At 71.4% G+C, this 54,956-nt stretch carries 60 protein-coding genes (2 of these 60 cut by a window edge); 23 read left to right on the plus strand and 37 right to left on the minus strand.

Features of this window, described 5'->3' with window-relative positions; all coding sequences use genetic code 11:
* Positions 1-361, plus strand: the end of a protein-coding gene (locus ACO0E1_RS06190) for a hypothetical protein (protein ID WP_422873396.1). Its footprint begins 449 nt before the window's first position; 361 of the gene's 810 nt are visible here — the last part of the coding sequence; its start codon lies beyond the left edge, outside the window; its stop codon occupies positions 359-361.
* A 71-nt stretch (positions 362-432) separates the two neighbouring features.
* On the opposite strand, the gene ACO0E1_RS06195 is transcribed toward ACO0E1_RS06190, so the two are convergent.
* The gene (locus tag ACO0E1_RS06195; RefSeq protein WP_422873464.1) at positions 433-840 is read right to left on the minus strand and encodes a DUF2087 domain-containing protein; all 408 of its coding nucleotides are present in this window, start codon (positions 838-840) and stop codon (positions 433-435) included.
* An 81-nt stretch (positions 841-921) separates the two neighbouring features.
* On the opposite strand from ACO0E1_RS06195, the gene ACO0E1_RS06200 reads away from it, so the two are divergent.
* Together ACO0E1_RS06200 and ACO0E1_RS06205 are read left to right on the plus strand one after the other, a co-directional pair.
* A complete protein-coding gene (locus tag ACO0E1_RS06200; RefSeq protein ID WP_422873397.1) occupies positions 922-2,040 on the plus strand; it encodes an FAD-dependent oxidoreductase in 1,119 nt (372 codons plus the stop codon).
* Positions 2,041-2,069: 29 nt separating this feature from the next.
* Positions 2,070-3,089 carry a glycerate kinase gene (locus ACO0E1_RS06205; RefSeq protein WP_422873398.1) on the plus strand — a complete coding sequence of 340 codons (1,020 nt, stop codon included), beginning with the start codon at positions 2,070-2,072 and terminating at the stop codon, positions 3,087-3,089.
* 228 nt (positions 3,090-3,317) lie between these two features.
* Here the strand turns inward: ACO0E1_RS06205 and ACO0E1_RS06210 are convergent, their stop codons facing one another.
* Positions 3,318-3,482: a hypothetical protein gene (locus ACO0E1_RS06210; protein WP_402727949.1), complete on the minus strand. Its 165-nt coding sequence runs from the start codon at positions 3,480-3,482 to the stop codon at positions 3,318-3,320.
* A gap of 307 nt (positions 3,483-3,789) precedes the next feature.
* Between ACO0E1_RS06210 and ACO0E1_RS06215 the strand changes: the two genes are divergently transcribed.
* Positions 3,790-4,836: an NAD(P)-dependent alcohol dehydrogenase gene (locus ACO0E1_RS06215; protein ID WP_422873399.1), complete on the plus strand. Its 1,047-nt coding sequence runs from the start codon at positions 3,790-3,792 to the stop codon at positions 4,834-4,836.
* A gap of 148 nt (positions 4,837-4,984) precedes the next feature.
* Here the strand turns inward: ACO0E1_RS06215 and ACO0E1_RS06220 are convergent, their stop codons facing one another.
* The 5 genes from ACO0E1_RS06220 to ACO0E1_RS06240 all read right to left on the minus strand — a co-directional run bounded on the left by ACO0E1_RS06220 (position 4,985) and on the right by ACO0E1_RS06240 (position 9,532).
* On the minus strand, positions 4,985-5,599 hold the full coding sequence (locus ACO0E1_RS06220) for a GNAT family N-acetyltransferase (RefSeq protein ID WP_422873400.1): 615 nt from the start codon (positions 5,597-5,599) through the stop codon (positions 4,985-4,987).
* A 10-nt stretch (positions 5,600-5,609) separates the two neighbouring features.
* Positions 5,610-7,019 carry a hypothetical protein gene (locus tag ACO0E1_RS06225; protein WP_422873401.1) on the minus strand — a complete coding sequence of 470 codons (1,410 nt, stop codon included), beginning with the start codon at positions 7,017-7,019 and terminating at the stop codon, positions 5,610-5,612.
* Positions 7,009-7,803 (minus strand): TIGR03943 family putative permease subunit, encoded by a 795-nt coding sequence (locus ACO0E1_RS06230; protein ID WP_422873402.1) that lies wholly within the window; start codon positions 7,801-7,803, stop codon positions 7,009-7,011. Before ACO0E1_RS06230 ends, ACO0E1_RS06225 begins: the two co-directional genes overlap by 11 nt.
* Positions 7,790-8,809, minus strand: coding sequence for a permease (locus tag ACO0E1_RS06235; RefSeq protein ID WP_422873403.1), 1,020 nt, complete (start codon positions 8,807-8,809; stop codon positions 7,790-7,792). Before ACO0E1_RS06235 ends, ACO0E1_RS06230 begins: the two co-directional genes overlap by 14 nt.
* Positions 8,810-8,953: 144 nt before the next feature.
* Entirely contained in the window at positions 8,954-9,532 is a 579-nt protein-coding gene (locus tag ACO0E1_RS06240) for a TetR/AcrR family transcriptional regulator (protein ID WP_422873404.1), read from the minus strand.
* 80 nt (positions 9,533-9,612) lie between these two features.
* Here ACO0E1_RS06240 and ACO0E1_RS06245 point away from each other — a divergent pair, with 80 nt between their 5' ends.
* Together ACO0E1_RS06245 and ACO0E1_RS06250 are read left to right on the plus strand one after the other, a co-directional pair.
* A complete protein-coding gene (locus ACO0E1_RS06245) occupies positions 9,613-9,927 on the plus strand; it encodes a DMT family transporter (RefSeq protein WP_422873405.1) in 315 nt (104 codons plus the stop codon).
* 2 nt (positions 9,928-9,929) lie between these two features.
* Positions 9,930-10,328 (plus strand): DMT family transporter, encoded by a 399-nt coding sequence (locus tag ACO0E1_RS06250; protein WP_422873406.1) that lies wholly within the window; start codon positions 9,930-9,932, stop codon positions 10,326-10,328.
* Positions 10,329-10,476: 148 nt separating this feature from the next.
* Here ACO0E1_RS06250 and ACO0E1_RS06255 read toward each other — a convergent pair whose 3' ends face one another.
* Positions 10,477-11,616, minus strand: a complete 1,140-nt coding sequence (locus tag ACO0E1_RS06255) for a CE1758 family FMN-dependent luciferase-like monooxygenase (RefSeq protein ID WP_422873407.1) — start codon at positions 11,614-11,616, stop codon at positions 10,477-10,479.
* A gap of 213 nt (positions 11,617-11,829) precedes the next feature.
* Between ACO0E1_RS06255 and ACO0E1_RS06260 the strand changes: the two genes are divergently transcribed.
* A complete protein-coding gene (locus tag ACO0E1_RS06260) occupies positions 11,830-12,300 on the plus strand; it encodes a hypothetical protein (protein ID WP_422873408.1) in 471 nt (156 codons plus the stop codon).
* Here ACO0E1_RS06260 and ACO0E1_RS06265 read toward each other — a convergent pair.
* The 3 genes from ACO0E1_RS06265 to ACO0E1_RS06275 form a co-directional block, all read right to left on the minus strand.
* Positions 12,297-13,220 (minus strand): DUF4436 family protein, encoded by a 924-nt coding sequence (locus tag ACO0E1_RS06265; protein WP_422873409.1) that lies wholly within the window; start codon positions 13,218-13,220, stop codon positions 12,297-12,299. The two genes, ACO0E1_RS06260 and ACO0E1_RS06265, sit on opposite strands and share 4 nt — an antisense overlap.
* Positions 13,217-15,502: an Ig-like domain-containing protein gene (locus ACO0E1_RS06270; RefSeq protein WP_422873410.1), complete on the minus strand. Its 2,286-nt coding sequence runs from the start codon at positions 15,500-15,502 to the stop codon at positions 13,217-13,219. The genes ACO0E1_RS06265 and ACO0E1_RS06270 overlap by 4 nt, the downstream gene beginning before the upstream one ends.
* Before the next feature lie 104 nt (positions 15,503-15,606).
* Complete coding sequence (locus ACO0E1_RS06275) at positions 15,607-16,521, minus strand: phosphatase PAP2 family protein (protein ID WP_422873411.1); 915 nt, start codon at positions 16,519-16,521, stop codon at positions 15,607-15,609.
* Positions 16,522-16,810: 289 nt separating this feature from the next.
* Here ACO0E1_RS06275 and ACO0E1_RS06280 point away from each other — a divergent pair, with 289 nt between their 5' ends.
* Complete coding sequence (locus tag ACO0E1_RS06280) at positions 16,811-17,260, plus strand: DUF4383 domain-containing protein (protein ID WP_422873412.1); 450 nt, start codon at positions 16,811-16,813, stop codon at positions 17,258-17,260.
* A 92-nt stretch (positions 17,261-17,352) separates the two neighbouring features.
* On the opposite strand, the gene ACO0E1_RS06285 is transcribed toward ACO0E1_RS06280, so the two are convergent.
* From ACO0E1_RS06285 to ACO0E1_RS06340, 12 genes are all read right to left on the minus strand, one after another.
* Entirely contained in the window at positions 17,353-18,666 is a 1,314-nt protein-coding gene (locus tag ACO0E1_RS06285; RefSeq protein WP_422873413.1) for an ATP-dependent DNA helicase, read from the minus strand.
* Positions 18,663-20,693 (minus strand): bifunctional copper resistance protein CopD/cytochrome c oxidase assembly protein, encoded by a 2,031-nt coding sequence (locus ACO0E1_RS06290; protein ID WP_422873414.1) that lies wholly within the window; start codon positions 20,691-20,693, stop codon positions 18,663-18,665. Before ACO0E1_RS06290 ends, ACO0E1_RS06285 begins: the two co-directional genes overlap by 4 nt.
* Positions 20,694-20,804: 111 nt before the next feature.
* Positions 20,805-21,092 (minus strand): HU family DNA-binding protein, encoded by a 288-nt coding sequence (locus tag ACO0E1_RS06295; protein WP_022908191.1) that lies wholly within the window; start codon positions 21,090-21,092, stop codon positions 20,805-20,807.
* A 333-nt stretch (positions 21,093-21,425) separates the two neighbouring features.
* Positions 21,426-21,731, minus strand: coding sequence for a 30S ribosomal protein S14 (rpsN, locus tag ACO0E1_RS06300; protein WP_071299872.1), 306 nt, complete (start codon positions 21,729-21,731; stop codon positions 21,426-21,428).
* Between the two features lie 2 nt (positions 21,732-21,733).
* Positions 21,734-21,904, minus strand: coding sequence for a 50S ribosomal protein L33 (rpmG, locus tag ACO0E1_RS06305; protein WP_056123557.1), 171 nt, complete (start codon positions 21,902-21,904; stop codon positions 21,734-21,736).
* Complete coding sequence (rpmB, locus tag ACO0E1_RS06310) at positions 21,904-22,140, minus strand: 50S ribosomal protein L28 (RefSeq protein WP_022903747.1); 237 nt, start codon at positions 22,138-22,140, stop codon at positions 21,904-21,906. The genes rpmG and rpmB overlap by 1 nt, the downstream gene beginning before the upstream one ends.
* A gap of 331 nt (positions 22,141-22,471) precedes the next feature.
* Positions 22,472-23,167, minus strand: a complete 696-nt coding sequence (locus tag ACO0E1_RS06315; RefSeq protein ID WP_422873415.1) for an alpha/beta fold hydrolase — start codon at positions 23,165-23,167, stop codon at positions 22,472-22,474.
* 10 nt (positions 23,168-23,177) lie between these two features.
* Positions 23,178-23,597, minus strand: a complete 420-nt coding sequence (locus tag ACO0E1_RS06320; protein ID WP_422873416.1) for a Fur family transcriptional regulator — start codon at positions 23,595-23,597, stop codon at positions 23,178-23,180.
* Positions 23,594-24,508, minus strand: coding sequence for a metal ABC transporter permease (locus tag ACO0E1_RS06325; RefSeq protein WP_422873417.1), 915 nt, complete (start codon positions 24,506-24,508; stop codon positions 23,594-23,596). Before ACO0E1_RS06325 ends, ACO0E1_RS06320 begins: the two co-directional genes overlap by 4 nt.
* Entirely contained in the window at positions 24,508-25,323 is an 816-nt protein-coding gene (locus ACO0E1_RS06330) for a metal ABC transporter ATP-binding protein (protein ID WP_422873465.1), read from the minus strand. Before ACO0E1_RS06330 ends, ACO0E1_RS06325 begins: the two co-directional genes overlap by 1 nt.
* An 83-nt stretch (positions 25,324-25,406) precedes the next feature.
* On the minus strand, positions 25,407-26,318 hold the full coding sequence (locus ACO0E1_RS06335) for a metal ABC transporter solute-binding protein, Zn/Mn family (RefSeq protein WP_422873418.1): 912 nt from the start codon (positions 26,316-26,318) through the stop codon (positions 25,407-25,409).
* Positions 26,319-26,564: 246 nt separating this feature from the next.
* Complete coding sequence (locus ACO0E1_RS06340; RefSeq protein ID WP_422873419.1) at positions 26,565-27,830, minus strand: PTS transporter subunit EIIC; 1,266 nt, start codon at positions 27,828-27,830, stop codon at positions 26,565-26,567.
* A 178-nt stretch (positions 27,831-28,008) separates the two neighbouring features.
* Between ACO0E1_RS06340 and ACO0E1_RS06345 the strand changes: the two genes are divergently transcribed.
* On the plus strand, positions 28,009-28,245 hold the full coding sequence (locus ACO0E1_RS06345; protein ID WP_144761695.1) for a PTS sugar transporter subunit IIB: 237 nt from the start codon (positions 28,009-28,011) through the stop codon (positions 28,243-28,245).
* Positions 28,242-28,694, plus strand: coding sequence for a PTS sugar transporter subunit IIA (locus ACO0E1_RS06350; RefSeq protein ID WP_422873420.1), 453 nt, complete (start codon positions 28,242-28,244; stop codon positions 28,692-28,694). The genes ACO0E1_RS06345 and ACO0E1_RS06350 overlap by 4 nt, the downstream gene beginning before the upstream one ends.
* 92 nt (positions 28,695-28,786) lie before the next feature.
* Here the strand turns inward: ACO0E1_RS06350 and ACO0E1_RS06355 are convergent, their stop codons facing one another.
* A complete protein-coding gene (locus ACO0E1_RS06355; RefSeq protein WP_422873421.1) occupies positions 28,787-29,563 on the minus strand; it encodes a GntR family transcriptional regulator in 777 nt (258 codons plus the stop codon).
* A gap of 146 nt (positions 29,564-29,709) precedes the next feature.
* On the opposite strand from ACO0E1_RS06355, the gene ACO0E1_RS06360 reads away from it, so the two are divergent.
* From ACO0E1_RS06360 to ACO0E1_RS06380, 5 genes are all read left to right on the plus strand, one after another.
* A complete protein-coding gene (locus ACO0E1_RS06360) occupies positions 29,710-30,333 on the plus strand; it encodes a response regulator (protein WP_422873422.1) in 624 nt (207 codons plus the stop codon).
* Positions 30,330-31,520, plus strand: coding sequence for a sensor histidine kinase (locus ACO0E1_RS06365; RefSeq protein ID WP_422873423.1), 1,191 nt, complete (start codon positions 30,330-30,332; stop codon positions 31,518-31,520). Before ACO0E1_RS06360 ends, ACO0E1_RS06365 begins: the two co-directional genes overlap by 4 nt.
* 90 nt (positions 31,521-31,610) lie before the next feature.
* Positions 31,611-33,611 (plus strand): bifunctional lysylphosphatidylglycerol flippase/synthetase MprF, encoded by a 2,001-nt coding sequence (locus tag ACO0E1_RS06370; RefSeq protein ID WP_422873424.1) that lies wholly within the window; start codon positions 31,611-31,613, stop codon positions 33,609-33,611.
* On the plus strand, positions 33,608-35,020 hold the full coding sequence (locus tag ACO0E1_RS06375) for an alpha/beta hydrolase (protein ID WP_422873425.1): 1,413 nt from the start codon (positions 33,608-33,610) through the stop codon (positions 35,018-35,020). The genes ACO0E1_RS06370 and ACO0E1_RS06375 overlap by 4 nt, the downstream gene beginning before the upstream one ends.
* Positions 35,017-35,193: a hypothetical protein gene (locus ACO0E1_RS06380; RefSeq protein WP_422873426.1), complete on the plus strand. Its 177-nt coding sequence runs from the start codon at positions 35,017-35,019 to the stop codon at positions 35,191-35,193. The genes ACO0E1_RS06375 and ACO0E1_RS06380 overlap by 4 nt, the downstream gene beginning before the upstream one ends.
* A gap of 467 nt (positions 35,194-35,660) precedes the next feature.
* On the opposite strand, the gene ACO0E1_RS06385 is transcribed toward ACO0E1_RS06380, so the two are convergent.
* From ACO0E1_RS06385 to hisC, 5 genes are all read right to left on the minus strand, one after another.
* On the minus strand, positions 35,661-36,230 hold the full coding sequence (locus ACO0E1_RS06385; protein ID WP_422873427.1) for a GNAT family N-acetyltransferase: 570 nt from the start codon (positions 36,228-36,230) through the stop codon (positions 35,661-35,663).
* 56 nt (positions 36,231-36,286) lie between these two features.
* On the minus strand, positions 36,287-37,864 hold the full coding sequence (locus tag ACO0E1_RS06390; protein WP_422873428.1) for a dihydrolipoamide acetyltransferase family protein: 1,578 nt from the start codon (positions 37,862-37,864) through the stop codon (positions 36,287-36,289).
* Between the two features lie 41 nt (positions 37,865-37,905).
* Positions 37,906-38,865: an alpha-ketoacid dehydrogenase subunit beta gene (locus ACO0E1_RS06395; RefSeq protein WP_422873466.1), complete on the minus strand. Its 960-nt coding sequence runs from the start codon at positions 38,863-38,865 to the stop codon at positions 37,906-37,908.
* A gap of 86 nt (positions 38,866-38,951) precedes the next feature.
* Complete coding sequence (locus tag ACO0E1_RS06400; protein ID WP_422873429.1) at positions 38,952-40,088, minus strand: thiamine pyrophosphate-dependent enzyme; 1,137 nt, start codon at positions 40,086-40,088, stop codon at positions 38,952-38,954.
* A gap of 5 nt (positions 40,089-40,093) precedes the next feature.
* On the minus strand, positions 40,094-41,176 hold the full coding sequence (gene hisC / locus ACO0E1_RS06405) for a histidinol-phosphate transaminase (RefSeq protein WP_422873467.1): 1,083 nt from the start codon (positions 41,174-41,176) through the stop codon (positions 40,094-40,096).
* 46 nt (positions 41,177-41,222) lie between these two features.
* Here hisC and ACO0E1_RS06410 point away from each other — a divergent pair, with 46 nt between their 5' ends.
* The 4 genes from ACO0E1_RS06410 (at position 41,223) to ACO0E1_RS06425 (ending at position 44,832) form a co-directional block, all read left to right on the plus strand.
* A complete protein-coding gene (locus tag ACO0E1_RS06410) occupies positions 41,223-41,621 on the plus strand; it encodes a phage holin family protein (RefSeq protein WP_422873430.1) in 399 nt (132 codons plus the stop codon).
* Between the two features lie 56 nt (positions 41,622-41,677).
* Positions 41,678-42,121, plus strand: a complete 444-nt coding sequence (locus ACO0E1_RS06415; RefSeq protein ID WP_402728317.1) for a low molecular weight protein-tyrosine-phosphatase — start codon at positions 41,678-41,680, stop codon at positions 42,119-42,121.
* Complete coding sequence (gene purB, locus ACO0E1_RS06420; protein WP_281266687.1) at positions 42,118-43,503, plus strand: adenylosuccinate lyase; 1,386 nt, start codon at positions 42,118-42,120, stop codon at positions 43,501-43,503. Before ACO0E1_RS06415 ends, purB begins: the two co-directional genes overlap by 4 nt.
* A gap of 123 nt (positions 43,504-43,626) precedes the next feature.
* Entirely contained in the window at positions 43,627-44,832 is a 1,206-nt protein-coding gene (locus ACO0E1_RS06425; RefSeq protein ID WP_422873431.1) for an NADH-quinone oxidoreductase subunit E, read from the plus strand.
* Here the strand turns inward: ACO0E1_RS06425 and ACO0E1_RS06430 are convergent.
* A complete protein-coding gene (locus ACO0E1_RS06430) occupies positions 44,822-45,076 on the minus strand; it encodes a hypothetical protein (RefSeq protein ID WP_422873432.1) in 255 nt (84 codons plus the stop codon). The two genes, ACO0E1_RS06425 and ACO0E1_RS06430, sit on opposite strands and share 11 nt — an antisense overlap.
* A gap of 40 nt (positions 45,077-45,116) precedes the next feature.
* Here ACO0E1_RS06430 and ACO0E1_RS06435 point away from each other — a divergent pair, with 40 nt between their 5' ends.
* A complete protein-coding gene (locus ACO0E1_RS06435) occupies positions 45,117-45,638 on the plus strand; it encodes a L,D-transpeptidase family protein (protein WP_422873433.1) in 522 nt (173 codons plus the stop codon).
* Between the two features lie 162 nt (positions 45,639-45,800).
* Here the strand turns inward: ACO0E1_RS06435 and ACO0E1_RS06440 are convergent, their stop codons facing one another.
* A complete protein-coding gene (locus ACO0E1_RS06440) occupies positions 45,801-46,709 on the minus strand; it encodes a LysR family transcriptional regulator (protein WP_422873434.1) in 909 nt (302 codons plus the stop codon).
* Between the two features lie 71 nt (positions 46,710-46,780).
* Here ACO0E1_RS06440 and ACO0E1_RS06445 point away from each other — a divergent pair, with 71 nt between their 5' ends.
* Positions 46,781-47,797 (plus strand): EamA family transporter, encoded by a 1,017-nt coding sequence (locus tag ACO0E1_RS06445; RefSeq protein ID WP_422873435.1) that lies wholly within the window; start codon positions 46,781-46,783, stop codon positions 47,795-47,797.
* Here ACO0E1_RS06445 and ACO0E1_RS06450 read toward each other — a convergent pair.
* Complete coding sequence (locus ACO0E1_RS06450; RefSeq protein ID WP_422873436.1) at positions 47,766-48,743, minus strand: epimerase; 978 nt, start codon at positions 48,741-48,743, stop codon at positions 47,766-47,768. The two genes, ACO0E1_RS06445 and ACO0E1_RS06450, sit on opposite strands and share 32 nt — an antisense overlap.
* Before the next feature lies 1 nt (position 48,744).
* The gene (locus ACO0E1_RS06455) at positions 48,745-49,407 is read right to left on the minus strand and encodes a DUF4166 domain-containing protein (protein ID WP_422873437.1); all 663 of its coding nucleotides are present in this window, start codon (positions 49,405-49,407) and stop codon (positions 48,745-48,747) included.
* A gap of 47 nt (positions 49,408-49,454) precedes the next feature.
* On the opposite strand from ACO0E1_RS06455, the gene ACO0E1_RS06460 reads away from it, so the two are divergent.
* Complete coding sequence (locus ACO0E1_RS06460) at positions 49,455-50,369, plus strand: cation diffusion facilitator family transporter (RefSeq protein ID WP_281266679.1); 915 nt, start codon at positions 49,455-49,457, stop codon at positions 50,367-50,369.
* Between the two features lie 28 nt (positions 50,370-50,397).
* Here the strand turns inward: ACO0E1_RS06460 and ACO0E1_RS06465 are convergent, their stop codons facing one another.
* Together ACO0E1_RS06465 and ACO0E1_RS06470 are read right to left on the minus strand one after the other, a co-directional pair.
* Positions 50,398-50,991 (minus strand): hypothetical protein, encoded by a 594-nt coding sequence (locus tag ACO0E1_RS06465; protein ID WP_422873438.1) that lies wholly within the window; start codon positions 50,989-50,991, stop codon positions 50,398-50,400.
* 79 nt (positions 50,992-51,070) lie between these two features.
* A complete protein-coding gene (locus tag ACO0E1_RS06470) occupies positions 51,071-52,330 on the minus strand; it encodes an MFS transporter (RefSeq protein ID WP_422873439.1) in 1,260 nt (419 codons plus the stop codon).
* A gap of 82 nt (positions 52,331-52,412) precedes the next feature.
* Here ACO0E1_RS06470 and ACO0E1_RS06475 point away from each other — a divergent pair, with 82 nt between their 5' ends.
* Complete coding sequence (locus tag ACO0E1_RS06475; RefSeq protein WP_422873440.1) at positions 52,413-53,294, plus strand: LysR family transcriptional regulator; 882 nt, start codon at positions 52,413-52,415, stop codon at positions 53,292-53,294.
* Positions 53,295-53,328: 34 nt separating this feature from the next.
* On the opposite strand, the gene ACO0E1_RS06480 is transcribed toward ACO0E1_RS06475, so the two are convergent.
* Positions 53,329-54,741 (minus strand): MFS transporter, encoded by a 1,413-nt coding sequence (locus ACO0E1_RS06480; RefSeq protein WP_422873468.1) that lies wholly within the window; start codon positions 54,739-54,741, stop codon positions 53,329-53,331.
* Between the two features lie 31 nt (positions 54,742-54,772).
* Positions 54,773-54,956, minus strand: the 3' portion of a protein-coding gene (locus ACO0E1_RS06485; RefSeq protein ID WP_281266675.1) for a hypothetical protein. It continues 80 nt past the right edge of the window; the window shows 184 of its 264 coding nt (coding positions 81-264); its start codon lies beyond the right edge, outside the window; its stop codon occupies positions 54,773-54,775.

Below are 54,956 nucleotides of genomic sequence, written 5' to 3' on the forward strand. Positions count from 1 at the left end.
GGTACTGAACTTCCTCCCGCTGGACAGCGCCCCGGTGGCGCAGGTCCGCGACCAGCTCGCTGCCGGGGCGACGACCCCGGTGCTGACCGCCCTCGTCGACGACTTCCGGCTCTACCACGCCGCCCTCGTCGGGACCGCGGTCGCTGCGATCGTGCTGGTCGCCGCCGGTACCGTGGCGCTCTGGGTACGGCGGGCCCGCACCCCGAAGCCCGATCGGCGGCTCCGACGCGTGCTGACGGTCGGGGGCGTCCTGCTCCCCTGCATGCTCCTGTTCCTCGGCGTGGTACTCCTGGCGAACGTGTCGACCGTCGCGGACACGGCACCGGCCCTGTCCGCGTTCTTCGACGGCAGCGGGATGTGACCCCGCCGCGGTCGGGTGAGCATCGGCGGGACGATGAGCGGGGGCCAGCTTCCCGAGCTGGCGCCACGACGTCACATCGTCTGCAGTCGGTAGGCGGCACCATCTTGCGAGCGGGCGAGCACGCCGGAGTCGACCGCGTCCCGGCGGACGAGTGCGACGTCCTCGACGAACATCGCGAGTGCCGCGTTCAGCGTCTCCTCGTTGATGCTGCGCCGGCTCGGCAAACGGTCGAAGGCGATGCGCACGATCGCGTTCGAGAGTTCCTGACGCTTGTTCGCCTCGATCGGCAGGTCGCTGATCCGTCCGACGTGCAGGACAGCCCGGTCGGTGAGGAGCAGCTCGATCGCTTCCCGGGTCTCCGACAGCGCCTCGCGGTCGACTGCTCCGTCGGGACCGACCCAGTCGAACCGGTCCGCCGGGATCGCCGGGTTCATCGTGGCCGCGACCACCTGTCGTGCGCGCCGGAGCGCGGAGTGCATGCTCACGTCGGGTCCTCCAACCTTGTCTCAGTGTCATCGCACGATATCGAGGGCGTCGCGGCCAGCGCATACGATCTGGAGATGCCCACGGACCAGACCACCACCCACGTCGTCATCGGCGGCGGGGTCGTCGGCGCCGCGACCGCCTACGCCCTCGCGACCCGGGGCGAGCGCGTCCTGCTCCTCGAGCAACACGGGCGCGGACACCACCTCGGTTCGTCCCACGGCGCGACGCGGATCTTCCGGCAGGGGTACGCGGACCCGGAGTACGTCGCGCTCACCACGCGCGCACTCGAACGATGGGACGCGCTCGAGACCGCGAGTGGCGAGACGCTGCTCGACCGGACCGGTGCCGTCGACCACGGTCGGCCGGAGGTCGTCGACGCGATCGCCGCGGCGCTGTCCGATGCCGGCATCCCCCACGAGACCCTGACCCCGGAGACCGCCGCAGTACGGTGGCCCGGGCTCGCCTTCGAGGGGCACGTCCTCGCGCACCCCACCGCCGGCCGGATCCGTTCCGCCGACGCGATCGAGGTCTTCCTCACGCTCGCCGAGCGGACCGGCCTCGCCGAACTCCGGTTCGACACCAGGGTCACCGGGATCGAGGACCACGGCGACACGGTCACCGTCTCGTCCACCGAGCCAGACGGAACGGTCCTGCGGACGACGACCCGGTCCGTGATCGCGGCCACGGGGTCGTGGGCTCCCGCGCTAGTCGGCGAGCTGCTCGCCGGACGCGGGGCGAGCCTCCCGGCCATCCGCGTCACCCAGGAGCAGCCGGCCCACTTCCCCAGCCACCTGGCGGACGACGCCTGGCCGAGCTTCGTGCACTACCCGCTCGACGGCGGGGACGTGTACGGGCTGCTCACACCGGGCGAGGGCGTCAAGGTCGGGTTCCACGGCACCGGGCCGGTCGTCGACCCGGACGCGCGGGACTTCACCGCGGTGCCCGAGGAACTCGAGCGGCTGCAGGCGTACGTCGCGCAGTTCGTTCCCGGCGTCGACGCGACCGAGCCCGCGCCGATCAGCTGCCTGTACGACAACTCCCCCGACGACGACTTCGTGATGGACCGGCGCGGGCCGATCACCGTCGCGACGGGCTTCTCCGGCCACGGCTTCAAGTTCGCACCGTTGCTCGGCGAGATGCTCGCGGACCTGGCGACCGGCGGCGCTCCGCACCCGAGGTTCGCGCTGGCCTGAGTCCGTGACACGACCGCTACGGTGGTCGCGTGCACGTCGTGATCGCTCCTGACTCGTTCAAGGGGACCGCCACCGCGGCCGCCGTCGCCGCCGCGATCGGCGAGGGGTGGGCATCGGAGCGGCCGGACGACACCGTCACGCTCGTGCCCATGGCAGACGGCGGGGAGGGCACGCTCGACGCCTTCGCGACCGCGTTCCCCGATGCCCGCCGCGTGCCGATCACCGTGACGGGGCCGGCGGGTGACCCCGTCGACGCGTCCTGGCTGGCGCTGCCCGACGGACGTGCGGTCGTCGAGCTCGCGGCGACGAGCGGGCTCCCGCTGCTGACGACACTGCAGCCGGACACCGCGCAGACGATCGGCTTCGGGCAGGCGATCGCCGCGGCGCTTGATGCCGGGGCGACCGGGCTCGTGCTCGGCATCGGCGGGAGTGCGTCGACCGACGGGGGCGAGGGACTGCTGTCCGCGCTGACACTCCCCGACGGCTCGTTCCGCCCGCTGCCGCCGCTCGGGGTCTCGGTGTTGACCGACGTGACCTCGCCCCTGCTCGGGCCGACAGGCGCGGCAGCGGTGTTCGGGCCCCAGAAGGGCATCGTCCCGTCGCGTGTTCCCGTGCACGAGGAACGGCTGGCGGCGTGGTCGGCGCGCTTCCCGGACGTCGACCCGTCCACGCCCGGGGCAGGTGCCGCGGGTGGGGCCGGGTTCGGGCTGCTGGTGTGGGGCGCGACGCTCGTGGGTGGGGCGTCCGGGGTCGCCTCGGTGCTCGGGCTCCCGGGTGCGATCACCACCGCCGACGTCGTGGTCACGGGCGAGGGGCGTTACGACGGGCAGAGTGCCGTGGGCAAGGTGCCGTCGGTCGTGGCCTCGCTCGCTGCAGGACGTCGGCGGATGCTCGTCGCGGGGGCGATCGACGCCCCGCTCGACGACTGGGACACGGGTGCTTCCCTGACCGTCATCGCGACACAGACCACCGGGTCACCGTCGGACGCACTGGCCGACCCGCTGCGCTTCGCCCGGATCGCGGGGCAGCGCTTGGCGCGCATGGCCTGACCCGCGCGGCTGGCGCTGCCTGCTGGCGCTGGCGGCTGGCGCTGGCGGCTGGCGGCCGGCGCTGGCGCTGGCGGCTGGCGATCTGTGCCGCTGAAGCGACAGACCCGGGGCGTGACCCGCGGTCCGTGCCGTGGAAGCGACAGCGTGCCGTGGAAGTTCGGCGGGAGGGTGTCGCTTTCGCGGAACGCCCGGGGGCCGACGGCGCCGGCGACGCGGCGACCGCCGGTGTCAGGCGGCGGGAGCCCGGAGGAAGTCGGCGTACGTGGGCTCGTCGACGACCGCGAGCATGGGGTGCCCGAGACGTGCCTCGACGAGTGCGGCGATCTCGGACGGGGAACGGAGGCCTCGGCGGTGCCACTCGTGGGACGGCAGGGATGCGGATGTGGCGGTCATCAGGACCAGCCCTTCGTGGGCCACTGGCCCGGTGTCTCCCGAGGTCGCTCCGCTGTGCCAGGGATCCGCAGGACGCGGACGGCATCGTGACGACGGATTCGTTTCGACTCGGTACAGCAACCGTACGGTCCGGATCGGGCGCTGTCGAAGGGCGTGCGTGTTCCGGACGAGGACGCGGTCTTCCCGCTCCGGGGTGCCCTGTCCGTACCCCCCACGGGAGCGCTCCACCGGGCACGATGGTCTGCGGGCCGGAAGCGGCCCGACCGCGGGCCGGAGACGGCCCGTCCGCAACCCCACGAGGAGACCATTGCGCACCGTCAACGCGTACGCGGCACCGTCCGCCACCGAACCGCTCGTCAAGACCACGATCACCCGTCGTGACCTCGGCCCGAACGACGTCGAGATCGACATCGCCTACGCCGGTATCTGCCACTCGGACATCCACACCGTCCGTGGCGAGTGGGGTCCCATCCAGTACCCGCAGGTCGTCGGTCACGAGATCGTCGGCCACGTCTCGTCCGTCGGCGAGAACGTCACCAAGCACAAGGTCGGCGACCGCGTCGGCGTCGGCTGCATGGTGAACTCCTGTGGCGAGTGCGAGAACTGCCTCGCCGGCGAGGAGCAGTACTGCCTCAAGGGCAACATCCAGACCTACGCGGGCGTCGACCCGGCCGACGGCTCGATCACCCAGGGCGGGTACTCGCAGGCCGTCGTCGTGAACGAGGACTTCGTCCTCCGCGTCCCCGAGTCGCTCGACATCGAGAAGGTCGCGCCGCTGCTCTGCGCCGGCATCACCACCTACTCGCCGCTGCACCACTGGAAGGCCGGCCCCGGCAAGCGCGTCGCCGTCGTCGGCATGGGCGGCCTCGGCCACATGGCCGTGAAGATCGCCGTCGCCCTGGGCGCCGAGGTCACCGTCCTGTCGCAGACCACGTCGAAGGAAGCCGACTCGCTCCGCTACGGCGCGAAGGCCCACTACGCGACGAAGGACGCTGCGACCTTCGAGCAGCTGGCCAGCTCGTTCGACCTGATCATCAACACGGTGTCGGCGAAGATCGACATGGGCGCCTACCTGGGCCTCCTCGCCGTCGACGGCACGATCGTCAACGTCGGTGCCCCGGCGGAGCCCCTCGAGGTCCCCGCGTTCTCCCTCATCGGACACCGTCGCAGCTGGGCCGGTTCGGCCATCGGCGGCATCCGCGAGACCCAGGAGATGCTCGACTTCTGCGCCGAGAAGGGGATCCTGCCGGAGACCGAGCTCATCAGCGCCGACCAGATCAACGAGGCCTACGAGCGCGTCCTGAACTCGGACGTCCGCTACCGCTTCGTCATCGACGCGGCGACGCTGGCGTAGTCCGTTCGCACCCACAACGGGTGCAATGGGAAGCCGATTCGCGCGTAGGAAGTCCGAACAACGGGCCTCCTACGCGCGTTTCGGCTTCCTACGCGCGATTCGGCCCACCACGCGCGCTTCGGCCCACGCGCGATTCGGCAACAGACGCTCAGGCGAAGCCTCGGTAGGTCACCGCCGGGGCCACGTCGCGCCACCCCAGGGTGCGGTAGAGCGCCCGGCCCTCGTCCGAGGCCACCAGCAGCCCGGTGTCCGCGCCCTGCGACACCGCCCACGACGTCAGACCGGCCACGATCCGCCCGCCGAGACCCCGCCGTCGGTACTGCTCCTCGGTCTCGATGCAGTCGAACACCGCGTCGCGGCCGACCAGCGCGACCTGGCCGCGCGCAGCGGGGACCCCGTCCACCTCGATCCGCAGGAACGCCACCCCGCCGACGGTGTCCACCACGACGTCCGCCGGCATCGGGACGGGCGCGAGCCGAGCCTCCATCACGGTGCCCGGCCTGGCCATCCGGTCGAGCGAGCCGAGTGCGGTCAGTGCGTCCGGCGCGATGCCGCCCACGATCGTGAGCCAGCTCGTGTACCGCGGCGCCACGGCGCGGGCGAGCCGCAGCGCCTCGACCCCGGACGGCTCCGCGACGACGTACTCGTCCAGCCGGGTCTCCGCGCCGACGGTGACGTGCCAGCCGCTGCCGTCCGCCTCGAACGGCATCGACCGTGACCGGGCCCACCCGGCGACCCACCGCTCGACGACCGCTGCATGCATCGGGTCGACGCTATCCGACCTCGTCGCCGCTCGGCAGGGCGCCGCACCAGTCGACGTCCTCACCGACGGTGCTCGCCTCGAGCGCGCCGGACGTCGCATCGACGATGCTGACGAGCGCGCCGGTCGGCGACTTCGTCGCGACCGCGACGAACTGGCCGTTCGGCGACGGGCAGACCGCCGTCAGGCTCGCGTCGTCCGGGATGGTCACGGGCAGACGGGAGGCTCGGCTCCCGTCCACGCGCACGATGCGGCTGGCGATCGTCCCGTCACCTCGGACGTCGCCCACCGTGCGCAGGTACGTGTCGTCCGTCAGCTGGGCGATCCGCCCGAGGTACGGCGCGTCCGTGCTCGCGGCGGGTGCGACGATCGCGGTCCGCTTGCCGTCGGTCAGGTCCACGCGTTCGATCCCGGTACCGGACTCGACGACCGCGGTGGTGCCCGTGCCGACGAAGCCGTGCAGGTAGGTGGCGGAGCCGAGCCGCACGAGGGCGGCCCGACCGCTCATGTCGACGAGGAACAGCTCGTCGGCGGCCGTGCGGACCAGGGCGCTCTCGGTGCGCGGGACGTAGGCCCACTGGCTGACGGTCATCGGCACGGCTCCGGTGGTGGGCTTGCCGTCGGCCGCGATCGCCTCGGGCATGTGGGTGCCCGTCATGTCGACGACGTACAACCCGACGTCCTTCGACTGCCCCGTCGACGTGTCCGCGTACTGGAACCCGAAGGACGCCCCGTCGTCCGCGGCGTGCAGCGCGCTCGCGTGCCCCTCCGAGGTCGGGAGCGTGAGGTGCTCGACCGGCGCGTCGGGGTCCTCGACGCCGTTCCGCAGCGTCACGACGTCGATCCGGGAGTCGCCGACGCCGGAGTCGCTCAGCACGACGAGGAACCGGCTCAGGCGGACGTACTCGGTGATACCCGTCCCCTGGTAGACGGTGGTCGCGCCCGAGGCGTCGAGCGAGCGCCGCACGATGCGGTCCTTCGCGCCGTCGGTGCCCGGGACGAGGGCGAGCACGTCGGTGGTCCCGGTGCGGATCGTCGCACGCAGGTCAGCGGTCGCACGCTGCCCTGGTGCCCGCGCCCCGGCGACGGTCACGGTGTACGACCGGTCGTAGGCGAGCGGGCCGGCGAACTCGACGGCGACGGTGTTGCCGCTCGACGTCACGGTGTGGGCCGCGGCCGGCGAGACCCGGACGTCGTCCGCGGACACCTTCTGGAGCGCCTGGTTCGCCGTGATGATCACGCGCTGCGCCGGGCGGGAGACGATGCCGCTCGCGTCGTAGGACACCGACTTCAGCCGCGGGCCCTGCTGCGACCCGACCACCGCGGCGAGTGCCGCCACCACGACGAGCACGAGCACGACGGCCGTGAACCGACGCCGGAACCGGTGCGCGACCGGGCGGCGCCGTCCGGGCTCAGTACTCATACGGGTCCTTCGGCTGGTCGACCCGCTTGACGGCGGCGGCCTTGATGACGATCCGGGCGTCGGCGGACTGGTCGGGGTTCGCGGCGAGGGCTCCGGTGACGGTCACCCACTCGTTCTCGGCCGGGACGGCGCCGTCGGTGGTCACCCCGAGGCCGACCGGCTGTGCGTCGACGGCGCAGCAGCTGATCACGAACCGGGTGAGGGTGAACGAGCCGTCCGATCCGGGGACGACGAACCCGGTGAGGGTGACCCGCTTGCCGACGAGGGAGCTCGTGTCGGTGGTCTGCCGGATGAGCGCTGCCCAGTCCTTCACGCCGTACCCGGACGTGTCGACCGACTCGCTGCCGAGGAGCGACACGGTGCCGTTCGACCCGGTGGCGTTCGACAGCGTCGCGGAGTCCACGCTCCGCTGCTGCGCGGTCCGCGCCGACAGCGTCGCCGGGGGCAGGACCAGCATGGCCACGGTGACCCCGATCGTGATCGCGGCCGCGATGCCACCGAGCGTGGCGCGCACGAGCCGAGCCGAGCCTCCAGGCCGGGCGACCGGTGCGTCGTCCGGACCCGCGTGGTCGTGCGTGTGTCCGGCTCCCCGCGCGACCACGACGAGCCCGGCGATCGACGCGGGCACGGCGACAGCCGCGAGGACGATCGTGAACACCGCGTAGCGGGGGTTGATGTACAGGTCGAGGTGCCCGGCGACGGCGAGCCAGAGGGTGCAGAGCGCGACGGCGAGGACGGAGCCGAGGCCGAGGAACGCGGGCCTCCGCGATTCAGACGAGGACATTCATCACCAACCCCACGGCGAGGGCGAACAGGACGCACACGACGGCGAGCAGCACGAGGAACCGCGCGCGGAAGGTCGTGCGGAGCAGGGCGATCATCTTCACGTCGATGATCGGCCCGATGATGAGGAACGCCGTGATCGAACCGGGCAGGAACGTCGAGGCGAACGACAGCGCGAAGAAGGCGTCCACGTTCGAGCAGAGCGACACCGTCATCGCGAGGAGCATCATCGCGAGCACGGAGAGCACGGGGTTCGACCCGATCGCGACGAGGGTGCTCCGCGGTACCGCGACCTGGATCGCCGCCGCGAGCCCGGCACCGACGAAGAGCGCCGGCATCATCGTGGCGGTCTCCCCGCCGAACTGGGCGGCGCTCTCCCGCCAGCGGTTGGTCGGAGCGGCGGCGCCGATCGCGGCGCGGCAGCGGGCCTCGAACGCGGGGAGGAGCAGGTCCGCGGGGCGTCGGTGCGCGGCGACGATCCAGCCGACGAGGTTCGCGACGACGAAGCCGCCGACGATCCGCACGGGCAGGATCCACCCGGACCAGCCGAACGCCTGGGCGGTGCTGACGATGACGAGCGGGTTGAGGATCGGGGCCGCGACGAGGAACGTGACCGCCTCCGCCGGGGTGAACCCGCGGAGCATGAGGCCGCGGGCGAGGGGGACGTTGCCGCACTCGCACACCGGGAAGAGCATGCCGATCAGGGAGATCACCGCGCGACGGGGCATCGGGCGACTCGGGAGGATGCGCTCGAGGGCGCCGTGCGGGACCCACACCTCGACGACGATCGAGAGCACGATGCCGAGCACGACGAACGGCAGGGACTCCACGACGACGCTGATCGCGAGCGTGAGGAAGTCCTGCACGACGTCGGGGAGCCCGGCGGTGCCGACGGCCGGGGTGGCGAGCCGGATGCCGAGCAGCACGACGACGGCGAGCAGCACGAGACCGGGGCCGGTCAGGGTCCGGGCACGCTGCTGCGGCGGCGTGGTGGTGCGCGTCGTCACCGGCTCAGGATAGGCGACGGGGGTGGCGGGGGCGCGGGGCGGCGCGGCGGCGGGTCGCGTCAGCGAACCTCGTTCCGGACACGCAACCGCCGACGGACGCGGTTCGGTGTCCGGGTCACGGTTCGGTGCGGGTCCCCGGCCGCGTCAGCCCGCAACCAGCGCGGCGACGTGGCGGTCGAGCAGGTCGATCGCCCACGTGGCGTCGCCGGCCGGGTCGAGCCGCACCACGTGCAACGCGAGCCCGTCGACCAGGGCGTGCAGCCGCCGCGTCTCGTACTCCGTGTCCGCCGCGGGGACGCCGACGGCGTCGAGGATCCGCACGCACCACTGCCGCATCTCGTCGACGAGCCGGTCGTGGAACGGACGGAGCTCGGGGTCCGTCAGGGCCGCCGTCCCGAGCGCGAGGTACACGTCGAGCTCGATGCGGCGCTCCTCGTCGAGGGGCAGCAGCTCGACGAGGACCGCGTGCGCGAAGTCCGCGCCACCGAGCGAGGCGGGCAGCGCGTCGATACGGGCAGCGGTGCCGTCGAAGACGAGGTTCAGCGCGTGCTCCCGGACGCTCGCCTGCGTGGGGAACACGTAGCGGACGGTGCTCGGCGGGAGACCGGCTTCGGCCGCGACGTTCCGGACGCTCAGCGCACCGAGGCCGTCCCGTGCCAGCACCTGGCAGGCAGCCTCGGACACGGTGCGGCGCCGTTCCTCGAGGTCGATGCTGCGCGTCACCCGAACATTCTGGCACGACTGTGCGACTCGTGCTAGAAAGGTCGTGTCGCACAGTCGTGCGACTATCGGGAGGAAGCGTCATGACCTGGATCGTCCTGGTCCTCTCCGGCGTGCTCGAAGCAGTGTGGGCGACCGCACTCGGCGCGTCGAACGGGTTCAAGAAGGTGGTGCCGACGATCGTCTTCGTCCTCGGCATGGCCGCGAGCATGGCCGGCCTGGCCTACGCGATGACGGCGATCCCGGTCGGCACGGCCTACGCGGTGTGGGTCGGCATCGGTGCGTCGCTCACGGTGCTCGTCGCGATCGCCCGGAAGCAGGAAGTCGCGTCGTTCGGCCGGGTCGCCCTGGTGCTCGGCCTGGTGGCGTGCGTCGTCGGACTCAAGGTGGTGAGCTAGCGATGGCGTGGATCGTCCTCTTCGTCAGTGCCGCGCTCGAGACCGTCTGGGCGACCGCGCTCGGCCAGAGCCATGGCTTCACCCGGCTCCAGCCGACCATCGTCTTCGCCATCACGATCGTGATCAGCCTCGTCGCGTTCGGCTACGTCCTGAAGCACATCCCGATCAGCACGGCGTACGCGGTGTGGACGGGGACCGGCGCGGCACTCACGGTGCTCTGGGGCATGGCCACCGGCGCCGAGCCCGTCACGGTGCTCCGCCTGGTGTTCATCGCCGGCATCGTCGGCTGCGTCGTCGGCCTGAAGCTCCTCCCAGCACGCCCGGTTGCGCCCGCCGCGCCCGCTCCCACTCCCGTGCCGACGCCCACCCCCGCCTCCCCCACCCGGTCGAATCGCGCGTAGGAAGTCGAATCGCGCGTAGGAGGTCGGTTTTTCCCACCACCTACGCGCGATTCGGCTTTCCACTGCACGTGTGATGGGTGGGAACCACCGACGGACGGGAGGCTCGGCGCCAGCTGGCACCGAGCCTCCATTCATGCGGATGGTTCGGTCAGACCGACGCGCCGGTCCACTCGTCGACCGCGGCCACGTGGTCGGTGCCGACCGTGCCCGCTGCGCGGGCGGCGGCGACACGCTCCGCGTGCGACGGCGGGTTCGACGGCACGCCTGCCGGGCGCCCCTCGTCGTTGATCTTGCGGAGCTCCGGCACGATGTCCGACGCGAGGATGTCGATCTGCTCGAGGACCGTCTTGAGCGGCAGGCCCGCGTGGTCGACGAGGAAGAGCTGGCGCTGGTAGTGCCCGACGCTGTCCTTCATCGCCGCGTACCGGTCGATGACCTGCTGCGGCGACCCGACGGTCAGCGGGGTCTGCTCGGTGAAGTCCTCCATCGACGGCCCGTGCCCGTAGACCGGGGCGTTGTCGAAGTACGGGCGGAACTCGGCGATCGCGTCCTGCGAGTTCTTGCGCGCGAAGAACTGCCCGCCGAGCCCGACGATCGCCTGGCTCGCGGCACCGTGCCCGTAGTGCTCGAAGCGCTGCCGGTAGAGGCCGACCATCTGCGCGGTGTGCTCGATCGGCCAGAAGATGTTGTTGTGGAAGAAGCCGTCACCGTAGTAGGCGGCCTGCTCCGCGATCTCCGGCGTGCGGATCGAGCCGTGCCAGACGAACGGCGCGACACCGTCGAGCGGACGCGGTGTCGAGGTGAAGCCCTGCAGCGGCGTGCGGAACTTGCCCTGCCAGTTGACGACCTCGTTCTCCCACAGCTGGCGGACCAGCGCGTAGTTCTCGATCGCCAGGTTCACGCCCTGCCGGATGTCCTGCCCGAACCACGGGTAGACCGGGCCGGTGTTGCCCCGCCCCATCATCAGGTCCATGCGGCCGTCGGAGATCACCTGGAGCATCGCGTACTCCTCCGCGATGCGCACCGGGTCGTTCGTCGTGATGAGGGTCGTCGACGTCGAGAGCGTGATGTGCTTCGTCCGCCCGGCCAGGTAGCCGAGCATCGTCGTCGGCGAGGACGCGACGAACGGCGGGTTGTGGTGCTCACCCGTGGCGAAGACGTCGAGCCCGGCCTGGTCGGCGTGCTCGGCGATCGTCATGATGTCGCGGACGCGCTGCGTGTCGTCCGGAGTGGTCCCCGTGGTCGGGTCGGTCGTGACGTCACTGACCGTGAAGATGCCGAACTGCATGATGCCGCCTTCCGTGAGATCAATGCGTTTGCATCGAACTGCCGGGTACAACGTAGCGCACCCCACGGTATTCCCGCGAGGAGCCGGCCCGCCACGCGACCGAGCATCGGGCCGCTCCTGTCCGCCGAACTGCCGACCGCGGGAGCCCGCCGATCCGCGTAGCGTCGAACCGGAACCCCTCACCAGGTTCGCTGATCAGGACGAGGTTCCACCGTGACGACCATCACCTCGACAGCCGCACTCGTCGACGACGAATGGGTGCTGCGCTGCGTCGACTACCCGGCGATCGAACACCACGGCGCATGGCTCGACGACGTCGTCGTCCAGCACCGCACGATGGTGCACGACTTCGCGGGCGAGACCCCGCGCATCGAGTTCGTCGTCGGCGACCCCTCGACCGCCACGCGCATCGCCACCGTCCGGTGCGCGAGCGAGCGCGCACGGGCGATGCGCGCGGAGGCCCGGGTGCTCGAGGAGTCCGTCGCCGACGACCGCGTCGCCCTGGTCGCCCGTCTCACCGAGCTCAACGTCGCGCCGTCCGAGATCGCCGAGATCCTCGGCCTCTCCGTCCGTGCCGTGCGCGACGAACTCGGTTCCGACGAGGAAGCACGGATCGCCCGGCGGATCCTCCGGACCCTGCACCACGCCGACGAGCCGCAGCCGGCGGACGGGCAGCGCGGCTAGGCGTCGTCCTCGATCACCCGGCCGCGCAGCACCTTCGATTCCCGCCACAACAGGTACGCGCCGGTCCAGACGAACATGATCGCGACGAGCGCCAGACACGGGAACAGGAACACGAAGTCGAGCGTCGTCCCGATCGGCGGCGCACCCGGCATCGCGGACCGCAGTGCCGGGAACGACAGCAGCGTCGCGCTCAACCAGATCACGTTCGCGAACTCCAGCTTCCGTCGGAGGATCGCACTGCCGACCGTGACGACCGCCATCAGCGTCGTGAACAGGATCGCGAGGATGTAGAACGACACGATCACGATGCTCAGCGCGTCGCGGTGTCCGTCGATCTGCATCGGGACCAGCGTGCGACCGTCCTGCTGCTCGGCACCGGAGCGCTCGGCCTGCATGTTCCACGGCCGCGCGGAGTTCGACATGTCGACCTGGAAGGGCACCGCTCGACCGGTGTCGTCGTTCTGCACGCTGAGCTGGAAGTTCGCGAACGGCTGGTCGAACGGGTACGAGGTGTCACCGCGGTCGAGCGTCAGCGTCAACGAGGTCGCGTCCACCACGGACTGGCCGGGGAACGTCACGACACTCGTCGTCACGCCGCCGCTCGACACCTCGATGCGCAGCGGCTCCGAGATCTCACCTGCCTTGTCGCCGACGAAGTCCCCGTGCGGGATCGGCAGCACGTTCGCCTGCATCACCCGGTTCGACAGGTCGACGTCCTGCACGCTCATCCGCAGCGACATGTAGTTGCCGGTCCGGTCGTTCGGCCCGGACACCGGCACGGTGGTCGTGGTCTTCAGCGCTCCGGAGAGCCCGATCACGACGTAGTACACCGCCAGCAGCACCACCGCGACCAGCAGGATGATCGGCGCGGGATTGCGTCGGGTACGCCGTTCCGGCGGGGCTTCGGTCGTCTGCGTCATCGGTTGCTCCCGGACTGGTCGTCAGGTCGGATCGGACTGGAGGCTGTGGTGCCGCCCGGTGGGTCGGCTCCCGTCGGTGGGCCGGTCGCCACCGGCGCCGTGGGGCTCCCGCCGGTCGACCGGCGGCCCGCCACCGTGGCGGCGAGCGCGAAGAGCAGCATCGCGAGGAGGGGCACCATCGCGCCGGGGAACTCGGTGACGTTGAACGTGGTGATCTGGTCGGCGAGCTGGGACGCCTCGGTCTCGCCCTTCGCGACCGCGGTGGTCACCGTCATCGCGTTGGCCTGCGACGACCGGTTCGACGCCACCTGGATCTGCTGCACGGCGGTGTCCGGTGCGTTCACGGCGTCGGCGAACACCCGGATCGCCACGTCGGCCTGCTTGCCGGGGTCGAGCGGGATCAGGCACGAGAACGTGGTCGTCGCGACCGAGCAGTCGACCGGCTCCTCGTCGACCGCGACGTCGACGTTCCGGTAGACCATGCCGGTGCTCATGCGGGCCGAGAACGTGATCGCCACCGTCGCGCCGGAGCCGTTCGGGCCGAGGGTGCCGCGCATGTCGGCGACCGTTCCCGGCATGATCCGCTGCGTCCCGAACCGCAGGTCCATCGGGAGCGCTCCGTTGCCCGATCCGGCCCCGGCGTCTCCACCGGTCCCGCCGCCGCTGCCGTCTCCGTCACTGCTTCCGGATCCCGAACCGGGCGTGCTCGGGGCCGGAGCAGACGGAGCCGGAGTGGACGGTGCGGGCGCGCTCCCACCCGGGGAACCGCTACCGACGCCGCCGCCTGCCGCGCTCCCGCCGCCGGCCGGTCCTGCGGGGCCGGTCGGAGCCGTGGAGCCGCCACCTGCGGGACCGGAGCCCGCGCTGGGCGGTGGCACCGAGCCTCCCGGCGGGGCGGGGACGACCGGACGGAGCACCGTGAACGTGCGTGAGCCAGCAGCAGATGTGAGGCCACCGAAGGCCTCGGTCACGGTGAGGGTCACCGAGCCGTACGGCAGCGGCTGGTCCGCGGTGCAGGACCAGATGCCGTCCTCGCCGGCGGTCGCGGCGCAGACCACCGTCGGGCCGAGCATCACGGTGACCCGGCCGCCCCCGACGGCGCCGTTGCCGAAGATGCCGGGTCGACGCTCGGGCGTCGAGGAACCGGCGACCGGCTGGGTGAAGCCGGGAGCCGGAGGCGCGACGACCTCGAGCGAGCCGTCGGAGTCGACCGGCGAGACGGACGCCGTCGTCGACGCGGCGCTCGTGGCGATCAGGTAGGAAGTGCCGGGGGCGGTGCCCGTCGGCGCAGCGCCGGTGATCGTCACCGTCGCGGATGCGCCGGGGGCGATCGTGCCGACGGGGACGCCGCTCGGGAGCGCTGCGCAGTCGACCGCGGTGCTGCCCACTCGGCACGTCGTCGCCGGGAAGCCACCGAGGCCTGCCGTGAACACGACACCGCGGGCTTCACCGTCACCGCCGTTCGCGATCGTCACGGTGCGGGTCGCCGGTTGTGTGGGAATGAGCCGTTCGGCGCCGGACTGCGTGATCGAGAACGCTGCTGGTGCGAGGACGGTGAACGTGCTCGTCGCCGTCGGCGAGACCTGGCCGAACCGGTCGGTCTGCGTCGCTGTGACCGTGTGCTCACCGACCGTGAGCGGGTCGCTCGGGTCGCACGACCAGGTGGTCGTGGCGTCGGCCGGCGGTGAGCAGAGCTGGACGCCGTCGAGTGCGACGCTCGCGGCGTTCCCGGCCGTCTTCGTGCCGGTGATCGTCGGCTGGGCGGCGATGGACTCGCTGCCGTCGCCGGGTGCGGTGATGGTCGGGGCACCGGGGGCCGCCGGCGCGACGACGGTGATCGAGTACGGGGCGGCCGGATCGACCGGGACGATGGCGGAGCTGCCGGTCTTCGTGCCGAGCGTCGCGTCCGCGTCGATCACGAGCTGCACGTCGACGGTGTTCGGTGCTCCCCAGAAGAGGTTCCCGCACGCGGCGGACGTGCCGTCTGCGGACGGTGTGCAGGTGAAGGGCGCGAGGCCGGTCCCCGGTTTGGTCGCGGCGGCGGTGATGCGGGTCTGCGGCGGCGCGGTGATCGTCCAGTTCCCGGTGCCGCCGGTCTGGTTCTGGACGGTCGCCACCACCTGCGCGCCCGGCACACCGGAGGGCACCGGGCCGACCTGGGTCATGGCGTTCGCGGGTGCGCTCGGGATGACGACGGCAGCGATCGCGAGGACGACTCCGAGCGCAGCGGCGAGCGTCCGCTGGCGGCGACGTGTCGTCCCCGCGGTGTCCTGCGCCCGCATGCTTCCCCTCGTCCGCGGCTTGTCCCGACGCCGCTGACACGAGGAACGCTAGTCGGAAAGCGCGGCCTCCGGCCGACGCGTTACCCGGCTGTGATACGGCGTGCTCACACGGGCGCGGGCAGCCCCTTGGTGTTCGTCGTGGGGGCGGTGTGGTGCATACCGTCCGCGAGCCACACCGCGGTCACCGCGAGGAGCACGCTCACCGACGACGCCATCCGCCCCGCGACGAGCATCGCGTCGTGGTCGTGTCCGCTGCCGTTCGTCACCGCGAGCACGAGCGCGGCGATCCCCACGGCGAGCGTCACCCCCGTCGAGACCAGCAGCACCGCCGTCACCACCCGACGAGGACCCCGGCGGCCGTCCCGGTCCCCACGCGCACCACGGTCGACGAGTGGTCCGACGGCACGGACCAGCCCCACCCAGAACAACGCGACCGCACATGCGCCGACGATGTCGCTCACCCGGTGCCAGCCGTAGACCACCGTCTGGTTCGCCACGAACACCGCGTACGCGGCGCCGAGGAGCAGCACGATCGGCCGGAACCGACGCGGCGTGACCATCAGGACCGCGAACAACGCCGCCATCGCGATCGTCGCGTGACCGGACGGGAACGAGTTCGGCGTCGTGGACCCGGCGATCTCCGGGCGCACGGCGATACGCTTGAGGAGCGTGGAGGTGCCAGCCGAGGCGAGCACCACCACACCCGCCGCCAGCCCGACGGCGAGCCGCCTCCGTGCGAACGCGACGGCGGCGATCACCACGACCAGCAGCAGGATCACCGGGACCGAGATGACGTTGAGTGCGGTGTCCGACCCGAACAGGTCGGTCTCCCGGACCCCGCCGAGCGCAGAGTCCTCGACCCGTTGCCCGAGCGGCGTCAGCACGGCGACCGCGTAGACGAGAGGCACGATCACGAACCCCAGAGCCGACAGCACAGCCCACCGGAACCGGCGCGAGACACTCGGTCCGCGCCCGTCGTCGCGCGGATCGGACGCGGTGCGCTCCGGCGTGCGGCTCACGGGGATCGTCCTCCTCGGGGTCGTCGTCGCGGGCCTGGTGGTGCGCCTCGTCACGGCGCTGCGGACCGGTGGTCGCTCGGGCGGATCGTCGGCCGTGCGATCGGGTCGGTCGGGGTCCGATCGATTGGGTCGGTCGGGGTCCGACACGATACCGTTGTCGGGCCGGTCGAAACCTGGGAGCCAGGGCCCGATCGGCCTGTTGCGGCAGGCAGTGCCCACCCGCGCTGGGCGCACTGCGCCGCAGGATCCAGCCACGACGAGTCTCGTGGCGCAAGAAGAGGAGACCGAAGTGGCCGTCAAGGAACCGAGCATCATCGCATCGCCGAACCGCGGGCTGGCGCTGACCGTCGGCACCCTGCTCTTCATCTGGGGCGTCCTGGGCTTCTTCTTCGCCGGCGACGGTGGCCACGCGTTCTTCGGCGACTCGGGCGGCATGCTCTGGAACGCCTTCCAGGTGAACCCGGCACTCGCGTTCCTGTGGACGATCCTCGCTGCAGCGCTCTTCATCGTCGGACTCGGCAACACGATCGGGTCCCGCAACGTCAACCTCCTCGTGGGCGTCGTGCTGATCGTGCTCGCGGTGTACGGCTTCGTGTTCGTGAACACCTCGGCCAACGTCTTCGCGCTGAACACCGCCGACAACGTCTTCAACGCCATCGTCGGCGTGGTCCTGCTGCTCACCGCGCTCGGTGCCGACAAGCAGAACATCCGCGCGCTCCGCGCCTCGGCGAACGCCTGACGCCTTCCGCGCCACCACGACGCCCGTCTGCCGCTCGGCAGGCGGGCGTCGTCGTGTGTGGGGTGGGGCGGACGTCGCGGGAGTTCGGCGCGTCAGGACTCGGGTGCGCTCGTGTCCTTCGGGGCCTCGAGCTGCGTGGCGACGATGCGCGGCGCCTCTGACATGAAGCGCCGGACGTCGAGGTCCACGATGATGTCCTGCGGGCGCAGCGGTCGGCTCAGGTAGAGCCCCTCGAGCGAGGTCAGCCGCGACAGCGCGACGTACGTCTGCCCGGCGCTGAACACCCGGTTGCCGAGGTCGACCACGGCCCGGTCGTAGGTGCTGCCCTGCGACTTGTGGATGGTGACCGCCCAGGCCAGACGCAGGGGGAACTGCTGGAACTCCCCCACCGTGTCCTTCTTCAGCTCCTTCTTGTCCGCGTCGTAGGAGTACTTGAACTTCTCCCACACCGACGGCTGCACCTCGAAGGACTCCCCGTCGACGTCGACCCACACGGTGTCGCGGATGGTCTGCACGATCCCGAGCGTGCCGTTCACCCAGCGCTGGTCCGGGTCGTTGCGGAGGAACATCACGTGCGCCCCCGGCTTGAGCTCGAGGGCTTCGTCCGCGGGGAAGTTCCGCCCACCGAAGTCGCCGTTGACGTCCGCCCTGGCGGTCTTCGTGGCGCCGGGCAGTCGGTCGAGCGCAGCCTTGTTGATCTTCGCGACGGTGTCGTTCCTGGTGGCGAGCGTGATGGCGTCGTCCGGCGCCGGCCGAGCTCCCGCTTCGTTCAGGCGATTCGCGATGTCCGCGGTGACCCGTCCGTGCCGCACCGCGGTGAGCATCGCAGCGAAGGCGTCGTCCCGCTGTCGGTGCACGGTCGCGAGCTCGATGATGTTGAGCTCGGCTTCGAGCCACACCTTCGCGTCGAAGAACCACAACGACCGGTAGTGGTCCGTGAAGTAAGCACGCTCGTCGGAATCTCCGGGGACCGGGGGCAGCTGGTACGGATCGCCGAACATGACGACCTGCACCCCGCCGAACGCCTCGAACTGACGCCCGCGGGCCTTGCGGAGCGAGCGGTCCATCGCGTCGAGCAGGTCGGCGTTGACCATCGAGACCTCGTCGATGACCAGGGTGTCCATCGTGTTGAGGAGCTTGCGGGTCTCCGGTCCCTGTCGCAGTTCGGCGTCGGCGATGAGCCCGATCGGCAGCCGGAACAACGAGTGGATCGTCTGGCCGCCGACGTTGAGCGCGGCGACCCCGGTCGGTGCGCAGATCACGACCTGCTTCTCGGTGTTCCACGCCAGGTGGTTCAGCAGCGTCGACTTCCCGGTGCCGGCGCGGCCGGTGATGAACACGTGGTCGCGCGTCGACTCGATGTACTCGAAGACGGCCCGCTGCTCGGCGCTGAGCTCGACGCTCACGGGGTGCTCGCCTCGGAGTCCGCGCTGACGTCGTCGAAGTCGTCGTCCGCCGTCTGCACGGAACCGTGTTCCGGACCTCGAACCGGGGCGGTGCGCGGTTCCGTGTCCACTTCGGGGTGCTGCAGCTGACCGGCACCGGCCACCCCCCGGCCCCGCCGCACCCGGACGAGCCCGACGACGAGCACCGTCACGAGCAGCAGGACGCCGGCGACGACGAGCACGACACCGGCTCGGGCCTGGTCGATCAGGGGGTCAGGGCCCCACGTGCGACCCATCGCACCGAACCACGACGCCTGCAGCAGCCCGAGGGGGCCCTGCATCGCGATGCCGAGCGACACCAGCCCCGCGGCGACGACGACTGCGCCGACGGCACGCACGAGGAACGCAGGCCACGACGGCGTCCTGGCGCCAGCGGCGATCGGCGTGAGGAGCGTCGGGAGTGCCAGGAGCCCGACGAGCAGGAACACCGCGTCGATGACGGTGCGTCCGGTCGGGTCGCTCGTGGACCAGCGCAGGGCCTGGGTGCCGAGGAAGGCCCACCAGATGCCAGCGAGCAGCAGGAACGCGGGGAACGGTTGCGCGAGGTACCGGACGGCGGGGTGGTCGACGATGACGTCCGTCCACTCGCGGACACCCGTGCTGTCGTCGTCACGCGGCAGCACCGCGGCACGGATGAGCTGGACGGGCGCCGACGCCCAGACGAGCCCGGGCACGACGAGCCCGAGGAGCACGTGCGCACCGACGTTCGCGGAGACCAGGAAGCGGTCGTAGTCGTGCAGCGCGCCGGAAGTCGCGACGACCAGGCACACGATCGCGATCGCTGCGGCCACGGAACGGCGGGCCGGCCACGACACGCCCCGACGACGCAGGCGGACGACCCCGGCCGCGTACGTCGACGCGAGCAGGACGGCCGCCATCAGCCAGAACAGGTCGAGGTTCCAGGACGTCAACCAGCCCCAGGTGCCCGGGGCGTGCGGAAGGAGGTCGTCGGTGAGGAGCTCCGCCGGGGACGGGTTCGTCGTCTTGCTCAACGCGATCTGGTCGACCGGGGTGGCCGTGCGACCGAGCGCCGCGGCGAACCCGGACGCGACTCCCATCACTGCGAGTTCCACGACGACGAGGAGCCAGAACGGACGCGATCGACTCGGCGTCGACACGAGCGAGGCGATCGTCCGACGGCGTTGCACCGCGCCGAGCACCCCCATGGCGACGATCGCTCCGATCTTCACGAGGATCAGGACGCCGTACGGGGTGAACAGGTTCGACAGCGCGCCGACCCGGATCTGCGCGGAGGCGACCCCGGACACGGCGACGAGCACGAAGCACCCGAGCGCGATGCTCGAGTACCGCCCGACGAGCGGTGCCAGACGGTCGGCGGGCACGACCCCGCGGACGAGCACCAGCATGAGCAGCCCGCCGATCCAGAGCGCCGCACCGACGAGGTGCAACCCGAGGGCCGTGACGGCGGCGTCGTGGCTTGCCGTGCCGGCGGCGTGCCCCTGCTGCGCGAGTGGGATGAGGCCGATCATCGAGACGCCGGCGGTGAGCGCGACCATGCCCCGCGACCGGACGGCGAAGCACAGCACGGTGACCGCGGCGGCGACGAGGACGGTGACCAGCCAGGCGAGGCCGAGGTCGGTGCCGGTGAGGAAGACCCCCATCGACTGCCCGAACTGCTCGTCGAGGCTGACCTTCGACCCGGCGACGCTCAGGAACGTGAAGAAGGTCGTGACGGCCGAGGCGACCGTCCACACGCCGGCCGAAGCGGCGGCGACGTCGATCGCCCGGTTCCACTCGGGGGCGGTGCGCGAGAGGCCGACGGTCGCGAAGGCGAGTCCGCCGATCGTGGCGGCGGCGGACAGGTCCACGAAGACCCGGGCGATCGGGAGCCCGAACCGCACGACGGCGCCGGGGTCGGCGATGAGGGCGGCGTTCGCTCCCCCGCCGATCACGAGGGCGACGAGGACCGCGACGAACGCGACCAGCACGAGCACGGCTGGGCCGCTGACACGTGCGATCCGGTTCACCAGGACAGCCTACGGGCGCGCCCGACCCCCGGCAGAATCGCCGGCGGCAGATGTGGAGAACGAACGACGAAGGGGACGGCGAAACGCCGTCCCCTTCGTGCCGGAGCAGTCCTACTTGACCGCAGCCTTGAGCTTCGAGCCGGCGCTGACCTTGACCGAGTCGCTCGCGGCGATCTCGATGGCCTCACCCGTCTGCGGGTTGCGGCCGGTGCGGGCGGCACGGTGCGTCTTCTCGAAGGCGATCCAACCGGGGATCGTGACCTTCGTGCCGTCGGCGACGGAGCCCGAGACGACGCTGAAGAGTGCGTCGACGACGCCGTTGACGGTGGCCTGGCTCTGGCCGGACTCGGCGGCGACGGCCGCGACGAGCTCGGTGCGGTTCAGTGACTTGTCAGCCATTGGATGTCCTCCTCGGACTTCTTGCGTATCGGTCGGACGCACGCGGCGCCCGTTGCCCCGGGCGGTTGCCCGGTGCTTCGGACCAGCGGGCCGGAGCCCGGCGGAACCGGAGTTGAAACTACCAGCAGGGTGGGACGAAACCTGCCGACTCGCCCGGATTTCCGGGCTTGTTGAGGTGCTGGAGTGACAGATGTGACGAATGTGACGAACTTGTCCCCCGAGAGCGAACCGCGAGCAGACCGCAAGCGGGCCGTGCCCGCACCGCGAGCTCACCCGCGAACGACGAACGCCCCGCCACCGGTGAGGGTGACGGGGCGTTCGGGAAGCGAGTGCTTACCAGGAGCTCTTCGTGATGCCGGGGAGCTCGCCACGGTGGGCCATGTCGCGGAAGCGGACACGGCTGATGCCGAACTCACCGAGGTGGCCACGGGGGCGGCCGTCGATGGCGTCGCGGTTGCGGTAGCGGATCGGCGAGGCGTCGCGGGGGAGCTTCTGCAGCCCCACGCGAGCGGCCTCACGCGACTCGTCCGTGCCGTTCGGGTCCACGAGGGCCTTCTTCAGCTCGAGACGACGGTCGGCGTAGCGCGCGATGATCTCGGCGCGCTGGTTGTTCTTCGCGATCTTGCTCTTCTTCGCCATGCTTAGCGCTCCTCACGGAAGTCGACGTGCTTGCGGACCACCGGGTCGTACTTCTTCAGCACGAGACGGTCCGGGTTGTTGCGACGGTTCTTCTTGGTCACGTAGGTGAACCCGGTGCCCGCCGTGGAGCGGAGCTTGATGATCGGACGAACGTCCTGACCCTTCTTGGCCATCAGATCTTCTCCCCACGGGCGAGGAGGTCCTTGACGACGGACTCGATGCCGCGTGCGTCGATGACCTTGATGCCCTTTGCGCTGAGCGTGAGCGTGACGTTACGACGAAGCGAGGGCACGTAGTACGTCTTCTTCTGCACGTTCGGGTCGAAGCGGCGCTTCGTCCGGCGGTGCGAGTGCGAGATGTTGTGTCCGAAGCCGGGGGTGGCTCCGGTCACCTGGCACACTGCTGCCATGGTTTCCTCCTGTTGAGTACCGTGCGGCCGATCGGCCACACCCAAGGTCACTTGCCTGGCACGCACGCGCGTCGCCACCGACGGTGGTTCTGCGAGGGGGGTGTGCGTGCCGCCCGATCCGGCCGCGGCGTTCGCGACGGCAGGAGGGCTGAACAACTGGGCCCGCGCGGGCGCGGACCAGCCATCCACATTACGGGACGGCCGGGCGTGTCGCAAGTCGGCCTCCGGTCTGGAGGCTCGGCTCGGCTCCGCGACGCGACCGCGGCCCTGCAGGTGGTCACGTCCACGGGCCGCACCTGCGTTCCGGACGGAGGCAGGGCCTCCCGTCCGGCTACGGACCGTCCGTGGGTCTCGGTGCCAACGCCTGGACGAGCAGCTCGCCGAGCTGCCTCGGCGCCGTGAACATCGGCCAGTGGCCGGTGTCGAGTCCGACGATGGTCAGTTCCTCGGTCGCGACGAGCTCCGCCGCCCACGCCTGGTCGTCCGCGACCATGGTCGCGAGCTCCGACGGCCGGATCTCGCACGTGATCACCGTCGCCGGGATCGTGTGCCGAGCCGCGTCCGCGTAGTGGAAGCGGTCGACCGGGAGCCGGGCGGGCTCCGGGATCGCGCGGTGCTCGAACGCCTCCCGGATCGATGGTGTCATCCCCCGCAGGGTCGCCGGCTCCCAGAAGTCCCACGGCGGCAGGGGCACGACGCCGTCCACGACCGGCAGTTCGTCGTTGACGCAGCCGCCGGACGGGCCTGGGAAGGTGTCGACGTACAGCAGGTGCCCGACGAGCGACGGACGCTGGTCCGCAGCCATGTACGCGATCGGCCCGGCGCCGGAGTGTCCCGCGAGCGCGACCGGCTCGTCCGCGGTCGCGACGTCGTCGAGCCGCTCGACGATGGCGGCGACCTGCTCGTCGAGCGTGTCCCCGTCGCGGGTGAGGGCCTCGACGGAGTGACCGGCCTCGCGGAGGACGGGCAGCACCTCGTCCCACGCGTCCGCTTCGAGCCAGAAGCCCGGCACCAGGATCACGTGCATGGCGTGGACGCTACGCGGACGCGCTACCGCGTGCTGCCGTGCACGCTGCGCATTCGCCGAAGATGTCGACCACGTGACTGGCGTTCGTGAACCCGTGCTCAGCGGCGACCTGCTTCGCCCACTGCTCGACCGGGTCGGCCTGGATCTCGACCGTCCGACCGCAGTTCCGACAGATCAGGTGGTGGTGGTGCTTGTCCGTCGTGCACGCCCGGTACAGCGACTCGCCGTCCTGCTGGAGCGAGTCGGCGTCCCCCTCGGTCGCGAGGTCCGCAAGGGCGCGGTAGACCGTGGCCAGGCCGATCGTCGAGCCACCTTCCCGGAGGTGCGCGTGCAGCGCCTGTGCGCTGACGAACCCCTCGGTGGAGTCGAGCGCGCCGCGGACGGCTTCGCGCTGCCAGGTGTTGCGCTTGGGCTTCTGGACGGCGTTCACGCGTTCACTCCTTCCGTGCGACGCGACGGCGCCGCGGTCGTGTCGTGTTCGTCGCGGACCGCGACCCGGTCGCGACCCCGTCGTTCCTTCCGGGCACCGACGATCCGGCACACCACCCAGATGGCGAACGAGATCGACGTCACGTACGGGCTGATCGGCAGGCCGCCGCCGAGTGCCAGCAGGATGCCACCGACGACCGACACGACCGCGAACACCATGCTCAGCACGGGGACCAGGACGGGGTGCACGGTCAGCCGGAGTGCCGCGGCAGCCGGCGTGACGAGCAGCGAGAGCACGAGCAACGCGCCGACGATCTGCACCGAGACCGCGGTCGCGAGCCCGAGCAGCAGCATGAAGACGAGCGCCAGGGTGCGGACGGGGACACCGGCAGCGGCTGCGACGTCCGGGTCCACCGACGAGAACATCAGCGGGCGCCAGATGACCAGCAGGGCGATGACGACGATCGCGCTGATCACGATGAGCGACTGCAGCTGGGGCTGGTCCACCGAGACGATCTGCCCGGTGAGCAGCCCGAACTTGTTGGCCGCACGGCCCTTGTAGAGCGCCAGGCAGAGGATCCCGAGACCGAGACCGAACGGCATGAGCACAGCGATGATCGAGTTGCGGTCGCGCGCCCGGGAGCCGAGCAGCCCGATGAGCAACGCCGCGATGACCGACCCGACGAGCGAGCCCGTCACGACGTTCACCCCGAGCAGCAGGGACGCACTGGCACCGGCGAACGAGAGCTCGCTGATGCCGTGCACCGCGAACGGCATGTTCCGCGCGACGACGAACGGACCGATGAGCCCGCCGACGATGCCGAGCACCGCACCGGCGATGATCGAGTTCTGCACGAGGGTCAGGAGCTCGCCGTAGTCCTGGAAGGAGAAGATCGTCGACCAGACGTCCATCAGATCCGCCCTTCGTCCGGCGTCGCGGCGTGCGGGTCCGGGTCGCAGTGGTGGTCGTGGGCGTCGTTCGCACCGACGATGACGATCCGGCCCATCGTCCGGACGACGTCCACCGGCGTGCCGTACAGGTCGCTCAGCACGTCCGTGCGGAGCACCTCGTCCGGCGATCCGATGCGGAACCGGCCGCCGGCGATGTAGAGCACCCGGTCGACCACGTCGAGGATCGGGTTCACATCGTGCGTGACGAACAGCACCGCGGCGTCCTGCTGGCGACGCTGTCGGTCGATGAGCTCCGTGACACCGCGCTGGTGACGCAGGTCGAGGGAGATGAGCGGTTCGTCGCAGAGGAGGAGCGCCGGATCGGCGGCGATGGCCTGCCCCACCCGGGTGCGCTGCTGCTCGCCGCCGGACAGTTCGGCGACGGGGGCGTCCGCGAACGCGGTGGCGCCGACCTCGTCGATGATGCGGTCGATCCGCTCCCGCTCGGCCTTCCGCTCGGGCCGGATGCCCCAGCGGGAGCCGGTGACGCCCTGCGCGATCATGTCCCGCGCGCGGAGCGGCGTACCGGACTCCATCAGGCGCTGCTGCGGGATGTAGCCGATCTTCCGGTGCCCGCGGCGGACGGGCTGGCCGAGGAACGACATCGAACCGCTGGTCAGGCGCTGCTGCCCGAGCACGGTCTTCAGCAGGGACGTCTTGCCGGCGCCGTTCGGGCCGAGGACCGCGAGGAACTCCCCCGGCGCGACGTCGAGGTCGAGGCCGTCCCAGAGCTTGCGGGTGCCGTAGGACAGGCCGGCGTCGCGGAGCGCGAGCACGGCGGAACCGCCACTGCGCTCGGCAGTGGCGGTTCGCGGGTCCTGTCCGGGCTGGGACCGGTCCTGTCGGGGCTGGACTGCTGTCACTTCGCCAGCGCCGCCTGCACCGCGTCGATGTTCGCCTGCTGCCACGAGACGTAATTCTTCCCCTTCGGGAGCGTCTCCGTGACACCGACCACGGGCACGCCGTTGTCCTCTGCTGCCTTCTTGACCTGTTCGGTCTCCGGGCTGGAGGTCTGCTCGTTGTACGCGAGCAGCTTCGCGGTGTGGCTCGAGTAGAGCTTCAGCGTGTCGTTGAGCGCCGCCGGCGGGACGTCGTCGCCCTCCTCGATCGCCTCGGAGAAGGCGTCCGGCGTGACGTTGTCGAGGCCGATCGCGTCGAACAGGTACCCGGGGACCGGCTCGGTGTACGTCACCTTCTCGCCGTCGTACTGCTTCTTGAGCGCAGCGGTCTGCGACTCGAGGTCCTCGAGCTTCGTCGTGAGCGCCGCGGCGTTCTTCTCGAAGGTCGCCTTGTCCGCACTGTCGAGCGTGCCAAGCCGCTTCGACACGTCGGCGACGAGCTTGACCATCGTCGGGTAGCTGTAGAACACGTGCTCGTTGAACTCCGCGTCGCCACCCTTGTCGAGGCCGGAGAGCTTCACGACGTTGATCGTGTCGGCCTTGGTCTTCGAGGAGTCCGACAGCGTCGTCATGAAGTCGTCGTACCCGCCGCCGTTCTCGATCAGCAGGTCGGCCTTCGAGACCGCGAGCTGGGTCTTGGCGCTGGACTCGAACGAGTGCGGGTCCTGCGACGGGTCGTTCAGGATGCTCGTGACGTCGACGTGGTCGCCGCCGATGGTCTCGACGAGCGAGCCGTAGACGTTCGTGGAGGCGACGACCTTGATCGTGTCGTCACCGCTGCCGTTCGTGGACGCGGAGGAGGTCGCGCAGCCGGTCAGGGCGAGTGCGGCGGCGCCGGCGACGAGCGGCAGGGCGAGGAGGCGGTTGTGCATGACGCCAACGGTAGCCGTTGTTGATAACGATTGTCAAAACCGGTATCAGCGGCGGTGCCGTTCCGCGCGTAGGAGGTCGTTTCGCGCGTTGGAAGCTCTTTCGCGCGCAGGAGGCCCGAATTTCCGGCCGCCTACGCGCGATTCGGCTTTCTACTCCGGCCGCGATGGGCAGGAACGCGCGCTGAGACGGACGGGAGGCACGGTGCCAGCTGGCACCGTGCCTCCCGTTCGACGCGTGGTCGCGTCCTACGCCTTGGTGGCCGCCTCGATCGTGTTCTCGGCGATCGTGTCGTCCTCGCGGCCCGGCGTCCGGAGGTTCCACTTCCTGATCACCCAGCCGAAGAGGAAGTAGTAGATCACCGCGTAGCCGAGGCCGATCGGGATGAGCCAGATCGCCCCGTCCGCCTTGCCGAAGTTCAGCACGAAGTCGATCGCTCCCGCCGAGAACGAGAAGCCGTCGTGGATGCCCAGCGCATTCACCAGCGCCAGGGACGTCCCCGTGAGCACCGCGTGGATGACGTAGAGCGGGAACGCCACGAACATGAACGAGTACTCGAGCGGCTCGGTGATGCCCGTCACGAACGAGGTCAGCGCGGCGGAGAGCATGATGCCGCCGACGAGCTTGCGGTTCTGCGGCTTGGCGTTGCGCCAGATCGCGAGCGCACCGGCCGGCAGCGCGAACATCATGATCGGGAAGAAGCCGGTCTGGAAGATGCCGGCGGTCGGGTCGCCCGCGAGGAAGCGCGCGATGTCACCGTGGTAGGTCACACCACCGGTCGTGAAGCTGCCGAGCTGGAACCACGGGAAGAAGTTGAGCAGCTGGTGCAGGCCGATCGGGATGAGCATGCGGTTGACGAACCCGAAGATGCCACCACCGATGACGGCGTTGTCCGCGACGGCCTGGCCTGCTGCGGTCAGCGCGATGTCGAAGTAGCGGTACACGAAGGACATGAGCACCGCGATGATCAGGCCGGCGACCGCGGTCAGGATCGGCACGAGGCGACGACCGGAGAAGAACCCGAGGAAGTCGGGCATCTTCGTGCGGTGGAACTTCTGCCAGAGCCACGCGGAGACGAGCCCCATCACGATGCCGCCGAGGACACCGAAGTTGATCGTCGCCTGGTCGCCGTTGGCGTCCTTGACCCCGGCGAGCACGATCGGCGACATCGCCGCGAAGACCTGGTACATGACCATGTAGCCGACGACCGCGGCGAGCGCCGTGGTGCCGTCGGACTTCTTCGCCCAGCCGATCGCGATGCCGACCGCGAAGAGCAGCGGCAGCCAGGTGAACACGCCGTTGCCGGCGGCCGCGATGATCGTGGCGCCCTTCTCGAAGCCGGGGATGGCGCCGAGCATGTCGGACTGGCCGAGTCGGAGCAGGATGCCCGCGGCGGGCATGACCGCGATGGGGAGCAGCAGGCTCCGGCCGAGCCGCTGGGCGTTGGCGAAGAGCTTGCTCTGCTTCTTCGGCGTCTTCTTCTCCGGCACATCCGTGGCAGCAGTCGTGCTCATCGGAGTTCCTCTCGTCATTGGGTGGAGCTGGTCGGGGTGAGTTGAGTCGCGCAGCCGGCGCAGGTAACCTCGGCGGTATCGCCAGGTCCGGTCCTGTCCGGTCATGACCAGTACGTAGTGTCGATGACCGCGCACAGCATGTCAACCTGGACGCGCACCCTTAACGAGGAGGAAACAGATGGCCGACATCAAGGCTGCCGACATCATCGCCGCGCTCGGCGGTGCCGACAACATCGAAGAGGTCGAGGGCTGCATCACGCGTCTCCGCGTCGAGGTGGAGGACGGTGACCTCGTCGACAAGGGCGCGCTCCAGGCCGCCGGTGCCCAGGCCGTCGTCGGTGGTGGCACCGGCTGGCAGGTCATCGTCGGGCCGATCGCCGACAACCTCGCGCAGGACATCCAGGACGAGCTGTGACCGCAGTCCTGACGCCGTTCGCCGGGCCGGTCGTCGCACTCGCCGACGTGCCGGACCCGGTGTTCGCCGGGCAGCTCGTCGGAGCCGGTGTCGCGGTCGACCCGACCGGTGTCGATGGCACGGTCACCGCGGTCGCACCCGTCGACGGCACCATCGTGAAGCTGCACCCGCACGCCTTCGCGCTGCAGGGTACGGCGGGGACCGACGTGCTCGTGCACGTCGGGATCGACACGGTGAAGATGTCGGGCGAGGGCTTCGAGCTCCTCGCGGCCGAGGGCGACACCGTCGCGGCCGGGGACCCCGTCGTCCGCTTCACCCCCGCGACGATCTCCGCGGCCGGGTACTCCCCGGTGTGCCCCGTCGTCGTGCTCGGCTCCGCGCCGGACTCGATCGCGCAGGGCACCGTGGGCACCACGGTCACCGAGGGCGACACCCTCTTCGAGGTCTGATCCGCCCGGAGTTCACGGCCCTGGCGACACTTCACAGGATCACGTTCGCGTGAAATGTCGCCAGGGCCGAAAGTCCGCCTCGCGCGCCCGCGCTACACGACGGACTGCGTCGCGGTGACCTCCATCTGCACGCGGTAGCGGTCCGACCGGTACCAGCTCATGGCGTGCTCGACCGGGCGGTCCCGCGAGTACGACACCCGGTCGAACTCGAGCACGGGCGCGCCGGTCTTCGTGCCGAGCAGCGTGGCGACGTCGTCCGCTGCGGGCTTCGCCGCGACGGTCTGCTGTGCGCGGTCGATCGGCAGGCCGTACTCGTTCGCGACGATCGAGTACACCGACCCGGACAGGTCGTGCTCGAGCAGCCCGGGGAAGGCGCCGGCGGAGAGCCAGGCGTCGTCGATGGACACCGGCGCCCCGTCCGCCATGCGCAGGCGCTTCACGTGGTACGCCGTGTCGGTCTCCCCCAGACGGAGTGCCGCGGCGGTGTCGGGCGGTGGCACACGTTCTTCGCGGACCAGCACGACCGTCGTCGGCACGTGCCCCATCGCCCGCATCTCCTCGGTGAACGACGCCAGGTGCAGCGTCGACTGCACGGGCCGGTGCGCCACGAAGGTGCCCTTGCCGCGGACCCGTTCCAGGTACCCCTCGTTGACGAGCTGCCCGAGGGCCTCGCGCACGGTGATCCGGGAGACGCCGTACTCCGCGATGAGCTGGCGTTCGGACGGGATCGCCGCACCCGGAGCCAGTCGCACCGTCGCGAGTTCGAGGAGGATGCGCCGGAGCTGCTGGTGCTTGGGCTCGGCTCCTTCGGTGATGCGGGTCGTCATCGGCTCCTCGTGCTCCATCGCGGTGGTTCGGCAGCTGGTCATGGGCGGACATGACCAGTTGCCATCACACTAGCGAGTCGCGACCGCCCAGTCGATGTGCATGACAGAACGCGACATGTGGACGGATTCTCACCGATCCCCGAGGGGGCCCTCTGGGACACTCCATCGGAAGCTGCCAGGATGTCGCCGTGACATCCGTGGTGATCATCGACGACGAGGGGCTCGTCCGCTACGGCTTCGGGCTCATCCTCGGGGCCGCCGACGACATCGAGGTCGTGGCGAGCGGCAACGACACGGACGCGCTGTCGATCGTCGCCGAGCACCGCCCCGACGTCGTCCTGCTCGACGTCCGGATGCCCCGGATCAGCGGCCTCGACCTGCTCGCCGGGATCACGGCGATGCCGGACCCCCCTGCGGTCGCGATGCTCACGACCTTCGACGCCGCGGAGCACCTGGGCCGGGCGATGGAGCTCGGCGCAGCGGGCTTCCTGCTCAAGGACACCGATCCCGAGCACCTCGCGCAGTACGTCCGCGTGCTCGCCGCCGGTGGCGTGGTGCTCGCGCCGGGGCTCGACCGGAGCCGCCTCTTCGCGCAGACGTCCGAACCGGTCGCCGCGCCACCGCTCTCCGACCGTGGTCGCGAGGTGCTCCGGCTCCTCGCCGACGGCGCGAGCAACCCGGAGATCGCCGTCCACCTGGGCGTGAGCACCGGCACCGTCAAGGAGGACGTCCGCGGCCTCCTCGCCGCCTTCGGCGTCACGAGCCGCGTCCAGCTCGCACTCCGCGCCGCAGCCGCTGGCCTGCTCACGTGAGCGCACGGCGGATCCGGCGGCTCGCCAAGGCGACCGACGGGAGGCTCGACACGGCGGTCGACGCCGGCCTGCGCTGGGTGCGCACGCACCGGGCACCGTGGTGGCTGGTCGACGCGTTCTTCGTCGCCGCCGCCGTCGCGGACGCCGTGCTCGACATCTCGGGGGCGACGCAGTTCGAGACCGTGATGTCCCTGGTGGCCGCGGCCGCACTGCTCCTCCGACGCCGGCTCCCCGTCACCGCGTTCGCGCTGACCCTTCCCGGCCTGTTCATCGGCTCGGCGGTGGTCGCCTCCGCGGTGGCGTTGTTCACGATCGGCGCGCGCACCCAGCGACGGTGGGTGATGCTCCTCGCCGCGGTCGTCGAGTTCGTGGGCTTCAGCGGGTTCGTCGGCCCGCCGCAGACGCTGGACGACATCGTCGTGTCCATCATCTACGCGCTCATCTTCGCGCTCGGCCCGATCTCGATCGGGCTCCTGGTCCAGACCCGCGCCAGCCTCACCGAGCGCCTGGTGGAACGCGACGCCGCCCGGGCGGACGAACGCCGACAGGCGGCAGCCGTGGCGCTGTCGCGGGAACGGGCGCTGCTCGCGCGGGAGATGCACGACGTCGTCTCGCACCAGGTCACGCTCATCGCGGTCCAGGCGGGCGGGATGCAGATGGCGGGCAGGGACGAGGCCGAGCGCGGGTTCGCACGGACGATCCGGCAGCTGTGCGTCGTGACGCTGCAGGAACTGCGCGAGATGGTCCAGGTCCTGCGCGCATCGGGTGGCACGGACCGCGCGATCGCTCCGCAGCCGGTGCTCGCCGACCTGCAGCGGCTCATCGACGACTCCGGACTCGACACCCGCACGGACGTCGTCCTGCCGGAGACCCTCGGGCAGCCGGTCCAGCGCGCCGTGTACCGCTTCGTGCAGGAAGCGCTGACCAACGTCCGGAAGCACGCCCCCGACGCCGCGGTCGAGGTCACCGGGCTCGTCGAGGACGGTGACGTCGACGTCCGCGTGTCCAACGGTCCGGCGCGGGGTGCACGGCTCGAACTCCCAGGCTCCGGCCTCGGTCTGATCGGGCTCGGCGAGCGTGCGTCGTTGCTCGGTGGTTCACTCGAGTTCGGACAGACGGCCGACGGCGGGTTCGCACTGCACCTCCGGCTGCCCGTCGAACACCTGCCCCCGGCCCCCGCCGTCTGATCCGACGGCCAGCCCGGGATGGCCGATCGGCCAGCGCGGTTCAGCCCCGGGGTCGATGTCCCCCGCGCGTCGATCCGCTGGGATGCAAGGGTGCGCATCACTCCCTTCGTCGTCAGGCTCCGTCGGTACCCGGTGACCGTCGTCGTCACGGTCGTGACCGCCGCGCTCGTCGCCGCCGCACGGCTGAACGGGTCCGAGCCGGACTTCCCGCACCACCCGCCCGTCGCGTGCGTCGCGTTGCTCGCCCTGCTCGTCGCCGCGGCGGTGTCCGAGCGCGCCATCGGATCGGTCCGGACGGTCGTCGTCGGGCTCGTGGTCCCGACGGTCGCGATCCTCCTCACCCGGGTCGCGGTCACGGTCGGTGCCGCCCTCGGTGAGGCCCACGCCGAGGTCGCCCACGGGCAGCAGCTCATGGCGCCGAGCGTCGTCGCGGTGGCGCTCTTCGCCGCGTCCTCCGCGGCGCTGCCCACGCAGCGCCGGTGGCGCGTCCGCACCGTCCTCTGGACGGTGACCGTCACCCTGCTGCTCTTCGCCGGTCACGGATCGGACGTGGCCCGTGCCCTGGCCGCGCTGCTCGGGGTGGCGAGCGGCGCGCTCGTCATCGGCCGAGCCTCCCGTCCTGCCCGTCGTGACCCGCTGTCGGTCCGCACCGTCATCACGGCCGCGCTCGCGGCCCTCGGCTCCGGATCGCTCGTGACGCTCGTCGTCCCCGATCCCGATGGCGTCCTGTCCCCGTTCGCCGACGCGATGACCGACCGTGCCGTCGTGCTGGTCGGTGCGCTCCTGCTGCTCGCGGCCTGGCTCGTGTCGCACGGCCGGCGGGCCGGCGTCGTCGTGGCGGTGACCGTGCTCGTCGTGGTGACCGCCGTGCTCGCCGACGCGTTCGTCATCGAACCGATGACCGCCGACGCGCTGCAGTGGCAGGGCCTCGGGCTCGACGAGGTCGAGTGGCAGGTCACCCTCATCGGCGCCTGGGTCGTCCCGGCCGGGGTGCTCCTCGCCGTCCTGCTACTCCGCGACCGCCTGGTCCGGGGGCGGTTCCGTGCGGCGACGAGCACGACCGACCTCGTGGCGATGCTCCGCGACGGCGATGCCGGGACCCTCGGGCACATGGGGACCTGGCGGGGCAACGCCGTCTGGTCGCACCCCGAGGGACTCGGCGCCGTGGCCTACCGGGTCCGCGGGGACGTCGCTCTGACCGTCTCCGACCCGGTGTGCTGCGCCGACGACCGCGCCGCGGTGATCGCGGGGTTCGTCGTGCACTGCGACCAGAACGGGTGGACGCCGGCGTTCACGAGTGTGCACGCACCGGTGCGGGAGGTCCTGGCTGCCGAGGGCTGGACCGCGCTGCCCGTCGGGGTCGAAGCCGTGCTCGACGTCACCACGTTCGACCTGCGCGGCAAGCGGCGGCAGGACCTGCGCACCGCGTCGAACCGCGCCGATCGCGAGGGGGTACGCGACGAGTGGACACGCCTCGAGGCGCTCGACGCCGAACAGCGCGCACAGGTCGAGGCGATCTGCACCCGCTGGGCGGCCGACCGTCGTCTGCCGGAGATGGGGTTCACGCTCGGCGGGTTCCGGGAGCTCGACGACCCGGACGTCCGACTCGCACTCGCCGTCGACGCCGAGGAGCGGGTCGTCGCGGTGACGAGCTGGCTGCCGGTGTACGCGCACGGGACGCTCATCGGGTACACGCTCGACGTGATGCGCCGCGGGGAGTCCGGGATGCCCGGCGTGATCGAGTTCCTGATCGCCAGGACCGCCCTGCGCTCCCGTGAGGCCGGGCTGACCATGCTGAGCCTCTCCGGCACGCCGCTCGCCGCGCACGACCCGGCGGCACGCGGGGTGCTCGACCGGGGTTCGCTGCTCGTCTCCCGCGTCCTCGAGCCGGTCTACGGGTTCCGCTCACTCCAGCGCTTCAAGGAGAAGTTCGGCGCAGCGCACGAGCCGCTCTGGCTGGTCGTCCCCACGCCCCTGCACGTCCCGCGGGTGGCACGGGCGCTCGCGAGCGCGTACGTCCCCGGCTTCCGCCCGCGGCACCTGCTCGAACTCGGCCGGGCGCACCGCGCGGCAGCCGGAGCACGCTCGTGACGGACCCGTTCCACTGGGTGATGGGCACGCGGCTGCAGGTGCCCACGAAGCTCGTGCCGGCCGACGTCGTGTTCGTCGTGCTCGTCCTGCTCGTGGCGCTGCCGGCGTTCCGGTCGACCGGGCGCGACGGGGGCGCCCGGAGCCGGTGGCCGGACCGCGCTGCCTGGCGCCGGACGGAGATCCGTGCGCTCGGCGCCGTCGGCGGTGGGCTCGTCGGGCTCCTCGCCTGTTGGGTGGTCGGCGACCTCCTCAACGCCTTCGACGTGCGGCTGACCGACGTGACGCGGATGTGGGTGGCGTTCGCGTTCGCCGGGCTCGGGCTGGCGGCGGTCGGTCTCGTGCAGGGCGGACGGGGCCGACGCGTCCTCGCGGTGGTGCTCGTGCCCCTCGCGCTCCTCGTCCCCGCGCTGGGCGTGAACGTCGACTACGCCGCGTACCCGACGCTGAACGCGCTCGTCCAGACCGATCCGTTCCCGGCGCTCGACCTGGGTGCCGAGACCGGCGGTGGCAGCGGGGCCGTCGCGGCCGGGTCGGCTGGATCCGCCGGGACGACCGGGACTCGTGCGGCCGACCGGTGGGTGCCTCCGGCGACGATGCCCGCCACCGGCCTGGTCGGCACCGTCCGGATCCCCGGCCGGGAGTCCGGCTTCCCCGCCCGACCAGCCGTCGTGTACCTGCCGCCGGCGGCCCGCACCGCCGACCCGCCGCCGCTCCCCGTCATCGTGTCCCTGTCCGGCCAGCCGGGCTCACCGAGCGACATGTTCACCGCCGGTGGGCTCGCGAGCACCCTGGACGCGTACGCCGCAGCCCACCACGGGATCGCGCCGATCGTCGTGTCGGCAGACCAGCTCGCCGTCCCCGGGCACAACACGATGTGCGTGGACTCGACCATCGGGAACGCCGCGACCTACATCACGCGCGACGTCCCGGACTGGATCACCTCGCACCTCCGCGTCACGACCGATCGCCGCGGGTGGGGGCTCGTCGGGTTCTCGCAGGGGGCGACCTGTGCCATGCAGTTCCTCGCCGGACACCCCGACCGATTCAGCGCGGCACTGGCGATCTCCAGCGAGCCGCAGCCGATCGACCGCTCGCCGCAGAACAGCGCGGACGAGGCGTTCGGCGGTTCCCTGCGCCGCTGGCGAGCCGCCGCTCCTGGTGCACTGATGGCCGCGAACCGGCCGTACCCGGACTCGTCGGTGTGGCTGACCGCGGGGTCCACGGACGGCGAGTTCGTCCGGTCCGCCCGGCACCTCGGGTCTGCGGCGCGGGCGGCCGGGATCCGCACGACGGTGGCGTCGGCACCGGGAAGCGGTCACGACTGGAACACCGTGCAGTGGTCCGTGTCGACCGAGCTCCCGCACGAGGCGGACGTCCTGCTCACCGCTCCCGGCGTGGTGCACGGGTGAACGACCGCTCGGCGATCGCGGCGATGCGCGCGGCCCTGTTGGGGATCGCGGTGTTCGTCGCGGTCGTCGTGCTGACGTGCTGCTCGGCGGAGTGGGCCCTCGGGAGCGTGCTGCTCGTGCTCGCCACCGTCGCCGGCGCGTTCGTCGTCACGCTCGGCCCCGGACGACGCTGACGCGGAGCGGGCCTCGATGCCGGACCTCCGCGCCGGGTCCGGCCCCGGCTTTGGCTCGATCGAGTGCGCAGAAAACGAGTTCCGGCCGCCCATCGCCTGCCCACTTCTGCGCACTCGATCGCGCGGGGCGAGAGGCGTTGACGATGGCCGGGACTCGGCACAGGGTCGATCGAGTGCGCAGAAAACGAGTTCCGGCCGCCCGTCACCGGTCCACCTCTGCGCACTCGATCGCGGGGCGAAGGGCGAGCGGCGAGCGGCGCGGGGCGAGGGGCGACTCCCCGGACGACACCGACGCGGGCCGGGACTCGGCTCCGGGTTGATCGAGTGCGCAGATCACGCGTCCAGCCCGCCCGTCACCGGTCCACTTCTGCGCACTCGATCGCGGGAGGGCGGGGCGAGCGGGGTGGGAGGGGCGGGGCGAGCGGGGCGGGGCGGGGCGACTCCCCGGGCGACGCTGGGGCGGGCCGTCAGGCGTTCGCGACGAGCCAGTCGTACTGGGCGTCGGTCAGCGCACGATCGGCCCAGACCTGCCGCTCGACACCGCTCGGCGTCGGCGCAGCGGTGGTGCCCTGCCAGACGAGTGACAGCCCCGCTCGGGCGAGCACCGTCGCCGAGGCGGGGTTGTTCGTCAGCACCCGTCCGGTGATCGGCGTCCCCGGAGTCGTCTCGAGCGCAGCGCTGACGGCCGCCCGCGCGATCTCGGTCGCGTAGCCGTTCCCCCACGCGCTCGGCGCGAGGCGGTACCCGAGGTTCCACACCCCACCGGCGGTCATGTCCACGCCGCCCACACCGATCACGACGCCGTCGTGCCGGATCGTCCACGACCCGAGCCCGTGCCGGACCCGGCCGCCGATCTTCCGCTGGACGAGGTCCTGCGTCTGCTCGCGCGACACGTGTCGACCAGAGGGCAGGTGCGCCCAGGTCCGGGCGTCGGAGTAGATCGCGTGCACGGCGTCGATGTCGGCCGGTGTCACGGGGGTCAGGACGAGGCGATCCGTTCGGATCTCCTGCGGGGCGCTCAGGAGCTGGTGGACCATGTGTCGATCATCGCCCCGACCACCGACATCCGCGTGAACACCACGCCAACAACGCCTCAGTCGAGCAGGAGCGCCGGCTCCTCGAGCACCGAGGCCACGTCGTGCACGAACCGGGACGCGACGTCGCCGTCCACCACGCGGTGGTCGAACGAGGCACCGATCGTGGTCACCATGCGCGACCGGACCTCGCCGTCGACGACCCACGGCTTCGGCTTGATCGTGCCCATCGCGACGATCGCGACCTGCCCCGGGTTGAGGATCGGCGTGCCGGTGTCCATGCCGAACACGCCGATGTTCGTCACCGTGATCGTGCCGTCGGCCATCTCGGCCGGGCTGGTCTTGCCGTCGCGCGCGGTGAGGGTCATCTGCTCGAGCGCCTTCGCGAGCTCGAGGAGCGACATGTCCTGCGCGTCCTTGATGTTCGGCACGATGAGCCCGCGAGGGGTCGCCGCCGCGATGCCGAGGTTCACGAAGTGGTGCACGATGATCTCGCGGTCGGTCCACGAGGAGTTCACCGAGCGGTTGCGCCGCACGGCCCAGATCACGGCCTTCGCCATGATGAGCAGCGGCGACACCTTGACCCCGGCGAACGTCGGCGAGGACTTCAGCCGCTTGACGAACTCCATGGTGCGGGTCGCGTCGACGTCGACGAACAGGGAGACGTGCGGTGCCGTGAACGCCGACGTGGTCATCGCGGTCGCGATCGCCTTGCGGACGCCCTTGACCGGGATGGTCTCCTGGCGGACGTCGCCCCACTCGGGCGTCTCGATGTTGCGGAAGACCGTGGCCTGCGTCGCGTGGCGGATGACGTCGTCACGCGTGACCTCGCCGGCGAGCCCGGTCGCGACGACGGTGGTCAGGTCGACCCCGAGGTCCTTCGCGAGCTTCCGGATCGGCGGCTTCGCGATCACCGGCAGCGCGTTGGCGGCGGGAACGCTGGACGGGCGCGCTGGACGCTTGCCCTGCTCGGCAACGGCGTCGGCGGTGCTCGCCTCGCCGTCGTCGGTGACCAGGTCGAGGTCGGCTTCCCGACTGGAGGCACGGCTCGCCTCGGCAGCGACGGCTGCGGCCCGGCGGGCGCCCGGCTTCCGGCGCGACGGTGCGCTGGTCGCGGAGCCGTAGCCGACGAGGACGGCGCCGGAGGACTCGTCGGTGCCGATGACCGAGGCGCCGTCGGCGGCCTGGATCGGGGACGCGGGGGCCGCGGCAGCGGGGGCCGGGGCGGGAGCTGGTGCGGCGGGTGCCGGAGCAGGGGGTGCTGGCGTGGCGGCCGCTGGCGGCGCCGCAGGCGTCGGGATGGCGGGCGTCACATCAGGGGAGACGGGGGCAGCGTCGGCGACCGGAACCGAGCCTCCCGGCTGTGCCGACGGGCCGGACGCCGATGGGCCGGACGCGTCGGACTCGACCCGGATGATCGGCTTGCCGACCTCGACCGTGTCGCCCTCGCTGACGAGCAGCCCGGTGACCTTGCCGGCGAAGGGCGACGGCAGCTCGACGAGGGACTTGGCGGTCTCGATCTCCACGAGGACCTGGTCCACCGCGATGTCGTCGCCGATCGCGACGCGCCACTGCACGATCTCGGCCTCGGTGAGGCCTTCACCCACGTCGGGGAGGGGGAATTCGGCGACGGCCACGTCGGCTCCTTCGTCGGTCGGTCGTGCGGGGATGGTCCGGGTCAGTAGGCGAGGGCGCGGTCGACGGCCTCGAGGACGCGGTCGGCGTCCGGCAGGTGCAGGTGTTCGAGCTTCGAGACCGGGAACGGGATGTCGAACCCGGACACCCGCAGGGGTGGTGCCTGCAGCGTGTAGAAGGTCCGCTCGGCGACGGTCGCGGCGATCTCGCTGCCGACGCTCACGAAGCCGGACGACTCCTGCGCGATGACGAGCCGGCCGGTCTTGCGGACCGACGCCAGCAGCGGCTCCCAGTCGATCGGTGAGATCGAGCGGAGGTCGACGACCTCGCAGCTCGTCCCCTCGCCCTCGGCGATGTCCGCGGCCTGCATGAGCGTCGCGACCATGGCGCCGTGGCCCACGAGCGTGACCTCGGTGCCGGTGCGGGCGACGCGAGTGGTGTGCATCGGCACGTGCCCGTCGACCAGGTCGACCTGCCCCTTCGGCCAGTACCGCGACTTGGGCTCCATGAAGATCACGGGGTCCTTCGACGCGATCGCCTCCTGGATCATCCAGTAGGCGTCGTTCGGGGTGCTCGGGCTCACGACGCGCAAGCCGGGAGTGTGTGCGAAGTACGTCTCCGGGGACTCCTGGTGGTGCTCGACCGCGCCGATGTGCCCGCCGTAGGGGATGCGGATGACGATCGGCAACGACATGTGCTCGGGGAGACGGTTCGCCATCTTCGCGAGCTGCGACGTGATCTGGTCGAAGCCGGGCCAGACGAACCCGTCGAACTGGATCTCGACGACGGGCCGGTAGCCGCGGAGCGCCAGGCCGATCGCGGTGCCGATGATGCCGGACTCCGCGAGCGGGGTGTCCATCACGCGGGTGTCGCCGAAGCGTTCCTGGAGCCCCTCGGTGATGCGGAAGACACCGCCGAGACGGCCGATGTCCTCGCCCATCAGCAGGACCTTGTCGTCCGCCTGCATCGCGGCAGCCAGTCCGGCGTTCAGCGCCTTGGCCATCGGGAGCGTCGGGGTCGGGTCGGTCGGGACCTCGCCGGCGCCCGGGTGCGAGCGCAGCGTGTAGTCGAAGAGCTGCTCGGTGGTGCTCATGCGTGCGATGCTCCGTCCTGGTCGGCTTCGTACGCTTCGAGCCACTGGCGCTGCTCGTCGATCCGCGGGTGGGGCTCGCGGTAGACGTGGTCGAACATCACCTGCATCGGCGGCGCGACGAGCTGCGGGGTGCGCGTGCGGATGTCCGCCGCGACGGCTTCGCCCTCTGCGTCGAACTCGGCGAGCTGCGTGTCGGTGACGCCACGGCTGCGGAGGTAGCCCTCTGACCGGGCGATCGGGTCGCGCTCGACCCAGCTCGCGAGCTCGTCGTCGCCGCGGTAGCGGGTCGGGTCGTCGGAGCTGGTGTGCGCACCGATGCGGTACGTCTCCGCCTCGACGAACGCCGGGCCCTGTCCGCTCCTGGCGTGGTCGGTCGCGACCACGCTGGCCGTGTAGGACGCCAGGACGTCGTTGCCGTCGACCTTGATCGCCGGGATGCCGAACCCGCGGGGGCGGTCGACCAGCGGGGTCGGCGACTGCACCGACACCGGGACCGAGATCGCCCAGTGGTTGTTCTGCAGGAAGAAGACGACCGGCGCCTTGTAGGACGCGGCGAAGACGTACGCCTCGTTCACGTCGCCCTGGCTGGTGGCGCCGTCGCCGAAGTACACGATCGAGCAGGCGTCGCGGTCCGGGTCACCCGTGCCGACGTCGCCGTCGAGCCGCATGCCCATCGCGTAGCCGGTGGCGTGCAGGGTCTGCGAGCCGATCACGAGCGTCGAGATGTGGGTGTTGCCGCGCTCGTCCGGGTTCCAGCCGCCGTGGGTCAGCCCGCGGTATAGGCTGATGATCTCCATCGGCTCGACACCACGGGTCATCGTGACGGCGTGCTCGCGGTACGACGGGAACACGTGGTCCTGCGGGCGGAGCGCGAACACCGAGCCGACCTGCGCGGCTTCCTGTCCGTGGCTCGGCACCCACAGGCCGAGCTGGCCCGTGCGCTGGAGGTTGTGGGCGGCGTGGTCGAACCGGCGCGTGATGACCATGCGACGGTGCATCGCCAGCAGGGTCTCGTCCGGGATCGCCCGCGCGGCGGCGGCGTACTCGGCGTTCTCGTCGGTCTCCACGAACCGGCCCTCTGAGTCGAGGAGCCGGATGGTGGTCGTCGCGGGAGCCGCGGCGTGGAAGGACATGCGGGTCAGCGTAGCGTCCGGGTTCCTGGCGCCGTTGTGAGTCCCCCGACAAGCGAACGGGCCGTTTCGAGGAGCTTGTCGACAGCCTCGTGCTCGCCGATCGAGATGCGGACGCCTTCGTCGGCGAACGCCCGGACGATGATCCCGGCCTGCTCGAACCGCTCGGCGGCAACCCCGGTGCGCTCCCCCGTCGCGAGCCACACGAAGTTGCCCTGGGCGTCCGGGACCTCCCAGCCCTGGGCGCGCAGCTCCGTGACGATGGTGTCCCGGCGCTCGGCCAGCTCGGCGACGCGCGCCAGGAGCTCGTCCTCGCGCTCCAGGCTGGCGAGCGCTGCCGCCTGGCCCTGCGCCGTGACGCTGAGCGGGATGGCGCACGCACGGACGGCGTCGAGGACGTATGCCGGTCCGAGCGCGTATCCGACGCGGAGGCCGGCGAGGCCGTACGCCTTCGAGAAGGTGCGGAGCACGACGAGGTTCGGGTGGCGCTCGAGCAGCGGGACACCGTGCACGGCGTCGGAGTCGGTGACGAACTCGGCGTACGCCTCGTCGAGGACGACCAACACCTCGTCCGGGACCTGCTTCATGAAGTGCTCGAACTCGGCCGCGGTCACGATCGGCCCGGTCGGGTTGTTCGGCGTGCAGACGATCACCATGCGGGTGCGCTCGGTGACCGCGGCCGCCATCGCGTCGAGGTCGTGTCCACCGTCGGCGCGGTTCGGGACCTGCACGCTCGTGGCACCGGCGACCGTGACGACGCCCGGGTACGCCTCGAAGGACCGCCATGCGTAGACGATCTCGTCACCGGGGCCGGACGTGGCCTTGGCGAGCTCGTGCAGGATCGCGACGCTGCCCGGGGCGATGTGGACCTCGTCGACGGTGGTCCCGAAGCGGTTCGCCAGCTCGGCCCGCAACGCGAGCGCGGAGGCGTCGGGGTAGCGGTTGTACGCCGTCTGCGCCTGCACGGCCTCGATCACGCCGGGCAGCGGCGGGAACGGGTTCTCGTTGCTGGAGAGCTTGAAGGCGTCCGCCGCGGCCTGTCGGCCCTGCTTGTAGGCGGGCAGCGATGCGATCTCGGGGCGGATGTGCACAGTCACCTTGCAAGCGTAACCGGCTGGTCCCGGGCATCATGGGTGCATGCGATTCCTCGTCCGCCTCGTCATCAACGCCGTCGCGCTGTGGCTCACCACGCTCATCGTCAGCGGTGTCTCCGTCATCGCCTTCGGGGACGGCGGCGCGATCGCGACCGTCCTGACCTACCTGCTCGTCGCGTTCGTCTTCGGACTCGTCAACGCGGTGATCGGCACGCTCATCCGGATCGTGGCGTTCCCGATCTACATCCTGACCCTCGGGCTCATCTCCCTCGTCGTGAACGCCATCCTGCTGCTCATCGTCGCCGGGATCTCGTCCGCGATCGGCTTCGGCCTGCAGGTGGAGTCGTTCGGCTGGGGTGTCGTCGGCGCCCTCGTGCTCGCCGTCTTCGCGTGGCTCATCGGGCTCTTCGTCCGCCCGGTCCTCAACCGTCAGCGCGCGTGACCGCTCCGTCGTTCCGCGTCTCGTTCGTCTGCAGCGGGAACATCTGCCGGTCGCCGATGGCCGAGATCGTCTTCGCGAAGATCGTCGAGGACGCCGGTCTGACCGAGCAGTTCCAGGTCGAGTCGGCCGGCACGGGTGACTGGCACGTGGGTGAACCCGCCGACGAGCGCACGATCGCAGCACTCGCGGCGCGCGGATACGATGGCAGCAGGCATCGCGCCCGTCAGTTCGACCCGGACCGGTTCCCGGAACTCGACCTGGTGGTCGCACTCGACCGCTCCCACGAACGCATCCTGCGATCGTGGGCACCCACGATGGACGACGCCGCGAAGGTGACGCTGTTGCTGCGGTACGACGACGCCTGGCCCGAGCAGGCCGACGTTCCGGATCCGTACTACGCGGACCGGCACGAGTTCGACCGGGTCCTCAGCACGGTCGAACGGGCCTGCCGAGCACTCTTCCACCAGATCGAACCGGCCGTCCGCCAGGGAGCACCATGACCCCCCTTCCCCCGCAGCCGATCAGCCCCCTCGACGGGCGGTACTACCCGGTCGTGCACACGGTGGGCGAGCACCTCTCCGAGGCCGGCCTGAACCGCGCCCGCATCACCGTCGAGGTGGAGTGGCTCGTCTTCCTCACCGACCACGCGATGTTCACCACGTCGCCGCTGTCCGTCGACGACAAGGCCGCCCTCCGCGCCGTCGTCACCGACTTCGGCCAGGCGCAGATCGCCGAGCTCGCGGAGATCGAGGCGACGACCCGGCACGACGTCAAGGCGGTCGAGTACTTCGTGCGCCGTCGACTCTCCGACCTCGGCCTCGACGCCATCGCCGAGCTGACGCACTTCGCCTGCACGAGCGAGGACATCAACAACCTCTCCTACGCGCTGACGATCAAGGACGCCGTCGAACAGGTCTGGCTGCCCGCGTTCAAGGCCGTCGTCGCCCGACTGACCGAGATCGCCACCGAGCTCCGCGCCGTCCCGATGCTGTCCCACACGCACGGGCAGCCCGCGACCCCGACGACGCTCGGCAAGGAGCTCGCGGTGGTCGTGTACCGCCTGGAGCGCGTCCTGGCCCAGATCGAGGGCGGCGAGTACCTCGGCAAGTTCTCCGGCGCGACCGGCACCTTCTCGGCACACCTCGCCGCGGATCCCGAGGCCGACTGGCCCGCGCTCAGCCGCGAGTTCGTCGAGGGCCTCGGCCTGACGTGGAACCCGCTCACCACGCAGATCGAGTCGCACGACTGGCAGGCGGAGCTCTACGACCGGATCCGCCACGCGAACCGGATCCTGCACAACCTGGCGACCGACGTGTGGACCTACATCTCGATGGGGTACTTCACGCAGATCCCGGTCGCCGGTGCCACGGGCTCGTCGACGATGCCGCACAAGATCAACCCGATCCGCTTCGAGAACGCGGAGGCGAACCTCGAGATCTCGTCGGCGCTCTTCTCCACCCTGTCGGAGACGCTCGTCACGAGCCGCCTGCAGCGCGACCTCACGGACTCCACCACGCAGCGGAACGTCGGTGTCGCGGTCGGGCACTCGCTGCTCGCGCTCGACAACCTCCGTCGTGGGCTCGGCGAGATCGCCGTGAACGAGCAGCGCCTGGCCGAGGACCTCGACGGCAACTGGGAGGTGCTCGGTGAGGCGATCCAGACGGTCATCCGCGCCGAGGTCACCGCCGGGCAGTCCGACATCGAGGACCCCTACGCGATGCTCAAGGAGCTGACCCGCGGCAAGCGCATCGGCCAGCAGGACCTGATCGCGTTCGTGAACGGGCTCGACATCTCGGACGGCGCGAAGGCCCGGTTGACGAACCTCACCCCGGCGACCTACACCGGTCTGGCGGACGAGCTCGTCGACCACCTCGAGGTCTGACGGCGCGCGGCTACCGAACCGCTGTACATCCTGATAGGTTCGTCGAGCTGAGTAGAACTCAGGCCGGGGGGCGTCACAGAGGATGCACTCCTGTGCACCTCTGATCGGATGGAACTCCACACCGTGCTTCGCTCCCGAATCGCCGCGGCCGCTGTCGGCGCGTCCGTGCTCGGCCTCACCGCCGCGCTCGTGCCCACCGTCTCGAACGCCGCCGACGACGCTGTCTCCCCCGCCACCTCGGTGGTCACGTGGGCCGACAGCCCCGCCGACTTCACCGCCATCGACACCCAGGCCGACACGCCGGCGATCCCGGCTGGCTGGTCCTGGTTGGGCATCCAGCAGGACGGGAGCGACTACGCGACCTCCCTGGACCAGGTCGCGTCGTTCGGCGCCGACGGCGTCACGGCGAAGGACGGCTCCGCGGTGCTGCTGCTGCACCCGCTGCAGTCCACCGTCGCCCCGAACGCACTCGCCGGACTCATCGACGACGCGGCCGCGAACGCCGGTGGCGACACCGAGGTGGGCCTCCTCGTCGCGAAGGCGAGCTCGCCGACCCTCGTCGAGGAGACCGTCTACACGACGGGTGGCCTGCAGGGCGCCGACACCGTCTGGGCCGGCGGAGAGTCGACCGACGCGCTCGCAACCCAGCTGCAGACCGATGGCGACGTCGTCTTCGGGTACGCCGTCGTCCTGAACGGCGCGACCGCGACACCGCCCGCGACCGACGAGCCCACGCCGGCCCCGACCGAGACGCCCGCACCGACGGAGACGCCGGCACCGACCGAGACGCCCGCTCCGAGCGAGACCACGGCGCCGACCAGCACCCCGGCCGCCCGTTCGGCTGCACCGGAGCGGGGCGTCGAGAAGCTCCTGCCGCAGGCATCCGCAGCGAACTCCTTCGCCGCGCGCGCCGCCGTCCCCGCCGACTCCGGCATCGCGGACCTGGTGATCGACGACAGCACGACGTACTTCACCCCGCAGCCCACCGCCGCGGTGTCGAGCACCTCGCTGTCGCTGACCGTCAGCCAGGCCACCAGCACCGGCTTCGCCGTGACGGGGTCGGGCTTCGCGCCGGGCGAGACCGTCGGTGTCGCCCTCGCCCAGGGCCAGTCCGGCTCGGAGCTGCCCGGAACGCTGACCGCGGACGCCGACGGCAACATCACCGGCACCGTCGTCCTGCCGGCCGGCGCGACCGCCGGTGCCTGGACGCTGGTGTTCGTCGGGACCTCCTCGGCACAGACCGCCTCGGTCGCGATCACCGTGACCGCCGACCCGGCCGTGGCACCCGTCGCGACCCCGGTCTCGGGTCGGGCGACCTTCACCGGCTGACCTTGCGGTTCATCCCGACCGAGCCACGGCGGCGCGCGACCCTGGTCGCCGCCGCCGTGGCCGTCGTGTGCGCGGGTGCCGTCGCGATCGTCGTGACCAGCACGATGTCCACCGGGACCCCGGCGCCGTCCCACAGCGCGGTCGCGGCGTCGCCCAGCGCGACGCCCACTCCCCGCGCCTCCGGGTCTCCGGCGCCGCAGGACGCGATCGACGCCCCTGCGACGACCACGGTCGCCGCGGCCACGCGTGACTCGGTCCCGGTGAGCGCCGAGCCGGGCGGTGCCGTGACGGAACGTCTGTCCAACCCCCAGGAGTCCGGTGCTCCGCTCGTCCTCCGGGTGGTGGACCAGCGGGACGGCTGGGCGCAGGTGCAGCTCGCCCAGCGCCCGAACGGCAGCACCGGGTGGGTCCCCACGAGCGCCGTGGAGCTCTCGACGACGCCGTACGCGATCGTCGTCACCGAGGCGTCCAACACCCTCGACCTGTACAAGGACGGTTCGGTCCTGCACAGCTACCCGGTCGCGACCGGCACCGGTGGCACACCGACCCCCACCGGCCGGTTCGCGCTCACGGAGCTCCTCGCGCCGACGAACGACGGGTACGGCCCGTACGCGTACGGCACGACGGCGTTCTCGGACGTCCTCAACTCGTTCGGCGGCGGCCCCGGTCAGATCGGGCTGCACGGCACCAACGACTCGTCGAGCATCGGGTCGGGCGCCTCGCACGGGTGTGTCCGCATGCACAACGCCGACATCACCGCTCTCGCGAAGCTCCTGCCGCTCGGCACCCCGTTCCAGGTCCGCTGACACCGCGGCCGATTCGCGCGGAGGCGGTCGAATCGCGCGTAAGAGGCCGGTTTTTCGGACCTCCCACGCGCGATTCCGCTTCCTACGCGCGTTTTGACCCTCACCGCGCAGGTTGCATCGAACGGGAGGCGCGGGTCGCGTCCGCGCGCCGGCCCGGCCCCGTCAGGCGGTGACGTCCAGGGCGGTGGCGACCAGTGCCTCCAGGACGGTGCGGACCACGGGGCGGACCGCACGGTCCTGTTGGACCAGCGCCTCGATCCGGCGGCCGGCGCGGACGTCCGCCAGCTCCGCCAGGTGGAAGCGTCCCGGCGCACGCGTGCCGGAGGTGTAGCGCGGGACGAGCGCGACGCCGTGACCAGCTGCCACCAGGTTCTCGATGAGCGGCAGGTGGATCGTGCGGAACGCGACCTCGGGCGGGGTGTCCGTCGCCGCCGCCATCGCGGTGAGCACCCGGTCGATCGGGTAGTCCTCGGGGACGCCGATCCAGGTCTCGTCGATGACCTCGTCGATGTGCACGCGGTCGTGGCCCGCCAGCGGGTGTCCGGGCGGCAGCGCGACGTCGAGCGGCTCCCGGAGCAGCGGAACGGTCTCGAGCGCTGCCCGGCCGGCGGGAGCGGCGCCGTCGGGCCGGTGCCCGACGACGACGTCGTGGTCGGCCGTGAGCGGGGCGAACTCCCCCTCGCTGACGTCCACGTCCGACAGGGTCAGCCGGATGCCGGGGTGCGCGCGCATCCGGGTCAGGAGCCCCGGCAGCAGCAGCTCGGCCGCTGACGGGAAGATCGCCAGGTCGACGGTCCCCGATCCGCCGCCGAGGTGTTCCTGCCAGGCCGCGTCGACGGTCGCGATCGCGGTGGCGACGCCGTTCGCGAGCCCGGCGAGCACCCGGCCGTGCTCGGTGAGCCGGACGCCGCGACCGACACGCTCGACCAGGGGGACGCCGACCTGACGCTGCAGCGTCTGGAGCTGCTGCGAGACCGCGCTCGGCGTGCGGTGGGTGGCCGCGGCGACCGCCGTCACCGAGCCACGCTCGCCGAGTTCGCGGAGCACCGGCAGCAGCGCGACGTCGAACATGCAGTGACCCTACAACGTCCGTGCAGAAACGTTCGCTGGTACTACCGCGTTTGTCGCGACACCATCGGAACGTGCTCGTTCGTGACCGTCTCCTCGCCCTCGTCGTCGCCGTCGTCTGGGGACTGAACTTCCCCGCGACGGCGCTCGCCCTGGAGCACTTCCCACCGTTCCTGCTCGCCGCCGTGCGGTTCACGCTGCTCGCGATCCCGACGCTGGTGTTCGTCCCGCGCCCGAAGATCCCGTTCGGGCGGCTACTGCTGGTCGGGTTCGGGCTCGGGGTCCTGCAGTTCGCCTTCCTGTACCTCAGCATGGCGTCGGGGATGCCGTCGGGGCTCGCGTCGCTCGTGCTGCAGGCCTCTGCGCCGTTCACGGTCGTGCTCGCCGGGGTGTTCCTCCGCGAACGGCTCAGCGGTCGGCAGGTCGCCGGGGTGACGATCGCCGTGTGCGCACTGGCCGCCATCGCCGTGCACCGGTCGCAGACGGCGGCACTGCTGCCCGTCGTGCTCGCGCTGTGCGGTGCGATGGGGTGGGCGATCGGCAACGTCGCGACACGTCGGGCGGGGGCCGCGAACCCGCTGCACCTGACGCTCTGGTGGTCGGTCGTGCCGCCGATCCCGATGGCCGTGCTGTCGCTGACGGTCGAGGGGCCGGCGCGCATCGGTCACGCGCTCGGCACCGCCTTCACGCCGGCAGCGCTCCCAGCCGACCTCGGGCTGCTCTACATCGTGCTCGTGGCGACGCTCGTCGGGTACGGCATCTGGTCGCGGTTGCTGGCGACGTACCCGTCGAGCACCGTGGCGCCGTTCTCGATGCTCGTCCCCGTCGTCGGGGTGCTCGCATCGTGGGCGGCGTTCGGCGAGGTGCCCGACCTGGTCGAGGTCCTGGCGGGCGCGGTCGTCGTCGGCGGGGTGCTGTGGGCGTCCAGGCCGTCGCGCGCGGTTCCGTCGAGGGAATCGAGGGAACAGAAGACGTCGGGTGTGCCCGCGCCAGCCGACGATTTCTGTTCCCTCGATCCCGGGAGCGGCGCGAGGAGCGCGAGCGGCGCCGCGCGGCCCCTCAGCCCCGGTGCTGCCGACGCTCGGCGATGATGTTCGCGAGGGCGCCGCGGAGCAGCGGGTACCGGAACTCGTAGCCCGCCTCGACCAGACGCGTCGGGACGACCCACCGGCTCTTCAGCACGAGCTCGGTCTCGGTCCGGATCGCGAACGACCCGATCTCGAGCATCCACCGCCACGTGGGCAGGCCGAACCGTCGCCCGACGGCGTCCCGGATCGTCGCCATCACCGTGCGGTTGTCCGACGGGTTCGGGCTGGTGACGTTCACGACGCCGTCGATCGCGTCGTGGTCGCGGATGAACCGGATGGAGCCGAGGACGTCCGCGATGTGCACCCAGCTGAACCGCTGCCGGCCCCGGGTGTGCCGGTCGTGGTGGTACGTGCCTGCGGCGAGGCGCGCCGGCGTCGGGAACCAGGCGCCGTCGTACTGTGGGCCGCCGAGCCCGGCCTGCGCGAGCCGGATCAGCGGGACCAGGGCGCTGCCGTCACCGAGGACGATCGCCATCCGGAGTGCCACACGGCGGGTGCCGGGCAGGTCCGCACCGAAGAAGGCGTCCTCCCACGCGCGGGCGACCCCGACCGAGAAGCCCTCGCCGAGCTCTCCCGTCGCCTCGTCCTGCGGCCGGTCGTCGGCGTGCCGGTAGATCGTCGCGGTCGAGGCGTTCAGCCACAGCGGCGGCGGGTGCTCGGACGTGCGGATCGCCTCGGTGAGTTCGAGCGTGGTGTCCACCCGGGAGCGGATGATCTCGGCGCGGTTCCGGCGTCCGTAGCGGCAGTTCACGCTCTTGCCGGCCATGTTCACGACGATCGCGGCACCGTCCACGAGCTCGCGGATGCGGAGGGTGTTGCCCCACACGGCATCGCCCGTCCGGCCGATCGTGACGACCTCGTAGCCCTCCTCGCGGAAGGCCTCCTGGAGGTACCTGCCCACGAAGCCGCTCGCCCCCGCGATCACCGCGCGGCCCATCTGGTCGTTCATCTCATCCCCGTCCTGTGTCCGGCGCGATCACGTACCGGAACGCCCCCTCGTACCGGTACAGCGTGCCGACGATCGGCGCCGTGAGCACCAGGGACACGCGCTGCAGGTCGGCTTCGTCATCGAATCGTTCCGTGAGCGTCACACGCGGTGCGATCAGGGCCGGGAGGCTCCACCCGCGTCCGAGCGCACGGAACGTCACACGAGTGGAGACCAGGCGCAAGGCACCCGCGTCCGGCCCGTCGACGTCGACCTCCACGCGGAGACGGGCGCTGACGCGCCCGTGGCGACCGAGGTGGTCGACCAGGCCATCCGGTTCGGCGGTGATGGCGTCCACCATCGTGCGGTCCCCGGAGCGGAGGTGGAAGGTGCGGTGCGCGCGGACCGCGACACGAGCCTCCAGGCTGCTGCCCCGACCGACGCGCGCCGCCCTGTTCTCGACGGTGAAGGCAACCTGCCGTTGCCAGACCGGGAACATCACCGCGTCGCGGGCGAAGAGCGCGAGCACCGGCCAGAGCCACCGGCGCGGTGTCCCGACGACGTCGAAGACGCCGTCGCCGCGGCCGACGTGCCCCGGTGGGATCGCCCCGAAGTACGCCCGGAGGCGGGGGTGCAGCCGGTCGACGACGTCAGGCGTGGTGCTCAGCTCGTAGGGCGACCGGGTCACGCCTCGATCCTGGCATGTCGATGGTGCGGATCCGTACGATTGTGCGCATGGGACACGACCACGGACACGCGCACGGGGGTGCGAACGAACGCGCCCTGTGGGTGGCGTTCTGCATCTCCGCGACGATCCTGCTGGCCGAGGTCGTCGGCGCCGTCGTGACCGGGTCCCTCGCGCTCCTCGTCGACGCCGGACACATGGTCGTCGACACCGGCGGCATCGGGATCGGACTCGTCGCGACACGGCTGGCCCGACGCTCCCCGACCTCGCAGCGCACGTGGGGGTTCCAGCGGGCGGAGGTGCTCGGTGCCACCGCGCAGGCGGCGATCCTGCTCGCGGTCGGTGTGTACGTGATCATCTCGGCGATCCAGCGGTTGTTCGTCCCCGCCGAGATCCACTCCGGGCCGCTGCTCGTGTTCGGGGTGATCGGGCTCGTCGGGAACCTCGTGGCCTACGCCGTGCTGCTGCGGGCGTCCGGCGAGAACTTCACCTCGCGGGCCGCGCGGCTCGAGGTCCTCAACGACACGCTCGGCTCCGTCGCCGTGATCGCCGCGGCCGTCGTGCTCGCGCTGACGGGGTGGGAACGGGCGGACTCGGTCGCGGCGCTCGTCATCGGTGGGCTGATCCTGCCGCGGGCGATCCGACTGCTCCGTGAGACCGCGAACGTGCTGCTCGAGGCCACGCCGCCGGGGCTCGACCTCGAGGACGTGCGTGGCCACATCCTGGAGCTCGACCACGTGATCGCGGTGCACGACCTGCACGCGACGCTCGTCGCGACCGGGGTGCCGAACCTGACGGCGCACGTGGTGGTGGACGACCACTGCTTCACGACGGCGCACGCTCCAGCGATCCTCGACGAGTTGCAGCAGTGCGTGGCGGAGCACTTCGACGTGCCGGTCGAGCACTCCACGTTCCAGCTCGAGCCCGCGTCGCATCGCCGGCACGAGCACGACGTGCACGCGTAGGGCGGGGCGCGACGCGCGACGCGCCCCCTCAGCAGTCGTCGTCGTTCGTGGGGTACGCGGTGATCACGCGATCGGTCGTCGCGGAGACGATGACCTTCACGAAGCCGTCGGGGCTCGGCGCCGTGCCGTCGTCGAACCGCACGGCAGCGGCGTAGCAGACCTTGCCGTCGCCGGCGTCGACCGGGAACCCGTCCCGCGGACTCGTGAGCGCCGTCTGCGCCGCGGTGAGCATCGCGTCGTCCCAGTCGCGGTCGCCGTGGCCCGCGAGGACGTCCTCCCAGTCGGCGGTGTGCCGCACGCGGATGTGCTCGTACCCCTGACTCGAGTTCCCGCACTGCAGCACGACGTCGCCGAGCGCCGCCGTGTCGTAGCGAGCGACCGTCGCGCGGGAGTCCCGGTCGCAGGCGGCGAGCACGGAGCCACCCGGCAGATCCGGACCAGTCTGGTCGATGACGACGGTGCCGTCACTCGTCGCGACGGCGGTCGGCGCGGTCGTCGGCCCCGAGAGCACCGGGTCGTCCGCCCCCTGCTGCGCGGTGAGGAAGAGCCCACCGGCCACGAGACCGGCGGCCACGACCGCGGCGAGGCCGGTGACGACGGAACGGTTGCGTCTCGACGGCATGCGGCCAGTATGCCGGAGGCGGGGCGAGCCTCCCGTCCGATGGAGGCGACCAGACCCCGGACGGGAGGCTCGGGGTGCGTCAGGCGCGCGCGGCCAGTCGCGTCCCGGCGACGGCGGCGAGCGCGGCGACGAGCACCACGTACCCGAGGAGCACGGGGAGCGTCGGGAGCACGAGGAGCGCCGCGCCGACGGCCACGACCGGCACCGTCAGCCCGGCGTACGCGACGAGGAACGTCGCTGCGAGCACCCCGCCGCGCTGCTCGGGGCCGACCAGCGCACCCGCGCTCGCGATCGCGGCGCGGAAGAGCAGCCCCACCCCGGCGCCGGCGACGACGCCGCCGCCGATGAACCCGGCGACCTGCAGCACGACCGCCGCGACCCCGAGCACGACGAGGCCGCCGACGAGGAGGACGACACCGAGCCGGATCTGGGCGCGCTGCGAGAGCCGGGCGAACACGAGCTGGGAGACGGAACTCGCGGCGAAGACTCCGAAGGTCGTGGCTCCGGCGGCCAGGCGGTCGGTCACGTGGAACGTCGAACCGAGGAACGACGGCGCGACCGACGTGAAGAGTCCCTGCACCCCGAAGGCCGCGAACGCCGCGATGCCAGCGGTCCAGAACGCGCCGCCCTTGCCCGCAGGGGCCTGCACGCGCTGCGGCCGGTAGGGCACACGCTCCTCGGGACGGCCGACGGTCTCCGGAGCGGCGAGCACCGCCACGAAGGCGACCACGAGCGCGACGACGAACACGATGTACGGCGTCATCAGCGGCTGTCCGACGAACTCCGCCAGCGCTCCGCCGACGAGGGCGCCGAGGGAGAGACCGCCGAGGTTCACGACGCCGGCCGCGACACTCGCACCCTTCGCGGACGCCTCGCTGCCGGTGGCCCGGACCCGGAGTTCCCCGAGGTGCGCGGTCGCCGTCGCCGTCAGCGTCCCGACGCCGAAGCCCGTGACGAGCCGCGCGACGATCAGCCCGCTGACGTCGTTCCAGACGAGGAACAGCACCGCCGCGACGAGTTCGAGCGCGATCGACACGAGGATGAGCGGCTTCCGCCCGTGGACGTCACTCAGGTGCCCCGCGAAGTACAGCGACCCGACGACGCCGAGGCCGTACGCGGCGAAGATGATCGTCGTGGTGAACGTCGGGAAGCCGTCGCGCGCCTGGTAGACCACGTACAGCGGCGCTGGCACCGTCGCGAACGCCATCACCGCGAGGAACGCGAACGCCACGGCCCAGAACCCCGCACCGTGACGGCGGCGGCTGTGCGCGCGCCGACCGCGCGGCACCGGAGGAGTGGACACGGATCCGGTGGATGGCTCTTCGAGGACGGTTGTCATGCTCCGATGCTCCCGCCGCAGCACCATCGGGTCAAACGGATCATCTTGATGATTTCCATCGATCTGGTCGATGATGGGGTGCATGGAGACCAGGCTGCTCGAACAGTTCGTGACCGTCGCCGCCGAGGGCAGCGTCACCCGCGCTGCGGAACGGCTCTGGGCAGCACAGTCGACCGTCTCGGCGGGGATCGCGAGCCTCGAGCGCTCGTTCGGGGTCCGGCTGTTCGAGCGCACCGGCCGGCACCTCGTGCTCACCACTGCCGGTGAGGACCTCCTCCCGCACGCCAGGGCCGTGCTCGACTCGCTCGACCGGATGCACGACCTCGCCACCGCGTCGGACGCCGAACTCCGCGGGCGGGTCCGGCTCGGGATCTTCACGAGCATGGACATCGTCGACCTGACGGGAGTGCTCCGCCCGTTCCGGCAGCGCCACCCGCTCGTCGCGGTGGAGCTCATGACGTCCCCGTCCGGGACCACCGGGCTGGTGCAGGACCTGGTGGCTGGACGGCTCGACCTGGCGTACTGCGGCCTGCCGTCGGTGCCCGCCGGCATCGTCGTCGAGCCCCTCCGTGAGATGCCGTTCCGGGTGTTCGTCGCCGCGGACCACCCGCTCGCACGGAGCGGGCGGACCGCGGTGTCGCTGACGGAACTCGCCGACGAGGCGTTCATCGACACGGCGCACGGGTTCGGCAACCGGATCATCCTCGATCAAGTGCTCGAGCGACTCGGCATCCGGCGGCGCATCGTCGCGGAGATGAACGACATGCCCGCGGTCATCCGGTTCGCGGCCGCCGGACTCGGGGTCGGCGTGGTGCCGGACTCGGGGGTCCCGCACGACGGCGTGGTCCTCGAGCTCGAGGACCACGTCGAGCCGCTCCGGGTGGGTCTGGCGATGCGGACGGCACCGGAGCCGAACCGTGCAGTGCGGGCGCTCGCGCAGGACATCGTCGCCGCGCGGCGCTGACCGTGGGGCTGACCGCGGGGCAGGCGGGTGGCCGTCAGGCCTCGAGCAGGTGGGCGATGCCCGACACCGATCGCCGCGCGGCAGCCGAGGACGACACGAACCCGACGATGACGATCCCCGCACCGATGCCGACGACGATCCACCACATCGCGTGCGTGGCGACCGCGAACCCCGCACCGACGCTGGCGACCGCACTCGCGCCGGTGACGGTCCCCGCGAGGGCGACGCCGAGCGACACCCCCGTCTGGCGACTCGTCGAGGCCACGGCGGCCGCGGACCCGGACTGCGCCCGTGGCATGCCCGAGACCGCGGTGTTCGTGATCGGGGCGTTCACCATGCCGAACCCGAGTCCGAAGAGCACGAACGCGGACACGAGCACCCACATCGGGGTGTGCGCGTCGATCGTCGTGAGCACCACGCCGGCGCCACCGATGCCGATCCCGGCGAGCACGAGCGGGACACGGGTGCCCACCGATCCCACGAGTCGGCCGGACAGGGGCGAGGCGAGCATCGTCGCGACCGCCGCCGGCAGGGTCCACAGGCCGGCCTCGAACGGGGACATGCCCCGGACCTCCTGCAGGTAGAGCGCGTTCAGGAAGAGGAACGCGCCGTTCGCCCCGAACGCCGCGATCGCGGTCAGCACAGCGGACGAGAACGGGATGCTCCGGAAGAACCGGACGTCGATGAGGGGCTCGGCCGTGCGCCGTTCGACCCCGACGAGCGCGACCAGGGCTGCTGCAGCGGCGACGAAGAGCCCGAGGGCCGCCGGCGAGGTCCACCCCAGCCGCGGGCCCTCGATGAGTCCACCGACCAGCGTCGCCAGGAGCACGATGACGAGCCCCTGCCCGAGCGGGTCGAGTCGACGCGGACGCGGGGCGCGGGACTCCGGGACGAACAGGAACGTCAGGACGATAGCCGCGATGCCGATCGGCACGTTGATCCAGAAGATCGCACGCCACCCGACCGTGTCCGTCAGCGCCCCGCCGACGAGCGGACCGACGCCCATCGAGACCCCGACGACCGCACCCCAGACACCGACCGCCCGCGCGCGCTCCTTCGCGTCGTCGAAGGTGGCCGTGATGATGGACATCGCCACCGGGTTCATCATCGACCCGCCGACCGCCTGGACCATGCGGAACACGACGAGCCAGCCGACCGTCGGCGCGAGCGAGCAGAGCAGCGATCCGACGCTGAAGAGCGCGAGCCCGATCTGGAAGGTCCGGCGCCGCCCGATCCGGTCAGCGGTCGAGCCGGACAGCATGAGCAGGCTCGCGAGCACGAGCGTGTAGGCGTCGATCGTCCACTGCAGTCCGGAGATCGTGCTGTGGAGTTCGCGGCCGATCGACGGCAGCGCGACGTTCACCACGGTGGCGTCCATCGAGACGATGAACAGGCTCATGCAGCAGACCGCGAGGATCAGGTACCGGTGTCGGTACCTGCCGGGCAGGTCAGGAGCACCCTGCTCGGGACGTCGGAGCTCAGTGGAAGCCGTCGCCGTCTCCTTCACCCGGGGTCTTGTGACCGCCGAGCATGTCGTTGTCGTCCTGGTCGCTCGTCGACGCGAGCTGGAGCATCGCGAGGACCACCACGACCACGATGAACGCGATGCCGAGGAAGATCAGCGCGAGCGTGACCTCCCTCGTCGAGATGAGCACGACGAGC

It is taken from the genome of Curtobacterium guangdongense (assembly GCF_049341845.1).
Taxonomy (GTDB): domain Bacteria; phylum Actinomycetota; class Actinomycetes; order Actinomycetales; family Microbacteriaceae; genus Curtobacterium; species Curtobacterium guangdongense.

What these genes read in the sequence shown, in the direction of transcription:
- ACO0E1_RS06440 (WP_422873434.1), bottom strand. Translation starts at nt 46,709, where the DNA reads ATGTTCGACGTCGCGCTGCTGCCGGTGCTCCGCGAACTCGGCGAGCGT.
- ACO0E1_RS06410 (WP_422873430.1), top strand. Translation starts at nt 41,223, where the DNA reads ATGCGATTCCTCGTCCGCCTCGTCATCAACGCCGTCGCGCTGTGGCTC.
- ACO0E1_RS06470 (WP_422873439.1), bottom strand. Translation starts at nt 52,330, where the DNA reads ATGACAACCGTCCTCGAAGAGCCATCCACCGGATCCGTGTCCACTCCT.
- ACO0E1_RS06270 (WP_422873410.1), bottom strand. Translation starts at nt 15,502, where the DNA reads ATGCGGGCGCAGGACACCGCGGGGACGACACGTCGCCGCCAGCGGACG.
- ACO0E1_RS06325 (WP_422873417.1), bottom strand. Translation starts at nt 24,508, where the DNA reads ATGGACGTCTGGTCGACGATCTTCTCCTTCCAGGACTACGGCGAGCTC.
- rpmG (WP_056123557.1), bottom strand. Translation starts at nt 21,904, where the DNA reads ATGGCCAAGAAGGGTCAGGACGTTCGTCCGATCATCAAGCTCCGCTCC.
- rpsN (WP_071299872.1), bottom strand. Translation starts at nt 21,731, where the DNA reads ATGGCGAAGAAGAGCAAGATCGCGAAGAACAACCAGCGCGCCGAGATC.
- ACO0E1_RS06200 (WP_422873397.1), top strand. Translation starts at nt 922, where the DNA reads ATGCCCACGGACCAGACCACCACCCACGTCGTCATCGGCGGCGGGGTC.
- ACO0E1_RS06460 (WP_281266679.1), top strand. Translation starts at nt 49,455, where the DNA reads ATGGGACACGACCACGGACACGCGCACGGGGGTGCGAACGAACGCGCC.
- ACO0E1_RS06385 (WP_422873427.1), bottom strand. Translation starts at nt 36,230, where the DNA reads ATGGTCCACCAGCTCCTGAGCGCCCCGCAGGAGATCCGAACGGATCGC.
- ACO0E1_RS06345 (WP_144761695.1), top strand. Translation starts at nt 28,009, where the DNA reads ATGGCCGACATCAAGGCTGCCGACATCATCGCCGCGCTCGGCGGTGCC.
- ACO0E1_RS06250 (WP_422873406.1), top strand. Translation starts at nt 9,930, where the DNA reads ATGGCGTGGATCGTCCTCTTCGTCAGTGCCGCGCTCGAGACCGTCTGG.
- ACO0E1_RS06220 (WP_422873400.1), bottom strand. Translation starts at nt 5,599, where the DNA reads ATGCATGCAGCGGTCGTCGAGCGGTGGGTCGCCGGGTGGGCCCGGTCA.
- ACO0E1_RS06340 (WP_422873419.1), bottom strand. Translation starts at nt 27,830, where the DNA reads ATGAGCACGACTGCTGCCACGGATGTGCCGGAGAAGAAGACGCCGAAG.
- ACO0E1_RS06245 (WP_422873405.1), top strand. Translation starts at nt 9,613, where the DNA reads ATGACCTGGATCGTCCTGGTCCTCTCCGGCGTGCTCGAAGCAGTGTGG.
- rpmB (WP_022903747.1), bottom strand. Translation starts at nt 22,140, where the DNA reads ATGGCAGCAGTGTGCCAGGTGACCGGAGCCACCCCCGGCTTCGGACAC.
- ACO0E1_RS06315 (WP_422873415.1), bottom strand. Translation starts at nt 23,167, where the DNA reads ATGCACGTGATCCTGGTGCCGGGCTTCTGGCTCGAAGCGGACGCGTGG.
- ACO0E1_RS06265 (WP_422873409.1), bottom strand. Translation starts at nt 13,220, where the DNA reads ATGACGCAGACGACCGAAGCCCCGCCGGAACGGCGTACCCGACGCAAT.
- ACO0E1_RS06400 (WP_422873429.1), bottom strand. Translation starts at nt 40,088, where the DNA reads ATGTCCTTCCACGCCGCGGCTCCCGCGACGACCACCATCCGGCTCCTC.
- ACO0E1_RS06335 (WP_422873418.1), bottom strand. Translation starts at nt 26,318, where the DNA reads ATGCACAACCGCCTCCTCGCCCTGCCGCTCGTCGCCGGCGCCGCCGCA.
- ACO0E1_RS06295 (WP_022908191.1), bottom strand. Translation starts at nt 21,092, where the DNA reads ATGGCTGACAAGTCACTGAACCGCACCGAGCTCGTCGCGGCCGTCGCC.
- ACO0E1_RS06450 (WP_422873436.1), bottom strand. Translation starts at nt 48,743, where the DNA reads ATGAACGACCAGATGGGCCGCGCGGTGATCGCGGGGGCGAGCGGCTTC.
- ACO0E1_RS06195 (WP_422873464.1), bottom strand. Translation starts at nt 840, where the DNA reads ATGCACTCCGCGCTCCGGCGCGCACGACAGGTGGTCGCGGCCACGATG.
- purB (WP_281266687.1), top strand. Translation starts at nt 42,118, where the DNA reads ATGACCCCCCTTCCCCCGCAGCCGATCAGCCCCCTCGACGGGCGGTAC.
- ACO0E1_RS06230 (WP_422873402.1), bottom strand. Translation starts at nt 7,803, where the DNA reads ATGTCCTCGTCTGAATCGCGGAGGCCCGCGTTCCTCGGCCTCGGCTCC.
- ACO0E1_RS06415 (WP_402728317.1), top strand. Translation starts at nt 41,678, where the DNA reads ATGGCCGAGATCGTCTTCGCGAAGATCGTCGAGGACGCCGGTCTGACC.
- ACO0E1_RS06355 (WP_422873421.1), bottom strand. Translation starts at nt 29,563, where the DNA reads ATGACCAGCTGCCGAACCACCGCGATGGAGCACGAGGAGCCGATGACG.
- ACO0E1_RS06395 (WP_422873466.1), bottom strand. Translation starts at nt 38,865, where the DNA reads ATGGCCAAGGCGCTGAACGCCGGACTGGCTGCCGCGATGCAGGCGGAC.
- ACO0E1_RS06255 (WP_422873407.1), bottom strand. Translation starts at nt 11,616, where the DNA reads ATGCAGTTCGGCATCTTCACGGTCAGTGACGTCACGACCGACCCGACC.
- ACO0E1_RS06475 (WP_422873440.1), top strand. Translation starts at nt 52,413, where the DNA reads ATGGAGACCAGGCTGCTCGAACAGTTCGTGACCGTCGCCGCCGAGGGC.
- ACO0E1_RS06225 (WP_422873401.1), bottom strand. Translation starts at nt 7,019, where the DNA reads ATGAGTACTGAGCCCGGACGGCGCCGCCCGGTCGCGCACCGGTTCCGG.
- ACO0E1_RS06210 (WP_402727949.1), bottom strand. Translation starts at nt 3,482, where the DNA reads ATGACCGCCACATCCGCATCCCTGCCGTCCCACGAGTGGCACCGCCGA.
- ACO0E1_RS06465 (WP_422873438.1), bottom strand. Translation starts at nt 50,991, where the DNA reads ATGCCGTCGAGACGCAACCGTTCCGTCGTCACCGGCCTCGCCGCGGTC.